At 71.6% G+C, this 56,421-nt stretch carries 54 protein-coding genes (1 of these 54 only partly in view); 28 read left to right on the top strand and 26 right to left on the bottom strand.

The genetic code is table 11. The annotated features are described in order from the left end of the window. Positions 1 to 301, bottom strand: partial view of a TetR/AcrR family transcriptional regulator gene (locus ABZS69_RS54750; RefSeq protein ID WP_355389197.1) — the beginning only. It extends 395 nt beyond the left edge of the window; the window shows 301 of its 696 coding nt (coding positions 1-301); it begins with the start codon at positions 299 to 301; the stop codon falls past the left edge of the window. Positions 302 to 403: 102 nt separating this feature from the next. Here ABZS69_RS54750 and ABZS69_RS54745 point away from each other — a divergent pair, with 102 nt between their 5' ends. Both ABZS69_RS54745 and ilvD read left to right on the top strand, forming a co-directional pair. Continuing rightward, positions 404 to 1,624, top strand: coding sequence for a saccharopine dehydrogenase C-terminal domain-containing protein (locus ABZS69_RS54745; protein WP_355389195.1), 1,221 nt, complete (start codon positions 404 to 406; stop codon positions 1,622 to 1,624). A 48-nt stretch (positions 1,625 to 1,672) separates the two neighbouring features. Continuing rightward, positions 1,673 to 3,322 (top strand): dihydroxy-acid dehydratase, encoded by a 1,650-nt coding sequence (gene ilvD, locus ABZS69_RS54740; RefSeq protein WP_355389193.1) that lies wholly within the window; start codon positions 1,673 to 1,675, stop codon positions 3,320 to 3,322. A 370-nt stretch (positions 3,323 to 3,692) separates the two neighbouring features. Here the strand turns inward: ilvD and ABZS69_RS54735 are convergent, their stop codons facing one another. The 5 genes from ABZS69_RS54735 to ABZS69_RS54715 all read right to left on the bottom strand — a co-directional run bounded on the left by ABZS69_RS54735 (position 3,693) and on the right by ABZS69_RS54715 (position 8,604). After that, positions 3,693 to 4,079 (bottom strand): STAS domain-containing protein, encoded by a 387-nt coding sequence (locus tag ABZS69_RS54735; RefSeq protein ID WP_355389191.1) that lies wholly within the window; start codon positions 4,077 to 4,079, stop codon positions 3,693 to 3,695. Positions 4,080 to 4,120: 41 nt separating this feature from the next. After that, positions 4,121 to 5,098, bottom strand: a complete 978-nt coding sequence (locus ABZS69_RS54730; RefSeq protein ID WP_355389189.1) for a phosphotriesterase-related protein — start codon at positions 5,096 to 5,098, stop codon at positions 4,121 to 4,123. 58 nt (positions 5,099 to 5,156) lie between these two features. Then, the gene (gene metG / locus ABZS69_RS54725) at positions 5,157 to 6,569 is read right to left on the bottom strand and encodes a methionine--tRNA ligase (RefSeq protein WP_355389187.1); all 1,413 of its coding nucleotides are present in this window, start codon (positions 6,567 to 6,569) and stop codon (positions 5,157 to 5,159) included. A gap of 154 nt (positions 6,570 to 6,723) precedes the next feature. Then, positions 6,724 to 7,977, bottom strand: a complete 1,254-nt coding sequence (locus tag ABZS69_RS54720; protein ID WP_355389185.1) for an APC family permease — start codon at positions 7,975 to 7,977, stop codon at positions 6,724 to 6,726. 165 nt (positions 7,978 to 8,142) lie between these two features. Further along, positions 8,143 to 8,604, bottom strand: a complete 462-nt coding sequence (locus ABZS69_RS54715; RefSeq protein ID WP_355389183.1) for a universal stress protein — start codon at positions 8,602 to 8,604, stop codon at positions 8,143 to 8,145. Positions 8,605 to 8,687: 83 nt separating this feature from the next. Between ABZS69_RS54715 and ABZS69_RS54710 the strand changes: the two genes are divergently transcribed. Continuing rightward, positions 8,688 to 9,053, top strand: coding sequence for a hypothetical protein (locus ABZS69_RS54710; RefSeq protein WP_355389181.1), 366 nt, complete (start codon positions 8,688 to 8,690; stop codon positions 9,051 to 9,053). Here ABZS69_RS54710 and ABZS69_RS54705 read toward each other — a convergent pair. Beyond that, the gene (locus ABZS69_RS54705) at positions 9,014 to 9,643 is read right to left on the bottom strand and encodes a DUF998 domain-containing protein (protein ID WP_355389179.1); all 630 of its coding nucleotides are present in this window, start codon (positions 9,641 to 9,643) and stop codon (positions 9,014 to 9,016) included. The genes ABZS69_RS54710 and ABZS69_RS54705 overlap by 40 nt on opposite strands. Before the next feature lie 214 nt (positions 9,644 to 9,857). On the opposite strand from ABZS69_RS54705, the gene ABZS69_RS54700 reads away from it, so the two are divergent. Further along, positions 9,858 to 10,832: an aldo/keto reductase gene (locus tag ABZS69_RS54700; protein ID WP_355389177.1), complete on the top strand. Its 975-nt coding sequence runs from the start codon at positions 9,858 to 9,860 to the stop codon at positions 10,830 to 10,832. A gap of 8 nt (positions 10,833 to 10,840) precedes the next feature. Here ABZS69_RS54700 and ABZS69_RS54695 read toward each other — a convergent pair whose 3' ends face one another. After that, positions 10,841 to 11,782: an anti-sigma factor RsbA family regulatory protein gene (locus ABZS69_RS54695; protein ID WP_355389175.1), complete on the bottom strand. Its 942-nt coding sequence runs from the start codon at positions 11,780 to 11,782 to the stop codon at positions 10,841 to 10,843. A gap of 180 nt (positions 11,783 to 11,962) precedes the next feature. On the opposite strand from ABZS69_RS54695, the gene ABZS69_RS54690 reads away from it, so the two are divergent. The 3 genes from ABZS69_RS54690 to ABZS69_RS54680 all read left to right on the top strand — a co-directional run bounded on the left by ABZS69_RS54690 (position 11,963) and on the right by ABZS69_RS54680 (position 14,570). Next, positions 11,963 to 12,517, top strand: a complete 555-nt coding sequence (locus tag ABZS69_RS54690; RefSeq protein WP_355389173.1) for a DUF1707 domain-containing protein — start codon at positions 11,963 to 11,965, stop codon at positions 12,515 to 12,517. 118 nt (positions 12,518 to 12,635) lie between these two features. Continuing rightward, positions 12,636 to 13,010 carry a hypothetical protein gene (locus ABZS69_RS54685; protein WP_355389171.1) on the top strand — a complete coding sequence of 125 codons (375 nt, stop codon included), beginning with the start codon at positions 12,636 to 12,638 and terminating at the stop codon, positions 13,008 to 13,010. 93 nt (positions 13,011 to 13,103) lie between these two features. Then, positions 13,104 to 14,570: a DUF2079 domain-containing protein gene (locus ABZS69_RS54680; RefSeq protein WP_355389169.1), complete on the top strand. Its 1,467-nt coding sequence runs from the start codon at positions 13,104 to 13,106 to the stop codon at positions 14,568 to 14,570. On the opposite strand, the gene ABZS69_RS54675 is transcribed toward ABZS69_RS54680, so the two are convergent. Continuing rightward, a complete protein-coding gene (locus tag ABZS69_RS54675) occupies positions 14,546 to 15,658 on the bottom strand; it encodes a glycosyltransferase family 4 protein (protein ID WP_355389167.1) in 1,113 nt (370 codons plus the stop codon). The two genes, ABZS69_RS54680 and ABZS69_RS54675, sit on opposite strands and share 25 nt — an antisense overlap. 23 nt (positions 15,659 to 15,681) lie before the next feature. On the opposite strand from ABZS69_RS54675, the gene ABZS69_RS54670 reads away from it, so the two are divergent. From ABZS69_RS54670 to ABZS69_RS54660, 3 genes are all read left to right on the top strand, one after another. After that, complete coding sequence (locus ABZS69_RS54670) at positions 15,682 to 16,503, top strand: PIG-L family deacetylase (RefSeq protein WP_355389165.1); 822 nt, start codon at positions 15,682 to 15,684, stop codon at positions 16,501 to 16,503. A 60-nt stretch (positions 16,504 to 16,563) separates the two neighbouring features. Continuing rightward, positions 16,564 to 17,622, top strand: coding sequence for a lysylphosphatidylglycerol synthase domain-containing protein (locus tag ABZS69_RS54665; RefSeq protein ID WP_355389163.1), 1,059 nt, complete (start codon positions 16,564 to 16,566; stop codon positions 17,620 to 17,622). 66 nt (positions 17,623 to 17,688) lie between these two features. Then, positions 17,689 to 21,084, top strand: a complete 3,396-nt coding sequence (locus ABZS69_RS54660; protein ID WP_355389161.1) for a BTAD domain-containing putative transcriptional regulator — start codon at positions 17,689 to 17,691, stop codon at positions 21,082 to 21,084. Here the strand turns inward: ABZS69_RS54660 and ABZS69_RS54655 are convergent. Further along, positions 21,053 to 21,580 carry a hypothetical protein gene (locus ABZS69_RS54655; RefSeq protein ID WP_355389159.1) on the bottom strand — a complete coding sequence of 176 codons (528 nt, stop codon included), beginning with the start codon at positions 21,578 to 21,580 and terminating at the stop codon, positions 21,053 to 21,055. The two genes, ABZS69_RS54660 and ABZS69_RS54655, sit on opposite strands and share 32 nt — an antisense overlap. A gap of 126 nt (positions 21,581 to 21,706) precedes the next feature. On the opposite strand from ABZS69_RS54655, the gene ABZS69_RS54650 reads away from it, so the two are divergent. After that, entirely contained in the window at positions 21,707 to 22,225 is a 519-nt protein-coding gene (locus tag ABZS69_RS54650) for a VTT domain-containing protein (RefSeq protein WP_355389157.1), read from the top strand. Here the strand turns inward: ABZS69_RS54650 and ABZS69_RS54645 are convergent. After that, positions 22,202 to 22,411, bottom strand: a complete 210-nt coding sequence (locus ABZS69_RS54645) for a DUF1508 domain-containing protein (RefSeq protein WP_355389155.1) — start codon at positions 22,409 to 22,411, stop codon at positions 22,202 to 22,204. The two genes, ABZS69_RS54650 and ABZS69_RS54645, sit on opposite strands and share 24 nt — an antisense overlap. Positions 22,412 to 22,512: 101 nt before the next feature. Here ABZS69_RS54645 and ABZS69_RS54640 point away from each other — a divergent pair, with 101 nt between their 5' ends. After that, entirely contained in the window at positions 22,513 to 23,349 is an 837-nt protein-coding gene (locus ABZS69_RS54640) for a serine hydrolase (RefSeq protein ID WP_355389153.1), read from the top strand. Here the strand turns inward: ABZS69_RS54640 and ABZS69_RS54635 are convergent. From ABZS69_RS54635 to ABZS69_RS54605, 7 genes are all read right to left on the bottom strand, one after another. Then, positions 23,311 to 24,102, bottom strand: a complete 792-nt coding sequence (locus ABZS69_RS54635) for an ATP-binding cassette domain-containing protein (RefSeq protein WP_355389151.1) — start codon at positions 24,100 to 24,102, stop codon at positions 23,311 to 23,313. The two genes, ABZS69_RS54640 and ABZS69_RS54635, sit on opposite strands and share 39 nt — an antisense overlap. Beyond that, positions 24,099 to 25,076, bottom strand: a complete 978-nt coding sequence (locus ABZS69_RS54630) for an ABC transporter ATP-binding protein (protein ID WP_355389149.1) — start codon at positions 25,074 to 25,076, stop codon at positions 24,099 to 24,101. Before ABZS69_RS54630 ends, ABZS69_RS54635 begins: the two co-directional genes overlap by 4 nt. After that, entirely contained in the window at positions 25,073 to 26,890 is a 1,818-nt protein-coding gene (locus ABZS69_RS54625; protein ID WP_355389147.1) for an ABC transporter permease subunit, read from the bottom strand. Before ABZS69_RS54625 ends, ABZS69_RS54630 begins: the two co-directional genes overlap by 4 nt. Positions 26,891 to 26,970: 80 nt before the next feature. Next, entirely contained in the window at positions 26,971 to 28,413 is a 1,443-nt protein-coding gene (locus ABZS69_RS54620; RefSeq protein ID WP_355389145.1) for an ABC transporter substrate-binding protein, read from the bottom strand. Between the two features lie 96 nt (positions 28,414 to 28,509). After that, positions 28,510 to 29,208: an MBL fold metallo-hydrolase gene (locus tag ABZS69_RS54615; protein ID WP_355389143.1), complete on the bottom strand. Its 699-nt coding sequence runs from the start codon at positions 29,206 to 29,208 to the stop codon at positions 28,510 to 28,512. Positions 29,209 to 29,266: 58 nt separating this feature from the next. Further along, complete coding sequence (locus ABZS69_RS54610) at positions 29,267 to 29,782, bottom strand: hypothetical protein (RefSeq protein WP_355389141.1); 516 nt, start codon at positions 29,780 to 29,782, stop codon at positions 29,267 to 29,269. 52 nt (positions 29,783 to 29,834) lie between these two features. Further along, entirely contained in the window at positions 29,835 to 30,014 is a 180-nt protein-coding gene (locus tag ABZS69_RS54605) for a hypothetical protein (RefSeq protein WP_355389139.1), read from the bottom strand. 73 nt (positions 30,015 to 30,087) lie between these two features. Here ABZS69_RS54605 and ABZS69_RS54600 point away from each other — a divergent pair, with 73 nt between their 5' ends. Next, positions 30,088 to 31,140, top strand: coding sequence for a LacI family DNA-binding transcriptional regulator (locus ABZS69_RS54600; RefSeq protein WP_355389137.1), 1,053 nt, complete (start codon positions 30,088 to 30,090; stop codon positions 31,138 to 31,140). 9 nt (positions 31,141 to 31,149) lie between these two features. Here ABZS69_RS54600 and ABZS69_RS54595 read toward each other — a convergent pair whose 3' ends face one another. Next, the gene (locus ABZS69_RS54595; protein ID WP_355389135.1) at positions 31,150 to 31,506 is read right to left on the bottom strand and encodes a DUF4267 domain-containing protein; all 357 of its coding nucleotides are present in this window, start codon (positions 31,504 to 31,506) and stop codon (positions 31,150 to 31,152) included. Positions 31,507 to 31,688: 182 nt separating this feature from the next. Here ABZS69_RS54595 and ABZS69_RS54590 point away from each other — a divergent pair, with 182 nt between their 5' ends. Then, complete coding sequence (locus ABZS69_RS54590; protein ID WP_355389133.1) at positions 31,689 to 31,964, top strand: hypothetical protein; 276 nt, start codon at positions 31,689 to 31,691, stop codon at positions 31,962 to 31,964. Positions 31,965 to 31,970: 6 nt separating this feature from the next. Here ABZS69_RS54590 and ABZS69_RS54585 read toward each other — a convergent pair whose 3' ends face one another. The 5 genes from ABZS69_RS54585 to ABZS69_RS54565 form a co-directional block, all read right to left on the bottom strand. Continuing rightward, positions 31,971 to 33,827, bottom strand: coding sequence for a protein kinase (locus ABZS69_RS54585; protein ID WP_355389131.1), 1,857 nt, complete (start codon positions 33,825 to 33,827; stop codon positions 31,971 to 31,973). A gap of 71 nt (positions 33,828 to 33,898) precedes the next feature. Further along, on the bottom strand, positions 33,899 to 35,302 hold the full coding sequence (locus ABZS69_RS54580; protein WP_355389129.1) for an MmgE/PrpD family protein: 1,404 nt from the start codon (positions 35,300 to 35,302) through the stop codon (positions 33,899 to 33,901). A 13-nt stretch (positions 35,303 to 35,315) separates the two neighbouring features. Beyond that, positions 35,316 to 36,110 (bottom strand): cyclase family protein, encoded by a 795-nt coding sequence (locus ABZS69_RS54575; protein WP_355389127.1) that lies wholly within the window; start codon positions 36,108 to 36,110, stop codon positions 35,316 to 35,318. 75 nt (positions 36,111 to 36,185) lie between these two features. Beyond that, positions 36,186 to 37,007 (bottom strand): RNA methyltransferase, encoded by an 822-nt coding sequence (locus ABZS69_RS54570; protein WP_355389125.1) that lies wholly within the window; start codon positions 37,005 to 37,007, stop codon positions 36,186 to 36,188. Next, positions 37,000 to 37,770, bottom strand: coding sequence for a DUF4184 family protein (locus tag ABZS69_RS54565; protein ID WP_355389123.1), 771 nt, complete (start codon positions 37,768 to 37,770; stop codon positions 37,000 to 37,002). The genes ABZS69_RS54570 and ABZS69_RS54565 overlap by 8 nt, the downstream gene beginning before the upstream one ends. Before the next feature lie 168 nt (positions 37,771 to 37,938). Between ABZS69_RS54565 and ABZS69_RS54560 the strand changes: the two genes are divergently transcribed. The 12 genes from ABZS69_RS54560 (at position 37,939) to ABZS69_RS54505 (ending at position 53,112) form a co-directional block, all read left to right on the top strand. Continuing rightward, positions 37,939 to 38,574, top strand: coding sequence for a hypothetical protein (locus tag ABZS69_RS54560; protein ID WP_355389121.1), 636 nt, complete (start codon positions 37,939 to 37,941; stop codon positions 38,572 to 38,574). 176 nt (positions 38,575 to 38,750) lie between these two features. Beyond that, positions 38,751 to 40,520 (top strand): substrate-binding domain-containing protein, encoded by a 1,770-nt coding sequence (locus ABZS69_RS54555; RefSeq protein ID WP_355389119.1) that lies wholly within the window; start codon positions 38,751 to 38,753, stop codon positions 40,518 to 40,520. 118 nt (positions 40,521 to 40,638) lie between these two features. After that, a complete protein-coding gene (locus ABZS69_RS54550; RefSeq protein ID WP_355389118.1) occupies positions 40,639 to 42,177 on the top strand; it encodes a sigma-70 family RNA polymerase sigma factor in 1,539 nt (512 codons plus the stop codon). Positions 42,178 to 42,463: 286 nt separating this feature from the next. Then, positions 42,464 to 42,826, top strand: a complete 363-nt coding sequence (locus tag ABZS69_RS54545; RefSeq protein WP_355389116.1) for a hypothetical protein — start codon at positions 42,464 to 42,466, stop codon at positions 42,824 to 42,826. Continuing rightward, positions 42,823 to 43,953 carry a GNAT family N-acetyltransferase gene (locus ABZS69_RS54540; RefSeq protein ID WP_355389114.1) on the top strand — a complete coding sequence of 377 codons (1,131 nt, stop codon included), beginning with the start codon at positions 42,823 to 42,825 and terminating at the stop codon, positions 43,951 to 43,953. Before ABZS69_RS54545 ends, ABZS69_RS54540 begins: the two co-directional genes overlap by 4 nt. Before the next feature lie 141 nt (positions 43,954 to 44,094). Beyond that, complete coding sequence (locus tag ABZS69_RS54535) at positions 44,095 to 44,928, top strand: glycosyltransferase family 2 protein (protein WP_355389112.1); 834 nt, start codon at positions 44,095 to 44,097, stop codon at positions 44,926 to 44,928. Between the two features lie 11 nt (positions 44,929 to 44,939). Next, on the top strand, positions 44,940 to 45,881 hold the full coding sequence (locus tag ABZS69_RS54530) for a glycosyltransferase family 2 protein (protein ID WP_355389110.1): 942 nt from the start codon (positions 44,940 to 44,942) through the stop codon (positions 45,879 to 45,881). Then, positions 45,878 to 46,681 carry a polysaccharide deacetylase family protein gene (locus tag ABZS69_RS54525; protein WP_355389108.1) on the top strand — a complete coding sequence of 268 codons (804 nt, stop codon included), beginning with the start codon at positions 45,878 to 45,880 and terminating at the stop codon, positions 46,679 to 46,681. Before ABZS69_RS54530 ends, ABZS69_RS54525 begins: the two co-directional genes overlap by 4 nt. Further along, positions 46,674 to 47,990, top strand: a complete 1,317-nt coding sequence (locus ABZS69_RS54520; protein WP_355389106.1) for a hypothetical protein — start codon at positions 46,674 to 46,676, stop codon at positions 47,988 to 47,990. The genes ABZS69_RS54525 and ABZS69_RS54520 overlap by 8 nt, the downstream gene beginning before the upstream one ends. Before the next feature lie 89 nt (positions 47,991 to 48,079). Next, positions 48,080 to 51,190: a hypothetical protein gene (locus tag ABZS69_RS54515; protein ID WP_355389104.1), complete on the top strand. Its 3,111-nt coding sequence runs from the start codon at positions 48,080 to 48,082 to the stop codon at positions 51,188 to 51,190. Positions 51,191 to 51,299: 109 nt separating this feature from the next. Next, positions 51,300 to 52,475 (top strand): DUF418 domain-containing protein, encoded by a 1,176-nt coding sequence (locus ABZS69_RS54510; protein ID WP_355389102.1) that lies wholly within the window; start codon positions 51,300 to 51,302, stop codon positions 52,473 to 52,475. 4 nt (positions 52,476 to 52,479) lie between these two features. Continuing rightward, positions 52,480 to 53,112: a GNAT family N-acetyltransferase gene (locus tag ABZS69_RS54505; protein WP_355389100.1), complete on the top strand. Its 633-nt coding sequence runs from the start codon at positions 52,480 to 52,482 to the stop codon at positions 53,110 to 53,112. 7 nt (positions 53,113 to 53,119) lie between these two features. On the opposite strand, the gene ABZS69_RS54500 is transcribed toward ABZS69_RS54505, so the two are convergent. After that, positions 53,120 to 53,845 carry a uridine kinase gene (locus ABZS69_RS54500; protein ID WP_355389098.1) on the bottom strand — a complete coding sequence of 242 codons (726 nt, stop codon included), beginning with the start codon at positions 53,843 to 53,845 and terminating at the stop codon, positions 53,120 to 53,122. 97 nt (positions 53,846 to 53,942) lie between these two features. After that, positions 53,943 to 54,938, bottom strand: a complete 996-nt coding sequence (locus ABZS69_RS54495) for an aldo/keto reductase (RefSeq protein ID WP_355389096.1) — start codon at positions 54,936 to 54,938, stop codon at positions 53,943 to 53,945. Positions 54,939 to 55,006: 68 nt separating this feature from the next. Between ABZS69_RS54495 and ABZS69_RS54490 the strand changes: the two genes are divergently transcribed. Further along, a complete protein-coding gene (locus tag ABZS69_RS54490; protein WP_355389094.1) occupies positions 55,007 to 55,885 on the top strand; it encodes a helix-turn-helix transcriptional regulator in 879 nt (292 codons plus the stop codon). A 219-nt stretch (positions 55,886 to 56,104) separates the two neighbouring features. Next, positions 56,105 to 56,421 (top strand): hypothetical protein (locus ABZS69_RS54485; protein ID WP_355389092.1); only part of this gene is annotated, 317 nt, incomplete at its 3' end.

Raw genomic sequence — 56,421 nt, 5'->3', positions numbered from 1 at the left:
GCCCCAGGTCCCGCAGGTCGGCGCGCCAGTCGCCCTCGGGCCGCCAGTCGGCCATCGCGGTGCCGAACAGCTCGTCCGCGATCGCCAGCACCAGGTCGTCCATGCCGCGGAAATAGCGGTAGACCGTGCTGGCGTCCGCGCCCAGGGCCAGGCCCAGGCGGCGGGCGGACAGCCCCGCCGCCCCGTGCTCGCGGAGCATGCGGAGCGCGGTCTCCACGATGAACTGGTGGGTGAGGACCTGCCCCTGCTTGGTGGGACGGCGCCGTCTGCGCGCCGCCTCCGGCACCACTCGCTTGGCCACGAGTACGGCTCCCTTATGCCAACGCCATTGACGTTGACGAGCCTACTGAAGTTGGATTCTCGACACACCCCCCAAAACGGCACTAAAAGGGGCTTTATTGTCATGCGTATCCTTCTCATCGGAGCCGGCGGCGTGGGAACCGCCATCACCCGCATCGCCGCCCGCCGCCCGTTCCTCGACCACATGGTGGTCGCCGACTACGACCTCCCCCGCGCCAAGGCGGCCGTCGCCGCGCTGGGCGAGCAGGCCGACCGGTTCACCCCGGTCAAGATCGACGCGGCCGACAGGGCCGCGGTCACCGCGCTGCTGAAAGAGCACCGCTGCGACGTCCTCCTGAACGCCACCGACCCCCGATTCGTGCTGCCGCTGTTCGACGCGGCCCTGGCGGCCGACGTCGACTACCTCGACATGGCGATGTCGATGTCCAGGCCGCACCCCGACCGCCCGTACGAGGAGGTGGGGGTCAAGCTGGGCGACGACCAGTTCGCCCGCGCCGCCGAGTGGACCGCGAAGGGCAGGCTGGCGCTGGTCGGCATGGGCGTGGAGCCGGGCCTGGCCGACGTCTTCGCCCGGTACGCCGCCGACGAGCTGTTCGACGAGATCGAGGAGATCGGCATCAGGGACGGCGGCAACCTGACCGTCGACGGCTACGAGTTCGCCCCGTCGTTCAACATCTGGACCACCATCGAGGAGTGCCTCAACCCGCCGGTCATCTACGAGAAGGACCGCGGCTGGTACACCACCGAGCCGTTCAGCGAGCCCGAGATCTTCGACTTCCCCGACGGGATCGGCCCCGTGGAGTGCGTCAACGTCGAGCACGAGGAGGTCGTGCTGGTCCCCCGGTGGATCCCGGCGCAGCGGGTCACCTTCAAGTACGGGCTCGGCGAGGACTTCATCGGCAAGCTCAAGACCCTGCACGCGCTCGGCGTGGACCGCACCGAGCCGGTCGCGGTCAGGACCGACCGCGGCACCGCCAGGGTGTCGCCGCGCGACGTGGTGGCCGCCGTGCTGCCCGACCCGGCGGGACTCGGCGACCGCATGCAGGGCAAGACCTGCGCCGGGACCTGGGTGAAGGGCGTCAAGGACGGGCGGCCCCGCGAGGTGTACCTGTACCACGTGGTGGACAACCAGTGGTCGATGCGCGAGTACGAGTCCCAGGCCGTGGTCTGGCAGACCGCCGTGAACCCGGTCGTCGCCCTGGAGCTGATGGCGAACGGGGCCTGGAAGGGCACGGGCGTGCTGGGGCCCGAGGCGTTCGAGCCGGGCCCGTTCCTGGACCTCCTGGTGGAGTACGGGTCCCCCTGGGGCATGCGCGAACAGTGAGCGCGGGATCATGAAGGGGTAACGACCCGTACGACGAAGGACAGCGCCTTGAGCATCGCCGACGATCCCGACCGCGCACCGGCCCGCTCCCATCTGTACGCCATGGGCTGGTCGGAGGAGGACATGCGCCGCCCGGTGGTCGGCATCGCCTCCACCTGGACCGGCACGATGCCGTGCAACCTCACCCACCGCGAGCTGGCCGCCCACGTGGCCGAGGGGGTGCGCGCGGCGGGCGGCACGCCGATGGAGTTCAACACCATCGCGGTCTCCGACAACCTCACCATGCACACCCCCGGCATGCGCGCGTCGCTGGTCAGCCGCGAGGTCATCGCCGACTCGATCGAGCTCATGGGCCGCGCGCACGGCTTCGACGCGCTGGTGGTCATCGTGGGCTGCGACAAGACCGTGCCGGCCGGGATCATGGCGCTCGCCCGCCTGGACGTGCCCTCGGTCGTCCTCTACAGCGGCACGATGATGCCCGGCAGGTGGCGCGGGCGTGACGTCACGATCCAGGACATGTGGGAGGCGCTCGGCGAGCGCGCCGTCGGCCGCCTCGACCAGGCGGAGCTGGACGACCTGGCCAAGCACGCCTGCCCGGGAGCCGGCACCTGCGCCGCCCAGTACACCGCCAACACCATGGGCTGCGTCGCCGACTTCCTCGGGCTGGCGCCGTTCGGCGTGGGCGACATCCCGGCGGTGGCGGAGGAGAAGAACGCCGCGGCCCGGCGCGTCGGCGAGATCGCCATGGAGGCGCTGGCCCGCGACGCCCGCCCCTCTCGGGTGCTGACCGAGGACGCCCTGCACAACGCGATCGTCTCGGTCGCCGCCATGGGCGGCTCGACCAACGCCGTCCTGCACCTGCTGGCCATCGCCCGCGAGGCGGGACTGTCGCTGCGCATCGACGAGATCGGCGAGGTCTGCCGCCAGGTCCCGATCATCACCGGGCTCAAGCCGAGCGGCGGCGACCACACGGCCCTGGACCTGTGGCGGGCCGGCGGCACCTCGCTGGTGGTGCGCCGCCTGCTGGAGGCCGGGCTGCTGCGCGAGAACGTCACGCTGGTGGACGGCCGCACGCTGGCCGAGGTCGCGGCCGACGCCGAGGAGACGCCGGGGCAGGAGGTGGTGGCGAGCGTGGCGGAGCCGTTCAAGCCGCGTGGCGCGCTGGCCATCCTGCGGGGCTCGCTCGCGCCCGACGGCTGCGTGCTCAAGCTGGGCGGCAAGGACGACTTCCGCCAAGAGGGCCCGGCCAAGGTCTTCGACTCGGAACACGACTGCTACATCGCCATCGAGGAGGGCCGCATCGTGCCCGGCGACGTCATCGTGCTGCGTTACGAGGGACCCGCGGGCGGCCCCGGCATGCAGGAGATGCTCTCGATCACGGGCCCGCTCGTCGGCCGCGGCCTCGGGTCCTCGGTGGCGCTGGTGACCGACGGGCGGTTCAGCGGGGTCTCGCACGGGCGCGTGATCGGGCATGTGGCACCGGAGGCGTACCACGGCGGGCCGATCGCGCTGGTGCGCGACGGCGACACGGTGGTCATCGACAGCGCGGCGGGGACGATCGAGCTGGCGGTGCCGGAGGAGGAGCTGGCCCGGCGCCGGGCGTCCTGGCGGCGGCCCGAGCGGGAGGTCGAGCGGGGGGTGCTGACCAAGTACATGGCGACCGTGGGCTCCGCCTCGGACGGCGCCGTCACGGCCTGACCCCGGACCGAGCAGGCAGCGCGGGCCGCTATGCTGCGCAGTGACGTTCTCGAGCCGTTGGTTAGGAGATTTGCGCGATGTACAAGGAGTTCGCTGTCGAGGCCGTGATGTGGCTCGTTCCGGTCGCCGTGCTGATCGGGGTGGCACTCCTCGTCACCGCGTGAGCCAGGGGCCCAGCCGGGGGTCGGCCCGGCCCCTGGCGGCCGCTCAGCGGTAGTACCTGTACGAGACGTACGTGCTGGCGTAGCGGTTGAAGCGGATGAGCTGGACGCTCGCCGTCGTCGCCTCCGTGGACGCCGACGCGCCGGCGTGCCGGCGGGTGCCGCCATGAGCGTGGCCGGTCGGCCTTATGCCGCCAGGCCAGCGAGGGCTACGCGGTGAACGGCGGCGCGTTCCCGGGCTCGTTGAGCTCGGCGATGGCCAGCTCGGCCGTGCTGCGGATGTCGAAGAACTTGTCCAGCGCGGTGATCGCGAACAGGTGCTTGCACCGGCCGTTCAGCCCCGACAGCAGCAGCCGCCCGCCCGAAGCCGTCACTGCCTTGTGCAGGTAGACCAGCACGGACAGGCCGGAGGAGTCGCAGACGCTGACCGCCTGCATGTCGATGACGAGCATCGGGGGCTGGGTGAGGTCGAGGGCCTTGGTGACGCGGTCGCGCACCTCCGCGGCGGACCCGAAGTCGAAATCCCCCGTCAACCGCGCGATGACACAGGGTCCCTGGAGCCCGAGGCTGATCGACAAGGCCTGCTCCGAAGTCACCCAGCTCCACCTACCCGCATTGCTCACCCGATCCGACTACTTTACGAGAAGTAGCGCTTCGGGTTGAACACCAGCATCTGCTCAATCTGGTCGTCGGTCACACCCGAGTCCAGCAGTGCGGCCAAGACATCGTCGTGGATGTGATCGTAGCGCCAGTTGGGCGCGAGCGTTGAGCGGGCCTCGTCCCAGGCTCCGCCGAAGTAGTCATTGAAGCAGGCCGTGTCGTGGCTGAGGACCATCCGGTCGGCATATCCGCGCCGGCAGAGCTCCGCCACCGTGGCCACGCGCTGCGCCGTCGGGTTGTACGCGTCCAGCCCGAACCGGTCCATCCCCAGAGTCGCGCCTGTGTCGGCCAGGCGCATGAGGTAGTCGACGTCGTTGCTGTCGCCCGCGTGACCGACGACCACCTTCCCCAGGTCGACGCCCTCCTTGGCGAACAGGTCGAGCGCGATCAGGCCGCTCTGCGTGAAGGAGTTCGTGTGGACGGTGATCGGCGCGCCCGTGCGCACGTGCGCCTGCGCGACGGCGCGGCAGATGCGCTCGACGCCGGGCGTCAGGCCCTTCTGCTCGACCACGCACTTGAGGAGCGCCGCCTTCACGCCGGTGTCGGCGATGCCCTCGGTGAGGTCGCGGACGAAGTCGTCGATCATCGGGTCCGGCATGTCGAGGAACAGGCCGGGGCCGCGGTGCTCGTACTGGTGCGGCAGCTCCTCGAAGGAGTAGATGCCGGTGGCGACGACGATGTTCAGGCCGGGCACCTGCTCGGCGATGCGCTGGATGCGCGGGATGTAGCGGCCGAGGCCCCACACCGTCGGGTCCACGATCGTCCGCACGCCCTTCGCGGCCACCGCGCCGAGCTTGGTGACCGCGTCCGCGACCCGGGCCTCCTCGTCCCACCAGGCGCCTCTGCCGTAATTGTCGAGGTGTTCTGTGGCGAGGACGAACACGTGTTCGTGCATGAGCGTCTGCCCGAGCTCGTCAACGTCCACGGGGCCGCGGACGGTGTCGACGGTGGCCATGAGCGCCTCCATACCGGCTGGTCGGTGTGCGCCAACGTAAGTCCCCTCGGGACCTCCGTCAACCAGCCACCCCGCTCCCGGCGAGGCGCCGGAACAGCGGCTCGGGCCGGGGCAGCCGCTCGCCGGCGACCGCCGCGGCCACCCGTGCCGCCGCCGTCGGCAGGAAGGGCTCCAGCTGTACGGCCAGCGTCCGGCACGCGTGCACCAGCGTCCCCAGCGCGGCCTCCTGCCCGGCCCGGGGCTGCTGCCACGGCCGGGTCCGCTCGACGTACCTGTTGGCCTCCTCGACGAGCGCCCAGGCGGCCACCGCCGCCCGCCGGAAGTCGAACGCCGCCAGCGCCTCGTCCACCGGCACCGCGGCCAGCTCCTCCCCGGCAGGGGGGACGTGGCCGTCCAGGAAGCGATGGACCATGGTGACGACCCGGTTGACCAGGTTCCCCAGGCCGTTGGCCAGGTCCTCGTCCGCCCTGGCGACCAGCCGCTCCTCGGTGAAGTCGGCGTCGCCCACGCGCGGCACCTCGCGCAGCAGCCACCATCGCACGGCGTCGACCCCGTACGCGTCCACCAGCGCCACGGGATCGGCGGCGTCGCCGGCCGACTTGCTGATCTTGCGGCCGTCCACCGTGAGGTAGTCGTGCACGAAAATCCCCGTGGGCAGCGGCCGGCCCGCGGACAGGAGCATCGCCGGCCAGTACACCGCGTGGAACCGGATCACGCCCTTGCCCATCAGGTGCACCTTGCGCCGCTCGGAGACCCACCAGCGGTCGTAGTCGTCGCCTTCGAGCGCGGTGACGTAGTTGGCCAGCGCGTCCCACCACACGTACACGACCTGGTCGGGGTCGCCGGGGACCGGGATCCCCCAGCCGCGGGCGCGGGCGGCGGAGCGCGAGACGCTGATGTCGTCCAGCCCGGCCTCGATGAACGCCAGCACCTCGTTCCGCCGCACGACCGGCTCGATCCTGAGCCGCCCGCTTCGGACCAGCTCGCTCAGGGCGTCCTGGTAGCGGGAGAGCCGGAAGAACCAGTTCTGCTCGGACACGCGCTGCAGCGGCGCCTCGTGCCCGTCGGGACAGGGGCCTTCCGGGTAGAACTGCTCGCAGCCCACGCAGTAGAGCCCCTCGTAGTGCCGCTGGTAGAGGTCGTGCCCGGTCGCCTCCCAGATCCGCTCGACCCCGGCCCGGTGGCCAGGATGGGCGCTCGTCCGGATGAAGGAGTCGAACGACAGGTCCAGCGGCCCGCGCAGCCCTTCGAACGCGGCCGCGTTCCGGTCCACCAGCTCCCGCACCGGCACGCCCGCCGCTTCGGCGGCCAGCACGTTCTTCAGCGAGTTGTCGTCGGTCCCGGTCTGGAACCGCACGGGCTCGCCGCGCCGCCGATGGTGCCTGGCCAGCACGTCGGCCTGCACGAGCTCCAGGGCGTGCCCGAGGTGGGGGCGGGCGTTGACGTAGGGGATGGTCGTCGTGATGTACATCAGGTGCCTCCAAAGGGCCCCGAACACGACGAGAGGCCCCGGTCGCAGGGCCTCGTCAGGACGTCGCCGATGAAACCCCTCTAGGGGGCCATCATCTTCGGCGAGGTCGTCATACCGGCCATGCTAACGGCCTCCACCCGCCCCGGGCCATTCGTTAACGCGCGGCGCGGTGGCGGATCAGCCACCCGGCCAGGCCGACCGCGAACACCGCCAGGCCCGCCAGCACCGACGCGGGCGGGAGCGTGGCGGCCAGCAGCACGCACAGGGCCAGCCCCAGCCCGGAGACCGGCCGGGGCGGCGCGCCCTCCTCGCGGCCGAGCGTGAGCGCGCACGCGTTGGCGATGCCGTAGTAGACCAGCACGCCGAACGACGAGAACCCGATCGCCCCCCGCAGGTCGGCGGCCAGCAGCAGCACGATCACCGCGGCCGCGACCGCCAGCTCGGCCCGCCGCGGCACCTGCCGCACCGGATCCACCGCGGCCAGCGCGCCGGGCAGGTCGCGCTCGCGGGCCATGGCCAGCACCGTGCGCGAGACGCCCAGCAGCAGCGCCATCAGCGCGCCCAGCGCCGCCACCGCGGCCCCGGCGCCCACCACCGGCACCAGCCACGGGGCCCCGGCCTCCCCGACGACGTCGGCCAGCGGCGCAGGGGACCTGGCCAGCAGCACCGGCCCGAGCGCGCGCAGCGCGGCCACCGCGACCAGCGCGTAGACGACGAACGTGACGCCCAGCGCGATGCCGACCGCCCGGGGAATGGTGCGGGCCGGGTCGCGCACCTCCTCACCGAGGGTGGCGATCCTGGCATAACCGGCGAACGCGAAGAACAGCAGCCCGGCCGCCTGCAGCACACCCCAGACGTCGACCTGTGACCCGGGCAGGGGCTCGTAGGCGAACCAGCCGAACGTGACCGTGTCGTCGCCGAGCAGCCCCGTGACCACCACCGCGGCGAGCACGGCCAGCACGAACACGACGATCACCCGGGCCACCCCGGCCGAACGCTGCACGCCGAAGATGCTGACCGCGGTCAGCGCGGCGACCGCGCCGACGGCCAGCGGCCTGGCCAGCGCGGGGGCGACGTAGGCGCCGAACGTGAGCGCCATCGCCGCGCACGAGGCCGTCTTGCCGACCGTGAAGCCCCAGCCCGCCAGGTAGCCCCAGAGCGGGCCGAGTCGCCGCCTGCCGTAGACGTAGGTGCCGCCGGACTCGGGGTAGAGCGCGGCCAGGCGGGCCGAGGAGGTGGCGTTGCAGTACGCCACGACGCCGGCCAGCACGAGGGCCACCGGCAGCCAGGCGCCGGCGGCGGCCGCGGCGGGCGCGAAGGCCGCGAACACGCCCGCGCCGATCATGGCGCTCAGCCCCACGACGACCGCGTCGGTGGTGCCGAGCCGCCGGGACAGCTCCTCCGGCACGTGCCCGCCTCCTCTCCCGCCTCAGGAGGCTCCCACTCTGCCGCATCGCACCGACAACCCGGCAGACGGCGAGGTGAACACCTGCCATCAGGTGGCCTCACCGCCAGGTGGCCCCGCCGTCAGATGGCGCGCCGCCGGGTGGCCGCGCCAGGATCGGCCGCGACGTCAGGTGGCCGCGACGTCGGGGGCGGGCACCACCAGCACCGGCCGCCGCGCATGGTGCAGCACCCGGTCGGACGTGCTGCCGAGCAGCAGCGAGCGCACCCCGCCCAGCCCTCGCGTCCCGGTCACGATGAGCTTGGCGTCGATCTCGTCCGCCACGTCCACGATCGTCGACCACACCGCCACCGAGTCCGGATCGCAGCGCGGGGTCGCGTCCAGGCCGGCCTGGCGGGCGAGGTCCGCGCCCTGCTGGGCGAGCTCCCGCATCGCCGCCTCGATCGCCGAGTCCTCCGCGCCCAGCTGGTCGACCGCCATCATGAGCCCGACGGAGGCCCTGGCCGAGGCCATCGCCGTCCGCTCCCACACCGTCAGCACGACGGCGGACTCCCCTTTCAGGAGCTCGCCGGCGAAGGCGATCGCGGCCTTGGCGTCATCGGAACCGTCATACGCCATCAAAATCGTCATCTCAGCACTCCCATGTCGCGGTCGGGCCCTCCCTCTATCCCGAGTAACCCGTTTCACGCGTGCATCGGGGGTAGCCGCCCGCTATGACCGTTACGCGATTCCACGACCTGCCCCTCGCCGAGCGCGACCGCGAGTGGGACGGTGCCGAGGCCGACAAGCGGGTGCGGAAGTGGGCGGACGCCGAGGACAAGCCGAACGCGAAATACCGCCAGGCCTTCGTCTGGTACGACGCCGACGACGCCGACGAGTTCGGGGCGTACAAGCTGCCGATCGCCGACGTCGTGAACGGGGAGCTGAAGGCGGTGCCGCGGGCGGTGTTCGCCGCCGCGGCGGTCATGGAGGGCGCCAGGGGCGGGGTCGATCTGCCGAAGAAGGACATCGAGCCCGTCAAGGAGCGCCTGGCGCGTTACTACGCCAAGATGGGCGAGGAGGCGCCCTGGGAGCGCTGAGCCAGCGGCCTGAGCATCGACAGTCCGGCCAGCGCCAGCACGCCCAGCTCGGTGACGACCACGGCCCGCTGGGTCAGCCCGGCCGGGATGTCGTCGTTGGTCAGCGGGATGCCAAACATCCGCACCACGTACGGGACCACGACCAGCAGCAGGGCGCCGAGGGCCACCGCGCTGAGGATCCGCACCGCCCTGGCGTACCGGATCCTGGCCTTGGCCAGCAACAGCCCCGCCACGGGCATCACCAGGAACGCGGCGAAGGCGGCATACCGGTGGATGCCACCCGACAACGACAGCGGCACGCCCGGCCGGTCGGTAGGGAAGGCGCCGATCAGGAACATGCTCGCCCCCCAAGCCAGCAGCAGCGCCACGACCCAGCGGCTCATCCCGGCCCGGCGCATCGCCTCGGCGATCAGCGCGGAGCCGACCGCGAACAACGTCAGCGAGGCGGGCAGCAGCCAGCCGGACGACTGGAAGGCGTACTCGCTGATGACGCTGTGCAACGGGTCGAGCTTGGATTCGGCGTGGAGGGTGAGCATGGCGCCGCTTCCGGTGCCGATGGCCGCGAATCCGCTGACAAGCAATGCCTTCATGCCTCAAAGCTCGTGGAACGCGGCCTCGCGGAGTATCGGAGATCGACCCTGAAGTGGCCTGAACGATCCCCTAATACCTTGGTTTGAAACGACCCTGAGAACACCTGGTCACCTGCGCAAACGTGACCCTGAGTAGGGGCTGCCCCCTCAGGGTGCGTACGGGGCGCCGGACCCCGTTTGACGTGGAGCGTTCTCCAGGGGTGAAGCTGGAACCATGAGAACGCGAACTCTCGGGAACGGCGGGCCGCAGGTCTCCGCGCTGGGCCTCGGCTGCATGGGCATGTCCGACTTCTACGGCCCGGGCGACGAGAAGGAGTCGATCTCCGTCATCCACCGCGCACTCGACCTGGGCATGAATTTTCTGGACACGGCGGACACGTACGGGCTCGGGGCCAACGAGGAGCTCGTCGGACGGGCCGTCAGGGACCGGCGGGACGAGGTCGTGCTGGCCACCAAGTTCGGCGTCAAGCGCGGCGGCGGCACGCGCTCGATCGAGAACAGCCCCGAGTACATCAGGGCCGCCTGCGACGCCTCGCTCCGGCGCCTGGGCGTGGACCACATCGACCTGTACTACATGCACCGCCGCAACAGGAACGTGCCCGTCGAGGAGTCGGTCGGCGCGATGGCCGAGCTGGTCGAGCAGGGCAAGGTCGGCCATCTCGGGCTGTCGGAGGTGAGCGCGGACACGCTGCGCAGGGCCTCGGCCGTCCACCCGATCGCGGCCCTGCAGAGCGAATACTCGCTGTTCACCCGGGGGCTGGAGGCGGAGATCCTGCCCGCGGCCAGGGAGCTGGGCGTGGCGCTGGTGGCGTACTCGCCGATCAGCCGCGGTTTCCTGTCCGGCGCGCTGCCGCCCGTGGCGGACCTGCCGGAGGACGACGTCCGCCGGTGGATGCCGCGCCTGGCGGGCGAGAACGCCGAGCGCAACGCCGAGCTGGTCGCGGAGGTGCGGAAGATCGCCGACGCCGCCGGGATCACCGCCGCGCAGCTCGCGCTGGCCTGGGTGCTGGCCCAGGGGGACGACGTCGTGCCGATCCCGGGGACGAAGCGGCTGAAATACCTGGAGGAGAACGCGGCGGCGGCCGACGTCACGCTGACCGCCGGCCAGCTCGCCGCCCTGGCCCGCGCCGTCCCGGCGGACGCCGTCGTCGGCACCCGTTATCCGGATATGTCGGAAATCGAGATGTAGGCGCGGGCTCAGGCGGCCGGGCGGGGGCTCGCCGGGGCGTCGAAGTAGACGCGGATCGCGGTCGCCCCCTCGCGGGTGTGCACGCGTACGAGGTCGCTCAGGAGGTTGACGATCAGCAGCCCGCGCGACCCCGCCTGGCGCGGGTCGACCGGGCTGCGGCCCACCAGCGGGTCGGTGATGTGCCCGGTGTCGCTGATCTCGCACACCAGCCGCCCGCCCTCGGCCCACGCCCGGATCGTCCCCGAACCGCCGCCGTGGTCGAGGCTGTTGGCGCCCAGCTCGGCCACCGCGAGCTGGACGTCGTCGAGCCGGCCGCCGGAGAACCCCATCTCCGCCGCCCGCCGCGCGGCCAGGCCGCGGGCCGCCGACAGGTTGGTGTGGTCGAAGCGCAGCCAGACGTAGTCGGCGGGCTCGCCGAGCGGCCGGTTGTGCCGGGAGACCACCAGGTCGGGGGCGTACTCGTCGCTGGCCCGCTCCCCCGAGACGTCACACAGCACGGGGTGGGTGCGCCGGGCCTCCTCGATGACCTCGGGAGCGAGCCCGTCGGCGTCGTACGGGCACACGATCGTGGCCCGCCGCCCCGCGAACGACAGGTTGATCAGCGCCTCGTGCTGCGCGGCGGCCCCGTATTCCGCCTCGGTGCGCCCCGGCCAGATCGGCTCGCCGACGATCCGCACGTGCGCGCCGGGATGCCGGTCGGCGAAGTCATGCAGCACGGCGGGGATGATGCGCCCAGGGTTGCGCCCGGCCTCCTGCATGTCGAGCAGGTGCACCGACCTGGCGTCGTCACCCAGCGCGGCCTCGATCAGGGCCAGGTTCCTGGCCGGGACGGCGACCGCGACCGGCTCGCCCACGGCCAGCCCCGCGCGGACGAATGCGCTGGTGGCAGCCACGTATTCCCGGTCACCTCGATAGAAGAGCGCCGGATGCGCGAACGGTTCCGCCAACATCAGAATTCACGCTACCCAAGGAAGGTGACTTCACGGCAATCTGGTGGGTACGTAATCGTTGTGAAGCGAATCCGGGTCGTCCGCCGCCCCCGCCTCGTCCGAGGGCCGCTCCCCCTTGACCTCCGCACCCCGTCCGGTCGAGTTCTCCCGTTCTGAGCCCTGCCAACCTATGCTCGGGACATGTCGGAATTGCAGATGCGGGTCTCCGATGAGGACCGGGAACGCACCGCGCAGCAGCTCCAGCTCGCCTTCGCCGAAGGCCGGCTCACCCAGCTGGAGCTCGAAGACCGCCTCGAGATCGCGCTGACCGCGAAGACCTACGGCGACCTGCTGGGCCTGATCGACGATCTCCCGGCGGCCCAGGCGCCGGTCGACGACGTGGTCGAGCTGGAGTCCGGTAACGGCCACATCAAGCGCGCCGGCGACTGGGCCGTCCCCCGGCGGCTGCGGGCGACCTCCAAGTACGGCAGCGTCGAGCTGGACCTCTCCGAGGCCGTCGTCCACCACCCGGTCGTGGACATCGAACTCGACCTCGCGTACGGCTCCGCCAAGATCATCCTTCCGGAGGGCGGCGTCGCGAACGTGGACGCCTTCCGCAGCGACTGGGGCCACATCCACACCTCCGACGTGCCCGGCAGGCCCCGCACCGGCGCCGTCCACGTGGTGATCAGCGGCCGGGCGAAGTACGGCAGCCTGACCGTCCGCTACGCGCGCAAACGCTGGTTCAACCGCTGATCGCCGGGCCCGGCTTTACGCCGACTTGATACCCGTGGTGTTAGTGGGGTGCAAGCGACGGTCAAGGCTTGCCCCATAATGTTCCCTTCGTTCGTTCAAACCACCGAAGGGCATGGAAATGACTCCCCCTCGTCGTCGTCTGGCCGTCGCGGCCGCGACGCTGACTCTTGCTGTCCTCACCACCGCCTGTGGTGCGCTGGGCCAGGCTGTTGACTGCAACACCGCCGCCCAGGAGGCCACCAAGATCATGAATGAGTGGACCACCACGATCACCAAGGACGCCACGGACACGAAGGCCATCGGCACGGCCTCGAAGGACGCGGCCGCCAAGACCAAGGAGCTCGCGGGTAAGTACGACGGTGACGTGGCCGCTGCCCTGAACGACCTTGCCGCCGGTTTCGAGACCCTGGAGAAGGGCGACCTGGCCGAGGTTTCCTCGTTCACGGGCAAGATGCAGGGCTTCTCGACCAAGATCACCGCTGCCTGCAGCTGACGCTGAGCCCGCGGTCGCCGTTCCGCCTGTGGGGGGCAGGCCGGCGCGGCGGCCGCGCCACGTTCGGGGGGATTCGTTCTACCCTTGCTGCCCGTGACGGGTGACACTCTGGCGGCGCGACAGGGGGCGTCCGCCGCCGCCTCCCTCTGGAGGATCCGGCTGTCCGGCCACCGCGTACGCGTGGGCGCCATCGCGCTCGTCGCCGCGGTGGCCTATGCCGTGCTCGGCCTGGTCAAGCTGGCCACGTTCCGGGCCACGACGTTCGACCTGGTGATCGTGGACCAAGCGGTGCGCAACTACGCGGCGCTGCGGCCGCCGCACATCCCCGTGCTGGGCGTCTTCCACGGGCGGGGCATGGACTACCTGCAGCTCGCCGACCATTTCTCGCCCGCCTACGCGATGCTCGCGCCCCTCTACTGGATCCACGACGGGCCCGAGACGCTGATCGTCGCGCAGGCGCTGCTGTTCGCCGCCGCGATCCCGTTCATCTGGCTGTTCACCCGGCGCGTGCTCGGCGTCGGGCCCGCCTACCTGGTCTCCGTGGCGTACGCGCTGTCGTGGCCCGTCGCGCAGGCCGTCGCGTTCGACGCGCACGAGGTCATGTTCGTCCCGGTGCTCACCGCGATCATGATCGAGCGCTACCACGCCGGCCACCGGCTGCCCGCCCTCGTCGCGATGATCGACCTCCTCCTGGTCAAGGAGGACATGGGGCTGATGGTGATCGGGGCGGGGCTGTGCCTGATCGTCCTGGGCGACCGGCTGCGGGGGCTGCTGTGCATGGCGCTCGGGGCGGGGGCCGTCCTGGCCGTACGCGGGCTGGCGATCACGGCCTTCGGCGGCGACTCCAAGGACTTCTGGGCCTACAACCATCTCGGCCCCGACGTGCCGAGCGCGATCCTGGCGCTGCTGCGCGACCCGATCGCGGCCGTGCTGCTGCCGTTCAGCGAGGAGGCCAAGGTCGACACGCTGTTCCTGCTGGTGTGGCCGACGCTGCTGCTGTGCCTGCTCTCGCCGCTGTCGCTGGTGGCGCTGCCGCACGTGCTGGAGCGCATGTTGTCCGACCGCGCCCAGTGGTGGCAGGCCGACTTCCAGTACAGCGCGTTCACCGTGGTCATCCTCTTCTGCGCGGGCGTGGACGGGCTGTCCAGGCTGCTGCGCTGGATCAAGCGCGACGACGGGTCGCTCAAGCTCGCCTGGGCAACGGCCGTCTGCGCGGTCGCGATCACCCTGGTGCCCAGGTTCGCGCTCGACCAGCTCTACCATCCGGCCTTCTACCAGGAGCCCAAGGCGGCCGCCGCCGCCGAGGCCGTGAGCAAGGTGCCCTCCGGGGTCACCGTCGAGGCGGTCAACTCCGTCGGCCCCGCCCTGACCTCCAGGACCACCGTCCTGCTGTGGACCGCCAAGTCGCGCGGCGCGCCGTGGGTGGTGGCCGACACCTCCCGCTGGGAGTTCCCCTTCGGCTCGCCGGACGAGCAGCGGGCCGCGGTCGACGCGCTGCAGGGCCAGGGATACGCGAAGGTGTTCGAACGCGACGGCTACGTGGTGCTCCGGCGCGTCTGAAGCGCCTCCGCGTAGGCCCGGTCGAACCCGTCGAGGACCGCGGGCCACGAACCCGCGGCCGGGGGCGTCGCCCGGTTGTGCGCGGCGATCGACTCGCGCAGCTCGGCGTCCGTGCACAGCCGGGTCACCGCGCGGGCCAGGTCGCCGAGCGTGCGGCCGAGCAGCCCCTCCGTGCCGTCGGCGACGAAGTCGGCGACCCCGCTCTGCGCCCTGGCCACCACGGGCAGCCCCGCGGCCCGCGCCTCAAGGGCCGCGATGCCGAACGACTCGCGCGGCGCGGGCGCCACGAACACGTCCGCCGACTCCAGCACCTTCGCGATCTGCTCCCGCGTGTAGCGGCCCGGCAGGGAGACCCAGCCGGCCATGCCGTGCCGGGCCAGAAAACGTTCCATCTGGCCGCGAGCCGGGCCGTCGCCGACGATCGTGGCGCGCATGGGGATCCTGGCGGGCACCCGCCGCCTGGCCGCCTGGAGCAGCCTCAGCAGGCGTACGGGCTGCTTGCGCGGCGCCAGCCGGCCCACGGCGACGATGTGCACCTCTTCGCGCTCGTCACGCGCCCCGGGAGACGGCGCCCAGCCCGACAGGTCGAGGCCGTTGGAGACCACCCGCACCGGCACCTCGGGCCCGGCCACGGCCCGGATCGGGACGGCGGCGGCGTTGCTGACCGTGGTCGCCACCAGCCGCCACCGCTGCCAGCCGAACGCCAGCCGCAGCAGCCGGTAGAGCGCCCGCGTGACCGGATCCCACATGCTGTGCACGGTCACCACGCACGGCAGCCCGGCCCGCGCGGCCGCCCGCACGCCCATCCAGGCGAACGGCGAGACCGCCCCCGCGTGCACGTGCACCACGTCGGGGCGCAGAGAGGTGAGCCGGCGCGTGAGATGCCCCACTCCGAACGGGTGAACGGGCAGGTCGAACGGCATCTTCGCGACGATCCGGTGGACTCCAGGCAACGGCTCGCCCTTGGTCGCCGTGGCCACGCGGACATCGTGTCCCGCCTCCCGCTGCATCCGCACGAGATCGGCCACCTGGACCTCGATCCCTCCGAGTCGCGGCAGGTAACAGTCGCTCACGTGAAAGATCCGCACCCCTCCCAGACTAATCTGGGCGTGTGCCTCCACGTACCGCAGTGTTCTTTCACGCCCATCCCGACGACGAGGCCCTGCTGACGGCGGGCACCATGGCGATGCTCGCGGCCGAGGGACACCGCGTGGTGCTCGTGGTGGCCACCGCGGGCGAGCGCGGCCTGGCCGAGATGGCGCCCGGCGAGGCGCTCGGCGAGACCAGGCTCAAGGAGCTCTACGAGTCGGCCGCGCTGCTCGGCTGCGCCCGCGTCGAGTGCCTCGGCTACGGCGACTCGGGGCTGAGCCCCAAGGGCGGCATCGCCGAGGAGCGGCCCGACAACGCCTTCATCGACGCCGACACCGAGGCGGCGGCCAAGGCGCTGGCCGCGATTTTGCAAGAAGAGGAGGCCGACCTGCTGGCGATCTACGATCCGGCGGGCGGCTACGGGCACCCCGATCACGTGCAGGTGCACCGGGTGGGCAAACGCGCGGCCAAGATCGCCGGCACGGAGATCGTCCTGGAGGCGACGGTCAACCGCGATCCGCTGGTCAGGCTGCTGCGGCTGGCGGGCCGGTTCTACAAGTTCCCGCCGGAGTTCGACGTACGTACGTTCGAGAGCGCCTACTCGTCGAGCGAGACGATCACCCACCGGGTCAACGTCCGGAAATACACGCGCCAAAAACGGGCGTCCATGGCCGCGCACGCCTCCCAGGCCAGCGGCGGCGACAGCGACCGCACGCTCGCCGTCATGCTGAAGGTCCCGCGCCCGATCTACCGCTTCGTCTTCGGCACCGAGTGGTACGTCCGCCGCGACCTGCCGCCGGGCACCCGGCTCACCCATCCCTTCGATCAGTGCCGAAAAGGATGAGCGGGAAATAATTCCTCCGAAGGAGGACCCTCGTCCGGCGACCCGTCAGACTGGACCCCGATGAAGAACAAGTGGCTACAGATCACGTTGTCCGTGCTGTCGCTCGGGCTGGCCGTGCTGCTCGTGGTCTACCTGCCGCAGATCGTGCGCACGCTCACCGGCAAGCCCGTCTCCTGGCACGAGATCGGCAGGGTCTTCGGCACGCTCGGCTTCGGCCAGATCGCGCTGATGACCGCGCTGTGGCTGCTGAGCCTGCTGGCGTACACGTTCGTGCTGACCAACTCCCTCCCCGGCCTCAACAACCTCCAGGGCCTCACGCTCAACGCGGCCGGCAGCGCGGTCAGCAACCTGCTGCCGTTCGGCGGGGCGGTCGGCGTGGCGGTGTCGTTCGCGATGACCAGGGGCTGGGGCTTCTCCAGCCGCCCGTTCGTGGTCATGACGCTGGTCAGCGGCGTCTGGAACACGATGTTCAGGTTCATCCTGCCGGCCGTCGGGATCATCGCGCTGCTCGCGGCCGGCGAGGCGCCCAACGCGACCGTGGCCAAGGCCGGGTGGACGGGCGCGATCTCGATCCTCGTGCTCTGCACGATCGTGGCCGTCGCCCTCTACTGGGACCGCGCCGCCGTCGTGCTCGGCCGCGCGCTCGACGGCCTGACCCGGCTGCTGCGGCTGAAGATCCACGCCTCGGACGCGTTCCACAAGCTGCGCGCCGACACCGCCGGCGTCGTCAGGACCAGATGGCCCGGGCTGTCGCTCGCCATGGTGTCTTTTCTCGGGTTCCAGTGGGCGATCATGGCGGTGTGCCTCCAGGCGACGGGCGCCTGGCCGGGGTTCGCCCAGTCGATCGCCGTCTTCGCCCTCTCCCGCGTGCTCACCGCCATCCTGATCACGCCCAGCGGGGCCGGGATCATGGAGGGCGGCGTGGTGCTGCTCCTCACCCAGGGGTTCGGCGTCGAGGTCGCTCCCGCCACCGCCGCCGCACTGCTTTTCGGCTTCTGGACTTACACTATCGAGATCCCGTTCGGCGGCCTGGCCCTGGGCGCATGGGCGTTCCTGCGCAGGCGCAACGGCCGGAACGCCGGCGCGGAGCCCCCGTCCGCGATCTCGAAGGCCCAGTAGTGACAATCCCAAACCCATCAAAGACCTTGTGCGTGATTCCTAGGCCCGCATAGCGTGGCGGCTGACATGGTGGCGTTCCGAGTTCTGGGGCCAGTCGAGGCGTACGAACACGACGACGAACTCGACCTCGGCGGGTTGCGGCAGCGGGCCGTCCTCGCCCGGCTTCTCGTGGCCAGAGGTCAGGTCGTGCCCGTTGACATGCTTCTTTACGATCTGTGGGATGACGACGGAGCCAAGGGCGCGCAGTCGGGTCTGCAGGTCTACATCTCGCGCCTGCGCCGGGTGCTGGAGCCCGGCCGCCCTCGTGGCGGGCCCAACCGGCTGCTGGTGACGGTCGCGTCCGGCTACGCGCTGCGGGTGGCCTCCGACCAGGTCGACGCGCTCAGGTTCGAGCAGCTCGTCCGCGCGGCGGGCGAGCACCTCGAAGAGGGCGACCCGCAGTCCGCCCGAGGCCGCCTGGAGAAGGCGCTGGGCCTGTGGCGCGGCACTCCCTATTCCGACTTCGCCGACCAGTCGTGGGCGGAGGCCGAGGTCAACCGGCTGGCGGAGCTGCGGCTCGTGACGCGCGAGCGGCACGCCGACACCGGGCTGCGGCTCGGCCTGCACGCCGAGACCGTGCCCGACCTGGAGGCGCTCACCACCGAGCACCCGCTGCGTGAGGAGGGCTGGCGGCTGCTGGCGCTCGGCCTCTACCGCTGCGGCCGCCAGGGCGACGCGCTGGCCGCGCTGCGCCGGGCCAGGAACATCCTGGCCGACGAGCTGGGCATCGACCCGGGTCCCGCGCTGCGCAAGCTGGAGTCCGACATCCTGGCCCAGTCTCCCGAGCTGGACCTGGCCGTCCCCGCGCGCCCCTCGCGGCCCGCCCCGCCGGTCACCGACACCTGGCCGCCCAGGCCGGCCGCGGCCGTCGAGCCGCCGCCGCTGGAGCCCGAGCCGTTCGTCGGCCGCGACGCCGAGCTGGCCAGGCTGACCACGGCGGCCTCACGCACGGGCCGGTTCCAGGTCGCGATCGTGACCGGGGTCGCGGGCGCGGGCAAGACCACGCTGCTGCGCCAGCTGGAGAGCAGGCTCTCCACCGACGGATGGATCGCCGCGTCCGGCGCGTGCCCCGACTCCAGCGCCACCCCGCCTGGCTGGGCCTGGGTGGAGATCCTGCGCACGCTCACCGGCGTGACCGGCGCGGGCGAATACGCGCAGCTGCTCGCGCCGCTGCTCGACGACGCCGCCCCCGACCCCGACGAGGACGAGGCGTCCGGCGGCTTCCGGCTGCACCGCGCGGTCGGCGGCTACCTGGCCGGGGTCGCGCGCCGGGCGCCGGTGTTGCTGACCCTGGAGGACCTCCACTGGGCCGACGACCAGACGCTCGCCCTGCTGCGCGCGCTGCCGAGCCTGCTGGCGACCAGCCGGGTGCTGCTCGTGGTGACCTGCCGGGAGAGCGAGCTCGACGACCGCCAGTCCGACGTGCTGGCCGCCCTGGCCAGGCTGGGCCCGGTCCGCGTGGGCCTGTCGGGGCTCGACCCGAAGGCCGTGGCCGAGCTGGTCAAGGCGACGTGCGTACGCGACATCGACGAGGACGCGGTCGAGTCGATCGTCGAGCGCACGGCCGGCAACCCGTTCTTCGTCCGCGAGACCGTCCGCCTGCTCGACTCCGAGGGCGCGGCCGACCGGGCCAGCGCCACCGAGGTGCTCTCGCAGGTGCCGTCCGGCGTGCGCGACGTGCTGCGGCGGCGCATCTCGCGGCTGCCCTCGGGCGCGCAGCAGATCCTGCTCCAGGCCGCCGTGATCGGCCGTGACGTCGATCTCGACGTGCTGATCGCCGTGTCGGGCGACGAGGACGCGGTGATCGAGGCCGTGGAGGCGGCGCTGCTGGCCGGGCTGGTGACCGAGCCGGGGCCCGGGCTGCTCAGGTTCGACCACGACCTGGTGCGCGACACGATCTACTCTGACGCCTCCAGGCTGCGCCGCACGCGGCTGCACGCGGCCGTGGCGACGGTCATCGAACAGCGCACGCCGTCCGACGTGGCGGCGCTGGCCCACCACTACTTCCTGGCCGACGCGGCCGGGAAGGCGGTCCACTACGCGGGGCTGGCGGCCGAGCAGGCCGAGCGGCGCTTCGCCCACCGCGAGGCGGCCACCCTGTGGGAGCAGGCCATCGCGGCGTTCGACCGCTCGCGCGACGAGCAGAGCGGCGCGCAGACGCCGGAGCGCAGCAAGGAGCGCCTGCGGCTCATGCTGCGCCAGATCAGGGCGCTGGCGCTGTGCGGCGACATGACGGCGGCCCGGCTGCTGCGCCGCCAGGCCATGGACGCCGCGCTGCCGCTGGGCGACCTGGAGATCACCGCGAAGGTGGCGGCGTCGCTGGCCGTGCCGCACAAGGGCATGGCCCGCGACTTCACCCGCACCGCGTGGGAGATCGTCGACGTCACCGAGAAGGCGCTCATCGAGCTGCCCGCGGGCGAGCAGCGGCTGCGGGCCAGCCTGCTGACCACGCTGGCGCTGGAGCTGGAGGGCTCCTCCTCGCCCGAGCGTGGGCGGCAGGCGTCGCTGGAGGCGCTGGAGCTGGCCAGGCAGAGCGGCGACCCGACGCTGATCGCGGCGGCGCTGAGCGGGCGGCTGCGGCAGTCGTACGACATCCCCGCCGTGGACACCCGGGAGAGCATCGGCAGGGAGCTGCTGGAGGTCGCTCAGCGCTCGGGGCAGATGGCCACGCAGGCGCTGGCCCACCTGGTGCTGCTGGAGTGCGCGGCGGCCAGGAGCGAGTTCGCGGTCGCCGACGAGCACGCGGCCGCCGCCGACCGCCTGGCCAAGCAGTACGACCTGTCGGCGCCCGCCGCGGTCGTGGTCTGGTACGCGGGCCAGCGGCTGATGATCGCCGGCGACTACGCGGGCGCCGAGCGGGCCTACCGCGACGCGGCCAGGATGACGGCGCGCGCGGGCATGCTGGAGGGCCGCCAGGCCCTTCCGCTGATCACGCAGTTCTGCCTGCACCTGGTGGACGGCCGGGCGGCCGAGATGGTCGACCTGCTCGCCCAGGCCCACCGGCTGGGCGCCAAGTGGACGCTCGACGCGTACGCGCTGGCCCTGGCCTCCTCCGGGCACCTCCAGGAGGCCAAGGCCGTGGCCGCCACCCGGCCGCCGGTGCGGCCCGACTTCCTCTACGAGCTGGCGATGACCTGGCGGGCGCTGGCCGGCATGCTGCTCGACGACCGGGAGCGGATGGTCGACTGCTACGACAAGCTCAAGCCGTTCGCCGACCGGGTGGCGGGCGCGAGCACCGGCGTGGTGGCGCTGTGGCCGGTGGCGCTGACGCTCGGCGACCTCGCCGTGCGCCTGGGCCAGCCGGACGCCGCCCGCGACCACTACCAGAAGGCCCTGGAGGTGGCCGAGCGGGTCGGCGTGCCGCGCTGGGTGGAGGCGGCGCGGAGCTCGGTCAGCAGCTCACCTGGAAACGGTCGCTCGTGACGGTCTTGACGCCCTTGGCCGACAGCTCGATGCGATACCAGCCGGGGTCGCCGGAGATCTCGGGCCGCCACTCGACGGTCTCCGCGGCGCCCAGGAAGCCGTCGTAGTCGGCCAGATACGTGCGCCAGGTCTTGGCCGAGGGGCTCCAGCGGACGAGCTTCCAGCCGTAGTGCACGCTCTGGCCGGGCGCGGGGCTGACGAGCACGCTGCGGGCCACGAGCGGCCCCGAGCAGGCGCCGGCCGGCCCGGCGAGGGTGACCTTGCCGGGCTGGGCGACCGGGTCCAGCTCCGCGGTGACGGGCACCTCGCGGGCCGACAGGGTGATGGTTTTCACAGCCGCCGGCGCGCTGCTGGCGCTGCTGTAGGCGGAGAGGCCGACGTACGCGCTGGTGAACGCCAGGGCGGCCACGAAGAGCTTGACCGCGTTCGCCGTGCCGCTGGCCAGGACGGCCGCGCTCCTCGACGCCATCTTCACCACCCCTTTTGCCTCACCCATAGAGTGAGCTCAGGTGGTTGAGTCCTGGTTGTCGGCTGGTTGCGGTGGCTTGCAAGCCGGTATGGCAAAAGCTTGCAACTTGAACTAAGGTAAGCCTGACCTAAGGCTTGGGAGGGGTGGGGCAGCATGAACGGCATCGCCGATCCCACGCGGCCTTATTGGCTCGGCCTGCCTTACTGGCTGGTGGGCGCCATCCTGATCCTCGCCCTGTTCGGCGCGTTCCAGGTCTACTACTGGGTCGGGCGCAACCTGGGCGAGAAGCTCTACGAGTCGCGCTTCGCCGCCCGGGTGGGGCGCGAGCGCATCGCGAAGATCGAGCATGTCGTCGAGAAGTGGGGCGCGCTGGCCGTCTACGGCTGCTTCTGGGTGCCCATGCTCCGGCACACGCTGCCGTGGGTGGCGGGGGCGCTGCGGGTGTCCTACCCCTGGTACGTGGTCGCGAGCGCGCTGGGCTGCCTGACCTGGGCGCCGATCTGGTGGTTCGGCATCTCGGCGCTCGTGTGGGGCTGGCTGGAGCTGGCCGCGCGGTCCCCCGTCACCGCGGGGGTCGTGGCCGTGCTCGCCGTCGCGGCGGTGTCCTGGCTGACGGTGCGGCGCAGGAGGCGGCGGCGCGCCGCGGCGTCAGAGCAGGCCCTGGTCTCCTAGCGCCTGCCCGGTCCGGTCGTCGATGGCGGCCTCGGGAGCGTTCCTGCGCACCGTCTCGATGCCGTTCACGCAGGCGACCTTGCTCGGGTAGCCCTCGCCGACCGCGAGCGTCTGCCCGTTGCCCGCCACGAGCGCGAAACGGTACCCGCCCTGCCCGTCCTCGCTGATGATGAACCTGCCCGCCACGGCTGCTCCTCTCGAATCTGGCATTGATTTACCCCCATCTGATCGAGCTTTATGGCGTAGTTCGGCAAACGAACCCTTGATCTCCTGCCAACATGATTGCCATGCGTATTGGGGGTTTCATTGGGTCCGCCGTACTCGCGCTGGTTGTGGGGGTCGCCTCCCCGGCCGCGGCGGCGGACGCGCCGGAGGTCGCGGCGAAGTCGGCGTACGTGGTCGACTCGGCGGGAACGATCCACTTCGGCAAGCGCGAGACTCGCCGGGTGCCCGTGGCCAGCCTGGTCAAGGTCATGACGGCGTACGTCGTGCTGCGCGAGGCCAGGCTGAGCGACACGATCACGATCACGGCGACCGACGTCAAGCACGCGACCAGCAACGGCGCGACCACGGCGGGGCTGAAGAAGGGCGAGCGGCTCACGGTCAGGGACCTGCTGTACGGTCTCATGCTGCCGTCGGGGGCCGACGCGGCCAACGCTTTGGCGCGGCGCTACGGCCCGGGCAAGACGGCGTTCGTCGCCAAGATGAACCGCACCGCCCGCGCCCTCGGGCTCTCCGACACCCGCTACACCAACCCCGACGGCCTGCCCACCCCCGCGAACGGCGGCTACTCGACGGCCGTCGACCAGGTCAAGCTGGCCGAGCGGGCGCTGGACAACGGCGCCTTCGCGGCCGTGGCGGGCACGAAGGCGCACAAGGTGACCAAGTCCTCGCTGCACCGGGCACACACCTGGCGCAACTCCAACAAGCTGCTCTCGCGGGCCGACGGCGTGCTCGGGGTGAAGACCGGCTACACGCGTGCCGCCGGCTACTGCCTGCTGTTCGCCGGTGAGCGGGGCGGCAAGCGCGTGGTCGGCGTGCTGCTCGGGGACCAGAACGAGCGCCGCTTCGACACGGCCGAGCGGCTACTCGACTACGCGGGCGAGCAGATCGCCGGCGGCTAGGAGCTCGCGGGTGTACGGGTGGGCGGGGGCCGCCCACACCTGACCGGCCGGACCGGTCTCGACGATCCGGCCGTGGCGCAGCACCGCCACGCGATGCGCCACGTGCCGGATCAGGGCCAGGTCATGGCCGATGAACAGCTGGCCCAGCCCCAGCTCGTCGCGCAGGCCGGTGAGCAGGTTGACGATCCCGGCCCGTACCGACGGGTCCAGGGCGGACACGGGCTCGTCCAGCACCAGCAACCTGGGGTCGCAGGCGAGGGCACGGGCGATGCCGACGCGCTGGCACTGCCCGCCGGACAGCTCATACGGCCTGCGCCGGGCGAGCGAGGGGTCCAGGCGGACCAGGTCGAGGAGCTCGCGTACCCGGGCGGGGCCGGTCAGCGGGTCCCATCGGCCCTGGACGCGCAGCGGCTCCGCGATCGCGTCGTACGCCCGCAGACGCGGGCTGAGCGAGCCGTACGGGTCCTGGAAGACCGGCTGCAGGGCGGGCCGCAGCGGGCGGAGGGCGCGCTCGTCGAGCGTGGTGAGCTCGCGGCCCTCGAAGCGCACCGAGCCCGCCTCGGGCCTGCGCAGCATGAGGACGGCGGCGGCGACGCTCGACTTGCCCGCCCCCGACCCGCCGACCAGGGCGAGCGTCTCGCCGTCGGCCAGGGTGAACGAGACGCGGTCCACCGCCGTCACGGGCGGGGTACGGCGGCCGCGCGCCGGGTGGCGCACGGTGAGATCGCGCACCTCCAGCAGGGGTGTCGTCATGCGGGCTCCCGGTAGAGGTCGGTGGCCGGGCCGGGCAGCTGGCCGAACCGGTGGCAGGCGACCAGCCTGTTCTCCCCGGCCTCCCGCGGCTGCGGCTCCTGATCGCGGCAGGCGTCGGCGGCGGCCGGGCAGCGGGGGGCGAACGCGCACCCGGGCGGCAGCGCTCCGGGCGCGGGCGGCGCACCGGCGATCGCGGGCAGCGGCCGTCCCGTCACCTCGCGGGGCGGGAGGGAGGCGACGAGGCCGCCGGTGTAGGGGGCGCGCGGCCGGCGCAGCACCGCGCGGGCGGGGCCCGACTCGACGAGCCGTCCCGCGTACATGACCAGCACGCGGTCCGCGTACGCGGCCGCCACCCCCAGGTCGTGCGTGACCAGCAGCACGGCCGGCCGCTCCCCCTCGCCCGGCCCCGCCAGCAGGTCGAGGATCCGGGTCTGGAGGACGGGGTCCAGCGCGGTGGCCGGTTCGTCGGCGACGATGAGGGCTGGGTCGTTGACGGTGGCCATGGCGATCACCGCCCGCTGGCGCATCCCGCCGGAGAACTCGTGCGGGTAGGCGCGGGCCCGCCGTGCGGCGTCGGGGATGCCGACCCGGTCCAGCGCGGCCACCGCGCGCTCCCATGCCCGCTTGCGGCCCAGCCGCCGCACGGCCAGGGCGAGCTGGTCCCCGACGGGGTGCACGGGGCTGAGCACCGACAGGGCGTCCTGCGGGACGAAGGCGATGCGCCGCCCGCGTACCTGCCGGTAGACCCGCTCGGGCGCGCCGGACAGCTCCCGCCCGTCCAGGCGCACGCTGCCGGACATGCGCGCGCCGGGCGGCAGCAACCCGAGCACGGCCCGCGCGGTCAGCGACTTTCCCGCGCCGGACTCGCCGACGACGGCGAGCGTCTCGCCGTGAGCCACGTCGAAGGAGAGCCCCCGTACGATCTCCGTGCCCGCCACGCCGACCCGCAGCTCCCGTACGCGCAGCAGCGTCATGCGGCACCCCCGGTCCGCCGACCCGCCGTGGAGAGCGAGACCGCCAGCGCGGCCAGCAGCAGGAGCATCCCCGCCGGCACCAGGGCCGCCCATGGGGCGCGCTCGACGTACGGCAGCGACTCGGCCAGCGTCAGGCCCCACTCCGGGGCGGGCGGCTGGGCGCCCAGGCCGAGGAAGCCCAGGGACGCCATGGCCAGCGCGATCCCCGGCAGCCGCAGCACCGCGTGCCTGGCGACCGGGCCCGCGACGGCGGGCAGGACGTGGTGGGTCAGGATCCAGACGGGCGAGGAGCCGATGGCGCGCTGGGCGGTCAGGTGGGCCGCGGCGCGTACCTCGGAGACGAGGGCGGCGGCGTGGGCCGCGAGCGCGGGCCACGACACGAGCGCGACCGCCACGGACGCGCCCGGCATGCCGGGCCCGAGCACCGCCGCGACCAGGATCCCGGCGATCACCGGCGGGACGGCGTTGGCCACCTCGGCCGCTCCTGCGGCCAGGCCGGGGAGGAGGCCGACGGTCAGGGCGATGACGTACGAGGCCGCGCACACCAGCGCGGAGACCCCCAGCGTGGCCGCGGCGCCGTGGCCCACCCTGGCCAGGACGTCCCGGCCCAGCGCGTCGGCGCCCAGGGGGTGATCCCAGCTCGGCCCCGCCAGCCTGGCGGCCACGTCGACGGCCAGGGGGTCGAGCGACAACCCCCAGCCGACGGCGACGGCCAGCACGGCGCCGCAGACGACGGGAACGGGGCCGACCACCCGGCTCACGACGGGTGTGGGTAGTGACAGGGCGGCGTCGCGCAGGCTGGGACCGAGCATCCAATGCCGGGCCGCGCTCGCCAGGATCCCGGCGAGCACCCCGAGGAGGACCAGGGCGAGCACCGCGGCCTGGAGCAGCGGGAGGTCCTGCGACTCGGCGGCCCCCAGCGCGGTCCGGCCGATACCCGGCACCGCGAACACCGTCTCGACGGCCACCGCCCCTCCCGCCAGCCCCACGGCGACCAGCCCCAGTTGCGGCACCAGCGCGGGCAGCGCACGGCGCAGCACCGCCCGCGCGATGACGCCGGGACCGCAACCCGCCGAACGCCACAGCCCGGCCCACGGCTCGGCGAAGGCCGCGGGCAGCGTGTCGTCCACCAGCCGCCCCAGCACCCCGCCCGCGGGGATCCCCAGGGCCAGCGCAGGCAGCACCAGGTGCCGCGGCTCCTGCCAGCCGTAGGGCGGCAACCAGCCCAGCCACACCGACAGCGTCACCAGCAGCACCGTCGCGATGAGGAACTCAGGCAACGCCCCGAGCACCGCCGCCATCGCCCCCGTCCCACCACCACCGCCCCGCAGGATGCCCCGCGCGCCGCCACCCGAGGAGCCCCGCCCATCGCGCCGCAGAGTGCCACGCACACCGCCCCGCTGGCTGCCACGCGCGCCGCGTATCAGGGTGGGCGTGCACAGGGCGCAGGCCAGTGCCAGCGTCACCGCGAGCGCGGCGGCCATCAGCGTCAGCGACACGCCGAGGCCGGACAGCACCGCAGGGAGCACCGCGCTCCCGTTCGCCCACGAACGGCCGAAGTCGCCGCGCACGACGCCGCCCAGCCACTCGCCGAGCAGCGGCAGCGGCCCGCCGTCCAGGCCCAGGTCGCGCCGGATGGCCTCCAGCGCCTCGGGCGTCGGCTCCTGCTCGGCCGAACGTGCCCGCAGCAGCGACAGCGCGGCGTCACGCCCGGACAGCCAGGGCAGCAGCCCGATCACGACGACGATCGCGACCAGTGCGACGATCCGCGAGAACAGCACCCCACCACGCGTCACGGCGACGTGCGAGAGCATCCCGGCACGGGAGAAGGGCCTGTGGAGGGGCGTCGCGTCGGCTTGTGAGGGCGGTGCGTCGGCGGGCGTCGGGGGTCCGGTCATTTGAGGCGGGTTTCCGTCGTGATCAGGACGCGCTCGCGCGGGTCCTTCGCCGAGTCCAGCACCGTACCGGCATCGCCCTGGATCACGCGCTCATGCAGCATCGGGATGGCCGCGTCGGTACGCAGGATCGCCGCCTCGGCCTCAAGGGTGGCCGCGCGCCTGGCGGGACCGGCGTCCGCCGTCGCGGCCCTGCGCACCGCCCGGTCGACGTCCTTGTCACACAGGCGGGCGAGGTTGAAGGAGCCGTCGCAGGTGAAGTCGGCCTGCATGTACGCCACCGGATCCCCCGAGTCGAGCACGGTCGCCCGGGACAGGACGAACGCGTCGAACTTCCCGGCCAGCGCGTCCTCCTCGATGTGCGCGTACTCCCGTACCACCAGCTCGACCGCGAACCCGGCGGCCCGGAGCTGCTGCTGCAGCACGGAGGCGACCTCGGGCAGCTCGGCCCGGTCGGAGTAGGTCGCCAGGGTGATCGCCACGCCCTTCGCGCTCGCGGGAGCCGTACGCTCCGTCAGGCTCTGACGGCCCTCGGCGGCCCACGGCAGGGCGGGCCCCAGCAGGCCGGACGCCACGTCGGCGCGCCCTTCGTACACCCCCTGCACGAGCTGCCGCGCGTCGATGGAGGCGCGCGCGGCGGCGCGCAGGCCGGGGGTCCTGAAGGGTCCCTTGGCGGTGTTCAGGTACAGGGTGTTGGTGCGCGGCATCGGCACCTCGCTGATCGTCTCCTTGTCCAGCAGCGCGGCCTGCGAGACCGGCACCGCCTCCGCGATGTGCGCCTCGCCGCTGCGGATGGCGGCGGCGCGGGCGGCTCCGTCCGGGACGAAGGAGACGTCGATGCCCGGCGCCTTGGCCTTCGTGCCCCAGTAGCCGTCGTATCGGTCGAGGGTGGCGGTGGTGGTGCCGTTCACCTTGACCAGCTTGAACGGGCCGCTCCCGGTGCCGACCGGATCGACCTTGCCGTCGGGGCCGTACGCGCGCTCGGCCAGGATCGCCAGCTGCGGCGAGGAGAGGCGGTGCGGGACGAGCGGGTCGGGTTCGCGGGTGGTCACGACGACCTTGCCGCCCTCGGCCTTGGCGGTCAGCTCGACGCCGTCGAGGATGCGCGGCTTGGGCGTGGCCCGGGTGGCGCGGGTCAGCGCGCCGGCGGCGACCTGGGCGGTCAGCCGGCTGCCGTCGTGGAAGGTCACGCCGTCGCGGACGGTGAACTCCCAGGTCCGTTCGGAGGGATGAGTCCAGGCGGTGGCGAGCGCGGGCCGGGCATCGCCGCTCGCGTCCAGGTTGACCAGGGTCTCGGCGGTGGACCAGCGGGAGAGCTTGAAGGCGTCGTCGCTGAAGGGCGACAGGCCGGAGCGCGGCGGCTGGAGCATCGCCACCTTGATCCGGCCCGTGCCCTGCCCGCCCGCCGGGGCGGAGCACGCGGACAGCGAGACGACTGTCATGAGGGCAAGCCAGAAGCTGCGATGGTGCACTGATTGTCCCAAATTCAGGGGGAATGAGCGGGACGAGACACTAGCACATGATAACCGTTTCCATATTCACAGCCGGTAGGCGCGCCCCTCGACGCCCCACTCCCCGAACGGCGGCAGTTCGCCCCGATCGACCGCCCGGATCGAGGGGCGGCCGATGTGGGCGAAGACCAGCCGCCCCACCCGGCGGTCGCGCGCCTCCCGCGCGACCTGGAGAGCGCTCGCGTGCCCACCCACGCCCCCGGCGAACCGGATCGGCCGGTCCCACCCGGCGGCGTCGGCGAACATCAGGTCCGCCCCGGCCGCCCAGTCCGGAAAGTCCCAGAATTCCGGCGCCCAGACCGCCCGAGCCGTCGCCGTCCTGATCAGGTAGCCGTAGGTGGGGTGAGAGGTGTGGCCGACCGGCAGCGGCACGATCTCCACGCCCGCCCCCTCGTACGCCGCCACCTCAGGGGTCAGCCCGAGCGCCCGCGCCGTGCGGCGAATCCGGGGCATCAACTCGGCCCGCTCATCGCAGACCAGCCAGCCGTCGAGCCGCTCACCGGCCGCGGCGTCGCCTCCCCCGTCGAGCAGGACCCGGTGACCGCGCCAGCCGACCACCAGCCCGGCGGGGCTGTAGCGCGGCGAGTTCATCGCACCGACCCCGACCAGGCGCAGCCACACGGCCGTCACCCGCCGCCCCCGATCCCGCACCCCGCCGCCGCCCCACAGGCGGTGATCAGCGGTCCCGGCGCCCCAGCCTCCGCGACCACACCACGGACGCGACACCCGGCGGCACCCAGAGGGCCCCCGGAAGCCCTCCCAAGGCCGGCGGATCTCGGCGGTCTCACCCGAAGATGATCCGGCCGCTGCCGGGGAGCGTGCTCATCCCCCGTGCGGCGCAGCCGAGGATGGCCGTGGTCGGCGAGAGGCCGCCGCGGACGCGCTCCCCCTTGAGCGCCCCGGCGGTGATGGTGCCGGTGAGCAGGGCGTCGGCCGGGTGCTGGGTGGCGAGCCGGTCGGCCTTGATGCGCAACCGCGAGGTGCTGACAGGACGGCCGTCGCTGCCGAACCAGGTGATGACGGCGCCCCCGCGCACCTGGCGGGCGCTGGTGCACGACGCCTCCGCGCTGGCCTTGACGGCGACCCAGCCGGAGCGCAGGGCCGCGGCCGAGCCGTCGGGCGAGGCGCAGCCGGTGAGCTGAAGATTCCCCCGGGCGGCGACTCGCCGCGGCGTGAGGCCGACCTGCGGCGTGAAAGCCAGCCGGCGCTCGGACGGCGTGGCGACGGCGCAGGTCAGGGCCGGGTCCGGGAGACCCTCCGGGGCCGCGGTCGCGATCGCGATGATCCAGTCCAGGTACATGAGCCTTCCCCGTTGGCCGCTGTACGTAATCGAACCATCACATTGTGCTGCATCATGCGGTACGGCAGGCCGGGTCCAGCCGATCCGCGGTCCACCTGAGCGAGTGCGCCACCCGTATGCGCACCTTGGTCCGCGCACGGTGCGGCTGCCGGGGCGCGCCCGGCAGGGCTTCGCCCAGAGACTCCCGATATCCCATCGCGGTCCGGTGAGCGAGGACTTGCATGGCGTCCATAGATCCTCCTTAATCAATTAAGACCTTAATTGATTAAGAACGGCCGGGCAAGGCACTTCGGTACGGTTGGACGATGGCCAGGGTGACACTGCAGACGATCGCCGACCGGCTGGGCGTGTCCCGGGCCACCGTGTCCTACGCGTTCTCCCGGCCCGACCAGCTCAGCGACGGGCTGCGGCAGCGGATCATGGAGGTGGCCGCCGAGCTCGGCTACGCGGGGCCCAATCCCACGGCGCGGTCGCTCCGGCTGGGGCGGGCGGGGGCGCTCGGGCTGCTGTTCGGCGAGACGCTGGCGTACGCGTTCGCCGACCCGTACGCGATCGGGTTCTTCCAAGGGATGGCGACGGCGGCCGAGGACGCGGGGGTGGGGCTGCTCATCCTGCCGCTGCCGCACGGCGACCGGCGGAGCGAGACGGTCAGGGACGCGGTGGTCGACGCGTTCTGCGTGATGTCGCTGCCCGACGGGCATCCGGCGCTGGCGGAGGTGCTGGCCAGGAAGCTGCCCGTGGTGGTGGTCGACGAGCCGTACGTGCCGGGCCATCCGTTCGTGGGGACCGACGAGCCCGCGGCCGCCGCGGCGGCGGCCGGGCACGTGATCGGGCTCGGGCATCGGCGGCTCGGGGTGGCCATGGTCGGGCTGCACGACGACGGCTACACCGGCTGGGCCTCCCCGGAGCGCCAGGAGGGCGCGGTGTTCGAGGCCATGCGGCGGCGGTGCGGCGGCTACCGGCAGGCCTGCGAGGACGCCGGGATCGACTGGTCAGGGGTGCCGTTCTACGAAGTGGCGCGAAACTCCCGCGAGGCCGGCAAGCGGGCGGGGCACGCGCTGCTGGGGCGGGACCCGCGCCCCACGGCGATCCTCACCAACACGGACGTGCTGGCGCTGGGAGTCCTCGACGCCGCCGCCGAGCTGGGGCTGGAGGTGCCCGGGGAGCTGTCGGTGGTGGGCTTCTCCGACAGCGCGGCCGAGGAGGCGGGGCTCACTACGATCCGGCAGGCCAAGCAGGAGATGGGCGAGGCGGCGGGGCGGCTGCTGCTGTCGGGGGCCGCGGCGGAGCCGGAGCGGCTGGTGTTCCCGCACGAGCTGATCGTCCGCGCCTCGACCGCTCCCCCGGCTCACGCTTGACGAGGCAGGTCACGCCAGGAGGAGCAGCACGGCCGCCGCGACGCTGACCAGAGCGGTGCCGCCGTGCATGCCGTACGCGAGGCCGGGGTGGCCGCCGCGCCGGGCCACGATGAGGCAGTCACCGACGGGGATGATGCTCATGGCCAGGATGACCCACCCCAGCGTGTGCGCGTCCGCCACGGCGATGAGGACGAAGACGGCCAAGGCGGTGCCGAGGTCACGTACGGCCTTCACGGAGAAGTACGCCCCCGCGTCCATGCCCGAGGTCGAGCCCGGCACGCCGAACGCCTTGGCGGCGGCCTCAGGGACGAGGAGGAAGCGCAGGCCGACCACGACGAGGCCGATGCCGACCAGGGCCGCGATCACATAAGCGACGGTAACCATCTTGTGCACTCCAGACGAGAGTCATCGGTAGAAGTGCTAGCAACGCTAGACTAGCGATGACTCAATGTCTAGCGGCGCTAGAAGTCGAGAAGCGGGAAACCGGTTACCGACAGGGGACGACGTAGGTAAGGTTGCCCTCACACCTCTCCAGCAAGGACAGCTCCATGGCGGAATTCATCGAGGTCCGAGCGACGATCGAGGGCCACGAGAGTGCGGCCGCCCTGGCGCACGGCATCCTCAGCACGGGCCTGGCGGCCTCGATCGACATCGCCGAAGTGCCGTCCGCGCACCAAGGGACGACCGTCTGGGAGCTGACGCTCATCACGACGGACCAGCAGGTCCACACGCTCGAACGGCACATCAGGGACAGCGCCGGCGGCTGCTCCGTCGCCCGCCGGCCGGTCACGAACGACGCCGACGGCTACCCCGACTGGCTCTGAGCCCCGCTACGCGCCTCGCCTGAGTGCGGCCTCGACCCACTCGGCGGCCCGCACCGCGCCGGCCCGGATGGCCTGGTCGCCCACCTTGGCGTCCACGGCGGTGTACTTGACCTCGATGACGAGGTTGTCCTGCAGGAACGTCAGCTTCGTGTAGTGCACGCCACCCGTGCGGGGGCCCACGTCGGAGGCGAAGGCCTCCTCGCCGACGCCCGGCACCTCCCGCGGCCCCCCGGTCGAGTCCCTGAACACCCGATCGACTCCGATGTCATCCCGCCGCCATTCGATCCCCAAGGAGGCGTCCGGGGCAGCCTCCTGCCATTGGAGGAACTTTTGGTGCGCCGCCTGTGCGCTGGGGTGCCATGTCTCGAGGGGGCCCAGGTTGGGCCCCAGTGGTGTCACGTCGAGGGCCCTGCCTTGTGACGTCCAGCTGCAGCCGCCGGTCTTCTCGTCGGGCCGTTCGCGCGGCCGCGGGATGAGCTGCCGCACCTGACTCGTCTTGAGGAGGGCGCAGTAGTCGATGGCCCAGGAAAATCGGCCCATCGGCTGTGTCGGCCTCGCGGTGAACTCGGAGTCCGAGAAGTCCGGCATTTCCGGACTTCTCGGGGAGAGGGCGATGATCGGCAGCAGCACGAAGGGGCTCACGAAGAGAGCCACCATGATCCGATCGCGTAACCTGCGCCGCTCCGGCTCCACCGCCTTCCGGGACGGCGCGGCGGCCTCCCGGCGCCGCCTGGGAGACAGCCGCGTCTCTCGCTGGTGCACCGAAAGCCCGGCACCTCTGGTCTCCGTGGCCGTCAGGCTCGGGCCGGCGACGAGCGTCCGCCGGTCCGAACCGCCCGAAGCGGGCTGCCCCGCGGGCTCCACCACCGTGGGCCCGCCGTCGGACGGGCCGGACGGGGCGGCGTCCGTCGGCTCCTCCCGCTGCGGGGCGGCGCCGTCACGGTCCTCCCGCTGCGGGGCGGACTCGGCGACGAGGGTGCGGACGGCCTCGGCGACGGGTTCGGGCAGCCATCGGGCCTCGGTGTACAGCTCGGCGAGCGCGCCCCCGCCCGTGGCGCCGTCCGACAGCTCGTCCAGCAGCGCCGTCGCGCTCGGCCGCTCCTCGGGCCGCTTCTCGAGGCACCGGCGCACGATGGAGCGCAGCCGGGGCGGCAGCCCTTCCAGGTCCGGCTCCTCGTGCACGGTCCGATACCACAGTCCCTGCCACGATCCGCCCCCGAACGGCCCGGTCCCCGTGGCGGCGTACGCGAGCACCGCCCCCAGGCAGAACACGTCACTGGCCGGCCCCGCCGAGTCCCCCGTCAGCTGCTCGGGAGAGATGAACCCCGGCGTCCCCACGGACACGCCCGTCCGCGTCAGCCTGCTGCCTTCCACCGCCACGGAGATGCCGAAGTCGATGACCCGTGGACCGTCCACGGCCAGCAGCACGTTGGAGGGCTTCAGGTCCCGGTGCACCACCCCGGCCGCGTGGATCGACTCCAGCGCCTCGGCCAGCCCGGCCCCCAGCGCGAGAACGGCCTCCTCCCGCCAGGTCCCGTGCTCGGCGACGGCCTCGTCCAGGGACAGGCCGGGCACGTACGCCGTCGCCAGCCACGGCGGCGTACCCTCCGGATCCGCGTCCACCACCCCGGCGGTGAAGAACCCGCTCACCGTGCGGGCCAGGGAGATCTCGCGGGCGAACCGCTGCCCGAAGTCCCGGTCGGCGGCGAGCTCCGGGTGCACGACCTTCACCGCCACCGCGCGCCCGCTCCGCGACCGCCCCAGGAAGACCCGCCCCATCCCACCGGCGCCCAGCCGCGCCTCGATCTGGTACGGCCCCACCCTTCGCGGGTCCTCCGGCCGCAGCGACTCGAACGCGGGCACGCGCGCCTCCCGGGGGTCAGGCGGGTCAGATCATCACATTATCCCGGTTGCCGGCGGACAAACGATCAACCTCACCCGGCGACGGTCAGGCGGAGCAGGGGCGTCACCGAGGGAGCCGAGGGAAGATCCCCCACCGCCGCCAGGAGGGCGTCCACCTGGTCCGGCGGCAGCGCCCGGCCAGCGTTCGCGCGGAACTTGACCCCCAGCTCGTCCGCCGTCAGCGGGTGCTCCGGCCCGCCCCGCGAGGAGTCCACGCGGTGTTCCAGCGTCGAGCCGTCGCGCAGCCGTACCCGCATCACCGCTGCGAACGCACGCGGGAAGATCTCCGACGCCCGCTCGTCGGCCACGCAGCGCACCCGTCGCGCCAGCTCCAGCCGCTCCGGGGACAGGGCGGCGAAGTCGTCCAGCGAGAGCCCGAGCCCGCCGCCGCCGTGCAGCGCCGCCGCCACCGTGTAGGGGCCGGAGAACTTCGCGTGGTACGGCGACCTGGGGGCGGTCTTCTCCTCCCGGGGCTCCGCGATCGTACGCAGCACCGGGGCGGGCACCCCCAGCTCGATGTCCTCGACGTCGTCCGGGGACAGGCCGCCGGCCCGCAGCGCCAGGGCGCAGTCGATGGCGGGATGGGTGAAATGGTTCGTCGGGTAGGGCTTGTAGACCGTGCGCAGGAGTTCCCACCGGTCGCCCAGGTCCGACAGCAGCGCCGCCTCGTCGTAGCGGCCGTCGAGCCACGCCTGGAAGAAGCCGAACCGGCCCTCCAGCACGGTCGGCGGCCCGGTCACGCCCTCCAGGGCGAGCACCGCGGCAGAGACGCCCGCGTGCGCGGCCCAGCCGCAGTGGACGCGCTTGATCGTCCCGCCGGTGCGGTTGGCCTCGATCACGCCCGCGCCCATGCTGGCCGCCACGCCGACCGCGTGCGCGATGCCGTCCGCCGTCAGGTCGAACAGGAGCCCAGCCGCGACCGCGGCGCCCAGCGTGCCGCAGATGGACGTCGCGTGCTGGCCCTTCTCGAAGAAGAGCGAGTTGCGCGCCTCGGGCAGGTAGGAGGCCATGCCGAGGCGGTTGCACACCTCGACGCCCGCCGCGATCGCCGCGGCCAGCTCGGCGCCGCTCGCCCCCGTCGCCTCGGCGGCGGCCAGCGCGGCGGGCACCACGGCGGCGCTCGGGTGCAGCACCGACGGCAGGTGCGTGTCGTCGTAGTCGAGAGCGTGCGCCAGGGTGCCGTTGGCCAGCGCCGCGGCCGGCGCGGGGAGCCGGTCGCCGCTGCCGATCGCGCTCGACTCCTCGACGCCGCCCCACCGGCGTACGGCGCGCAGCACGGCCGGCCCCGCGTCGCCGTCCGGCTCGGCGTAGGCGGCCAGGCAGTTGCCCAGCACGTCGAGCAGCCGTCCGGTCACATCGTCGCGCACCCGGTCGGGAACGCCCTTGTCGCGGCAGGCGGCGGCGAACTCGGCCAGCCGCTGGACATGGGTTGTCATGGTCTCTCTCAGCTCAGTCGATCACGGCGAGCGGACGGACGGGCGCGCCGGTGGCGCCCACGACCGGCAGCGGGTTCAGCACGAGCAGGAACTCGCGTGCCCCCGAGTCCAGCAGCTCGGACAGCCGCATGGTCTCCACGATGTTGATGCCGGACTCCACCAGCATGATCCGGTGCACCGGCAGCGTGGCATGCCCGCGACCGGGCGCGATGTGCTCGAAGGCGATGGTCTCGCCGCCCACCACGCGCGGGCGGCGCTCGGCCAGCCAGCGCCCCGCCTCGGCGCCCGGCCCAGGGACGCCGGCCCGCTGCCCGATGAACTCCTCCGCGGACGACCAGAGCCGCGACCAGCCGGTGCCGATGAGCACGGCGTCGCCGGGGCGGATCTCCAGGTCGCCGGCGGCCCGCGACAGGTCGTCGGGGGTGATCTCGTAACCGGCCGGCAGCGTCTCCACGCCGTGCACGGCCGCCACGTCGAGCAGCACGCACCGGCCCACGTACGGCTCGAAGGTGTCGATGCCCAGCGCGCCGAACCCCTCGTGCGACATCAGCTCGGACGCGGGCCGGCCGCCGTACAGGAGCCCCTCCTGCGAGACGTGCGCGAGCGCGTCCACGTGCGTGCCGACGTGGCCGCCCGTGACGATGATCTCGTTGGCGGCCGAACCGCCGTCGGCTCTGACCATGTCGCCGTGCCTGCGCTCCAGCGCCATCCGGAACGGGGGGTGGTTGGGTGACTGCGGCATGCCTTTGCGCATCGGCTGCGCGAGATCCAGGACACGCGCCCCTTCCAGTGCCTTCCACAAGGACATCTCGGACGGCTCTCCTTTGTTCCGATCATGAAAACGGCGTCTCGACAGTACACAAGACGGACAAAACCGCCCCGATCAGCCCACCCGATCCGCGGACCGCATCAGCCCATGGCAGGCGATGGCCGCGGCGGCCACCACGTTGAGCGAGTCGACGCCCGCGGCCATCGCCGCCGCGCTCATCGGGATGCACACCGCCTGATCGGCCTCGTGCAGCCAGTGGGACGAGAGCCCGTCGCCCTCGGAGCCGAGCAGCAGCGCGACCCGGTCGGCGAGCTCGACGACGTCCAGGGGCGTGGCCGTCTGGTCCGGAGTCAGGGCCAGGGTCTGGAAACCCGCCTCCCGCAGCCGTGCCAGCCCGCCGAACCAGTCGTCCATCCGCGCGTACGGGATCGAGAACACCGCGCCCATCGACACCTTCACGGCCCGCCGGTAGAGCGGGTCCGCGCACCGGGGCGACAGCAGGACCCCGTCCACCCCCAGGGCGGCGGCGCTGCGGAAGATGGCGCCGATGTTGGAGTGGTCGACCAGGTCCTCCAGCACGAGCAGCCGCCCGGCGCCGCCCTTCAGCAGGGTGTCGACGGCGGGGAGCGGGAGGCGTTCCATCGAGGCGAGGGCACCGCGGTGCACCTGGAAGCCCGCTATGCCCGACATGATCTCGTCGCTCACCACGTAGACGGTCGCGTCGCCCAGGACGTCCTCAAGGGAGGCCAGCCAGCGGGGCATCGTCAGGACCGAGCGGATCGGGTAGCCGGCGCCGATGGCCCGCCTGATCACCTTCTCCCCCTCGGCCAGGAACAGGCCGCGCGACGCCTCCAGGCTCTTGCGCAGCTCCATGTCCCGAAGCCGGGTGTAGTCGGTCAGGCGGGGGTCGTCGGCGTCGGTTACGTACTCAAGCACCTTCCGATACTGCCATGCGCCGCCTGACCTGCCAGACCGCCGCGTAGCAGGCGAGCACCAGGCACAGGCCGATCACCGTGCCGGCGCCCGTCTTGGTGATCACACTGGGCAGGCCGAGCCACGGGACAGGCTCGTCCACGAGAGGCCAGAGGAACGCTCCAGCGACCGTGCCGACCGAGCACAGCGCCATGACGGCCACGCGCACGCGCGGGGTGATCCGCAGGCGTTCCGGTACGGGGGCCGCAGGCATCCTGGACAGGCCGCGCCAGGCCCACCACACCACGACGGCCAGGCCGATCACGGACGAGACGTACTGCAGCAGCCGGAAGAGCCTGATCACGCCCATGATCGAGATCGCCAGCCAGCCGCCCCACTCCGCCGGGCCGGTGGAGTGGGTGAAGGAGTCCCACAGGACGTGGGAGCCCGCGCCGATCACGCCCCCGACGGCCATGGGGAGCAGGCGGAGCCGGGCGGGCGCCAGGAGCGCGGCGCGACCGGCCAGCGAGGGCGGGAGCAGCGAGATCAGCGGGTCCCGCAGGACGGCGTGGAAGAACGGCAGCAGCACCAGCACGGCGGCCAGGTCGATGGTGACGACGCCGAGCCAGGAGTGCCAGTTGCCGTAGTCGGGCAGGAACGGCAGGAAGATCGGCAGGTCGGGCACCATCGCCCCCAACGCCAGCGCCCACGGGTCGGCGAACCTGCGCACGCGCTCCGACGACATCAGCGGCACCACCGCGGCCATGTGACTGGGCGTGAACGGCAACCGGCCCTCCCTCGGCGATCCGGGCAACCTTCGCGACCTGGCGATCACCGCTCATTATGCGGGCAAGCTTGACCATTCTTTGCTCGAACGAAACTACGCTACGGTCTGTAATGGGTAAGTTACGTATCGCTGTCGACGGCCGGATAGCCGGGAGTGCGGGGGGTCACGGTGCCTGACCAGCGGATTCATGAGCGTCCGGCCGCGTCAGCCGATTGGCTGCGAGCAGCCCGCGCCGCCCGGTCGCTCTCCGTGGCCACGCTGGCCTGGCTGAGCGTGGAAAGCACGCTCGGCCTGGCCGCCGGCCTGTCCGCCCACTCGCTGGCGTTGATCGGCTGGGGGCTGTCGGCGTTCGTGGAGGCGGCGGCCAGCCTGATCGTGGTGTGGCGGTTCACCGGCGCCCGCACGCTCTCGCCGAGCGCCGAGAACACCGCCAGGAAGGCGGTGGCGGTCAGCTTCTGGCTGCTCGCGCCCTACCTCATCCTGCACGTGGCGCACGACCTGGACGCGGGGCACCGGGCCACGCCGAGCGTGCTGGGGATCGTGGTGACGACGTTCAGCCTGGTCAGCATGCCGGCGCTGGGCATCGCCAAGCGGCGGCTCGGCGCGCGCCTGGCGTCGGAGGCCACCTCGGGCGAGGGGACGCAGAACCTCATCTGCGCGGCCATGGCGGCGGGGGTGCTGGCCAGCCTGTGGCTCAACACGCTGGGGTGGTGGTGGGTCGATCCGGCCGTGGCGGTGGCGCTGGCGGCGGTCGCCGTACGGGAGGGCACCCGCGCATGGCGCGGCCACCACTGCTGCCACTAGGACCCTGATCTCTCATAAACCGTTACGCACGCGGCCAACACCCACCACAAAGCGTAATCACCGCACCAAAAGGGCTGTTTTCCCACACTCACCACACCGAGTATCGTTCCCGGAGTATTGCGGAGCATCTCCCGCTAGGGTCTCCGGAAGGTCTCAAGCACACCTAAGAGGACATCGTGGGGCGACACCGCACAGACGAGCTTGACGGCGGATACAGAGCGCACGAACCCCCCGCCCGCAGACGGTCGAACGGCCGCGGCCGGGTTCTGGTACCGCTGGCCGGTGCCGTCGCGCTGGCCGTGCTCCTCGGTGTCGCCGCTTTCGTGATCTTCAACCGCGACCACGACTGCTCGGGCGGCAAGCTGGCGCTGCGGGTCGTCGCGACGCCCGACATCCAGCCCGCGCTGAACAAGATCGCGGGCAACTACAACAAGGCCATGCACTCGATCGACAGCAAATGCGTCGAGGTGACGGTGGCCAAGGAGGCCGCGGCCAGGACCGCGAACGCGGTGGCCGCCGGCAAGGCCAAGGCCGACTTCTGGGTGGCGGACTCCAGCCTCCTCATGGAGAGCATGCGCAACTCCCCGGCCGGCCAGGCGCTGCCGCAGATCGAGGGGTCGATCGCGACCTCGCCGGTGGTGCTGGCGACGGCCAAGTCGTCCGCGTCGAAGCTGAGCGGCGCCCTCCAGCCGAGCTGGGCCGCCATGATCTCCGCGGCGAACGTGGCCAACGTGGACGGGCCTGGCAAGAAGGTCCGCGTCCTCGCCCTCGACCCGCAGAAGAACTCCGCCGGGCTGGCCGCGCTGCTGGCCGCCGCCGGCACCGCGAAAGAGAGCGGCCTGGACAAGGCGCTGGTGGGCGCGTTGAAGGAGCTGTCGGGCCAGCTCGCCTCCGACTCCACGGCGCTGCTGGCCAGCCTCACCGTGAAGTCCGGCAGCAGGGTGCCCATCGGCGTCACCTCCGAGCAGGCCATCTACGCCCACAACTCGAAGAAGCCGGAAGCGCCGGTGGTCGCGCTCTATCCCAAGGAAGGCACGCTCAACCTCGACTATCCGGTCACGGTCCTCACCAAGGACCCGGCGGTGCTCAAGGCGGCGGCGGACTTCAAGCAGGACCTCGCCACGGAGTCGGCCAAGAAGGCCCTGCGCGACGCGGGCTTCCGCAGCACCGACGGCAAGGCGGGCGACTCGCTGGCCAAGGACAAGGGGTTCAACCCGGAGACGCCGACCGCGCTGGAGCCGCCGGACGGCGCCACCGTGTCCAGGATGGTGCAGACCTGGTCCAGGCTGAACCTCGGCAGCCGCCTGCTCACCCTGCTCGACGTCTCGGGCACGATGGCGCTGCCGGTCCCCGGCACGGGCATGACCCGCATGCAGGCCATCAACAAGATCGCCACCGAGGGCCTGGGCCTGTTCCCCGCCGACTCCGAGCTGGGGCTGTGGACGTTCTCCACGCATCTGGACGGACAGGACAAGGACTGGAAGGAGCTCGTCTCTCTCGGGCCGGTCAGCGAGTCGGTCAACGGCACGCTCCGCAAGGACATGCTGGCCAAGGCGTTCGGCTCGATCCAGGCCAAGGCCACGGGCGACACCGGGCTGAACGACACGATCAAGGCCGCGTACACGCAGCTGACGAAGACGTACCAGGAAGACAAGATCAACACGCTGCTGGTCCTCACGGACGGCGCCGGCAACGACGACCCGGACGGCGGCGTCGAGAACGCCGAGATCCTGCAGTTCCTGAAGAAGACGTACAACCCGAAGCGGCCCATCAGCATCCTGCTCATCGCCTTCGGCCCGGAGGCCGAGAAGGGCAAGCAGCAGATGGACGCCCTGGCCAAGGCCGCGGGCGGCGAGGCGTACATCGCCAAGAACGTCCTGCAGGTGCGCGACTTCTTCCTCCAGGGCATGGAACGCCGCCTCTGCATGCCGGGCTGCGACGGCTGAGAGGCCGCCCAGGTGCACCCATATGCCCGATGGGCATAGAGGGCGAACCAGCCAGAAAGGGGACGCGTCCTCTCCGCGTGGGGCTTGAGTGCCCGTTCTACCCGCGGGGAGGGGATCCGTGCCTGGATGGCCGTCTGTCGATCGTGCCGAGGATCAGGAGCTGGTCGAGGCTCTACGGCGCGCGGACACCGACGCTCCCGCCAAGCTGTACGACTGCTACGGCGAGCGGCTGCACGACTATGCCGCCTCGTTCGCCCAGGACCTGGCCGCCGACGCCGTCCATGACGCCCTGGTCATCGCGCAGGGGTGCGTGCACCGGCTGAGGGAGCCGGTCAGGATGCGCGCCTGGCTGTACGCGCTGACCAGGTTCCAGACGCGGGCCAGGATGGCGCACCGGACCCCGGTGGACGGCGTGCCGCTGCCGGAGATCGAGGCGCAGGACGACCCCGAGCTGACCGACCTCGTCCACGAGACGCTGGGCGAGCTGAGCAGGAACGAGCGCGAGATCCTGGAGCTGTCGCTGCGCCACGGCCTGACCCCGGCCGAGGTCGGCGCGGTGCTCGGGCTGACCTCGCGGCAGGCGGCGAGCAGGCTCGCCAGGGCCCGCGACCACCTGGAGAACGCCGCCGCGGCCGTGGTGCTGGCCAGGACGGGACGGGCGCACTGCCCCGACCTGTCGGCGATGCTGGATGGATGCGAGGGCCCGCTCACCCCGCTGCTGCGGCGGAGGCTGTCGGGGCACATCAGCGGGTGCGAGGTGTGTACCGAGGGGCGGCACCGGCAGGTCTCGGCGGCCCGGCTGCTGGATCTGGTCCCGCTCGCGTACCCGCCGATCTCGCTGCGCCGCCGGGTGATCGACACGTGCGTCAACCCCGAGCGCGACCAGACCCGCACCCTGATCACCGATCGCGGTGACAGCTTCGACCGGACCGGGTTCCCCGCGGCCGTCGAGCACCGCTCGCGGCGGCGCAGGCCGCGCCGCCTGGCGCCGGTGCTGCTGGCGGGCGCGTGCGTGCTGGCCGCGACGGGGGCCATGGTCGTGATCAACGGCCGCGACGTCTCGACCAAGTCCTCCGCGCGGCTCGTGCCCTCCGTCTCCACGCCCTCGCTCGACCTGGGCGAGGAGAGCCCGACGCCCGATCCCTCGCCGGAGGACGACGAGCTCACACCGGCCCCCACTCCCACCCCGACGCCGAGCCGTACCCCCAGCACCCGCGCCACGCCGGCCGAGCGGCCGAGCGCCCGGCACGCCGCCGGGCCGACGCCCACCCGCCGCAGGCCCGTGCCCGGCGCCCGCCTGCGCATGTCCTGCCCGAAGGCGATCGAAGGCGCGGCCAAGATCGGCCTCGGCGCCCGCAACGCCGCGGTCTCGTGGGTGGCGACCGCCTCGCAGGGGCTGGACGTGTTCCCCGCGAGCGGGTCGATCAAGGCGGGCGGGTCGGTGGCGATCTGGGTCACGATCACCGACCCGAGCGCCGCCGGCCGCGGCCGGGTCGCGTTCACCTCGAACGGCGGGAGCGCCAGCTGCTCGCTCTCCTGGGACGGCGACGAGCCCGAGACGTCCGATCCGACGGACGACCCGACAACCTCCAGCGAACCCAACTCATCACCCTCCGTGACCACGTCAGCCGAGAATACGGAGAGTCTGGACGGGTAAAGCGGACACCAAGCCGAGTAGATCAACTTTTCTTGCCAACAAACCCGGATAATTCGGACCCTGGCTCGAAGAACCTCGGTCACATAGGGCATTCTGGAGTGCCTGGGGGCCAGGTCCGGGCCGGCGTTCGCTTGACCGTGTGTTGAACATCACACGAGAAATCTCCGCCTGTCGGTAAACCGGGATGCGCCTCCAAGCGTCGGCATTGACGTGTCCTGGCGCAGATTGGTCCCATGAACTGCGATCAATCGTGCTTTAACCAGCAGAAGCAGGAGAGAAAAGGGAGATGCTCAAGCACCGGAGAGCGCTGACCTGGTTGGTGGCGCTCGCCTGCATAGCGGGGGCGGTCGTCGCGCTGTTCGACATTCAGACGCCGCTGCGCCCGTTCTTGATCTCTCTGTTCCTTCTGGTCGTCCCAGGGGCGGCAGTGGTGGGACTGTTGCGTGATCGTGACCCCCTTGCCGCACTATCAGTAGGAGCAGCGGCAAGCCTCGTGCTGAACGTGCTCCTCGCCCAGGCCATGCTGCTCTTCGGCGCATGGTCGCCGCGGGCGGGCGTCGCGACGGTCGCCGTGCTCGGAGGGTTCATGTACGTGCTTCGCATGTTGTACCGGGGGAAGAGCATGCAGACCCAACAGGGGGCCAGGTGAACATCCAGGTAGTTCGGCCCAGAGAGCTCGGAGACTCCGAACGGGCGCGATGGCGGGAGCTGCAGAAGGCCGACCCGAGTCTGGACAACCCGTTCCTTTCCGTCGAGTTCGCCGTGGCGATGGACCGTTTGCGTGATTACGTGAGGGTGGCGGTCATCTCCGACGAGAACGGCATCGCGGGGTTCTTCCCGTACGAGCGGCACAGCTTCGGCATCGGCAAGCCGCTCGGCGGCTTCCTCACCACGTGCCATGGCCTGATCTCGACCCCCGACCTGAAGCTCGACGCCAAGGCGCTGCTGCGGGCCTGCAAGCTCAGCGTGTTCGACTTCGACCACCTGGTGGCGGGGCAGCCCACGTTCGCCCCGTACGAGCAGGATGTCCGGCCCGCGCCGGTCATGGACTTCACCGCCGGGTTCGACGCCTGGATCGATCAGGTCAAGTCCAACTCCCCGAAGAACCTCAAGACCGTCCGCTACAAGGAGCGCAAGCTCGGCAGGGAGCAGGGCGAGCTGCGCTTCGAGTGGGGCTCGGCCGACCCCGAGGTGCTCCGCACGCTCCTGGCCTGGAAGTCGGATCAGTATCGAAGAACTGGCCGCGTGGACAGGTTCGCCCAGCCGTGGATCGTCGAATTGACGGACATGATGCATGCCGAAAAGTCATCGGACTTCGCGGGCGTCCTGACCATGCTCTATGCCGGGGACGTACCGGTAGCCGGACATTTCGGCCTCCGGACGGCAACCACGCTTGTAGGGTGGTTCCCCGCCTACGACACCGAGTTCGCCCGATACTCGCCGGGCATCGTCCATCATCTGCAGATGGCCGAGGCCGCCGCGAACGACGGCGTGCACATGGTGGACATGGGCAAGGGCGGCAAGGAGTACAAAGACTGGCTCAAGAGCGGGGTCCTGTACGTTGCCGAAGGCCGCATCTCGCGACCGTCCGCCACGGCGGCCGTTCACTGGATGGGCAGAACTCCTTTCAACAAAGCCCGAACAATTGTCATGGACAGGCCGTCTCTTTATAGGGCGGCCGACCGTGTCCTCAAGGGCTTCGGTCGGGTGCGCACCTCGATGCAGCAGCAGGAGTCACCCAACGGAGTAGTGAAAGAACCAACGGGAGCGCGCTGAGCTCTCCCAAGTCCCGGCAGACACCCTCACAGCACAGGACCCTTCAATGCACCGTTCACCGGTTTCGCCATTCCCGCAGCACCCGGGAGCGGCACCGACCGGACCGCAGCAGGGCGGGGTCCCGGAAGGATTTCCCTCGCCATGAGTCCCGAGATAGCCAAGCACAACGGCAAGCTGCAAGCCTCGCCCTTGCGGTCGATGCCGCCCCCTTCGAGCTTCACGCCCGTCACGCCGCACCTGGCCATTTCACCGACGGTGAGCGTGGTCGTACCGGCGATGAACGAGGCCGAGAACCTGCCCCACGTCTTCGCCACCATCCCTCAGTGGGTGGACGAGATCGTGCTCGTGGACGGCAACTCCGTCGACGACACGGTCGCCGTGGCCAAGCGGCTGCGGCCCAACGTCAAGATCGTCACGCAGACCGGCAAGGGCAAGGGTGACGCCCTGTCCGCCGGCTTCGCCGCGTGCACCAGCGACATCATCGTGATGATCGACGCCGACGGCTCGACCGACGGCCGCGAGATCATCAACTTCGTGGGCGCGCTGGTGACCGGCGCCGACTTCGTCAAGGGCTCGCGCTACGCCTCCGGCGGCGGCAGCGACGACCTGACGCTGAACCGGCGGCTGGGCAACAAGGTCCTGACCGGCATGGTCAACGTCATGTACAACACCAAGTACACCGACCTGTGCTACGGCTACAACGCCTTCTGGGCCCGTCACCTCGACGCGCTCAACCTCGACTGCGACGGCTTCGAGGTGGAGACGCTGATGAACGTGCGCGCGGCCAAGGCCGGGTTGAAGGTGCACGAGGTGCCCAGCCACGAGCGCAACCGCATTCACGGCGAGAGCAACCTGCACGCCGTACGAGATGGCTTCCGCGTGCTCAGGACCATCCTGAGGGAGTGGCGTCGCCAGCCCGCTCCCGTTCAGCCTGAGCCGACCGCCACTCCCGCCGCTGACCGAGGCGTCGCTTAAGAAGGAACGCTGTGAACACGTCTGTTGTCATCTGCGTCTACACCGAAGAGCGGTGGGAGGACATCAGGCAGGCAGTCGAGTCGGTCGAGAACCAGACCCGCCCGGCACACGAGCTGATCCTGGTGGTCGACCACAACCCCGACCTGCACCTCAAGCTCAAGCGCTCGTATCCGCAGGCCATTGTGGTGGAGAACACGCATGAGAAGGGGCTGTCGGGGGGCAAGAACACCGGAGTGGCCACGGCCAACGGTGAGATTGTCGCGTTCCTCGACGACGACGCCGTCGCCGACACCGGGTGGCTGGAGGCTTTGGAGGAGGGCTTCCAGGAATCCGGTGTGGTGGGCGTCGGAGGTCGCACGGATCCGCTGTGGGCGTCCAAGCGGCGCCCGCGGTGGTTCCCGTACGAGTTCGACTGGACGGTCGGCTGCACGTACCGCGGCATGCCCGAGGTACGCGCGCCGATCCGCAACGTCATGGGCGGCAACGCCGCGTTCCTGCGCGACGTCGTGTCCGAGGTGGGCGGGTTCCACAGCGGCATCGGGCGCAGCGTGCAGGGGCGCAAGTCGCGGCCGCTGGGGTGCGAGGAGACGGAGTTCTGCATCCGGCTGAGCCAGCGCAAGCCCGGCTCGGTCATGCTGTTCGAGCCGCGGGCCGTGATCGGGCACAAGGTGTCGAAGCAGCGCGAGCGGTTCGCCTACTTCAGATCCAGGTGCTATGCGGAGGGCCTGTCGAAAGCCCTGGTGACGAAGGAGGTCGGCACCCAGGACGGGCTGGCCAGCGAGCGGGCCCACGCGCTCAAGACGCTCCCGCTCGGCGCGCTGCGCGGAGTCGGCGAAGCCGTCCGCGGCGACGTGGGCGGGCTCGGCCGGGCCGCCGCGATCGTGATCGGGCTGGCCTGGACGACCTGGGGTTACGTGGTGGGCTCCGTACGGCTGAAGGCGGCACGATCATGACCCGCATCCCGATCCTGATGTACCACTCGGTCACGGACACGCCCAACGACGAGACCAAGCCGCACTCCGTGCGGCCCTCGGACCTGGCCGAGCAGCTCGCGTACCTGTCGGAGAGCGGCTTCACCCCGCTCACCCTGGGCGACCTCGTGGCCTCGCTCAACCAGAACAACGGCCGCTCGATGCCGGACAAGCCGATCGTGGTGACCTTCGACGACGGCTACGCCGACTTCCACAGCCAGGCCCTGCCCCTCCTGGAGCGCCACAACTTCCCGGCCACGGTCTTCCTGACCAGCGGCTGGGTGGCCGACGCGGGCAAGGAGGCGGCGGGCCGGCCGCTGGACGACATGCTGTCCTGGGGCCAGGCCCGCGAGGTCGCCCAGACCGGCATCGAGATCGGCGGCCACAGCCACAGCCACCCGCAGCTCGACCAGCTCCGCATCGAGGACCTGCGGCAGGAGCTGCGCAGGAACAAGGGCCTGCTGGAGGAGAAGATCGGCGCGCCGGTCGCCACCATGGCCTACCCCTACGGCTACTCCAGCGCCCGCGTCCGCCGCGAAGTACGCAAGGCCGGCTATTTCGCCGCCTGCGCCGTGAGCAACACGATCGCCGCCGACCGGCACGACATGCTCGCCATCCCCCGGCTGACGGTCGGCAAGCACACGACCATCAGCATGTTCAAGCGCGCCGTCGAAGGCTCCGCCGTACCTCTCATCTACCTGCGCGAACGCATCCTCACCAAGGGGTACGCGGTCGTGCGCAGGACGAGGTACGGGCTGCAGCGGGTGCGCGGAAATGTCTAGGGTCTGGGGGAAGATCCTCCACGACCTCCGTAACCCGCTGTTCCGCCAGGGCTACGCGCTGATGGCGAACACCGTGGTCACCGGCGTGCTCGGCATGGGCTACTGGCTGCTGGCCGCCCGGCTCTACTCCCCGGAGGAGTTCGGCCGCGGGCAGGCGGTGATCACGGCGATGCGGCTGTTCGCGTCGCTGACCGCGCTGGGGTTCGTGGGCGCGCTGGCCCGCTTCCTGCCGGTCGCCGGTCGCCGCACCCCCGAGCTGGCCCTGCGCGGGTACGGCCTGGCCGCCGCCACGGGCGGGGTCGCGGCGCTCGGCTTCCTGCTGACGCTGCCGATGTGGGGCAAGACGTACTCGGTGCTCAGCGGCTTCTGGCCCGGGCTGTTCTTCCTGGCGTCCGTGCTGGTGTGGGCCGTCTTCACGCTCCAGGACGTCGTGCTGACCGGGCTTCGGCGGGCCCCCTACGTGCCCGTGAACAACCTGATCTTCGGCCTCGTCAAGATGGGGCTGCTGGTCGCGCTGGCCGGGGCGCTGCCGTCGGGCGGGATCTTCGTCTCGTGGGTCATCCCGACCGCCCTCGCGCTGATCCCCGTCAACTGGCTGATCTTCGCCATCGTGGTGCCCAGACACGTGGAGAAGAGCGACGCCGCTCAGGAGCCTCCTCGGCTGCGCGAAATTGGAAGGTTCCTAGCTGGGGACTTTCCCGGGACGCTGTCCATCCTGGGCATCGTCTACCTGGTGCCCGTGGTGATCGCCACGCAGGTGGGCGAGGCCACGTTCGGCCGCTTCTCGATGGCGCACACGCTCGCGAGCATGATCGAGCTGCTGGCCATGAACATGGCGGTCTCGCTGACCGTCGAGGGCTCTTTCGACCGTGCCAAACTGGCCGAGAACTGCCGGCGGGCGCTGCGGCGGGCCTTCATGATCGTCACCCCGATCATCGCGGTGGCGATCCTGGCGGCGCCGCTGATCCTGACCATCTTCGGCTCGGCCTTCGCGGACGAGGGCACGACGCTGCTGCGGCTGATGTCGCTGGCCGTGCTGCCGAGGGTGCTGATCGAGGTCTATCTGAGCGCGCTGCGGGCGCAGAGCCGGGCCCGTACGCTGGCGACCGTGCAGATCGGGCTGGCCGTGCTCGTGCTGGTGTCCACCGTCGTGCTCTTCCCGTACGCCGGCGTGAACGCGGTGGGGTACGGGTTGCTCTTCAGCGAGCTTCTCGTGGCAATTTTGATCTTCGGGAATCTGCGTAAAATTCTCAAGGTCGGCGAAACCCGTACGCCGGTTGTCACCCAGGGGTCCTCCGGGGCCGCATGATGGTCAACGTGAAGCAACGGGACGGCGATGGCATTGCAAACTCCTCGGAGGTGCGCGGGGAAGTGCGCGGAGACAAGGAGGAGTCAGACGTGCCCTTCGATCCGGAAGCCACCGGGGTCATCCCGAAGCTGACGCTCGACACCGTTTCCGCCGAGGGCCCGCCTTCGGAGGACGCCGAGCCGGACTCGGACACGACGACGGTGCTCCGGCTGCCGGCCGCCTTGCACATCGGGCGCCCGCCCACGGTGGAGGAGGCCGCCGACCCGGACGCGACGGGGACGGTGACCACGCCGGTGCAGGAGGCTTCCGCGCCGACGACCGACTCCGCCGACACCAAGCCTGGCCTCCGCCCACAGGCACCAAGCGGGCCGCAGTCCGTCCGGCCGCAGCCGTCCAGCGGGCCGCAGCGCGTCGATGGCGCTCGGGCCGACGGCGATGGGACGGGGGGCGCCGCCGCATCCAGCGCTGCCACGTCCAGCGCTGCCACGTCCGCCGCTGCCAAGAGCACCGCGCCGACGAAGGGCGCTACGCCCACGGCGCCCGGCGAAGCCCCCGCCAAGGGGCCGAACGGCAAACCCGGCACCGCCACCCCCAGCCCCACCGCGTCCAGCCCCGCCACCTCCGGACCCGCCGCGTCCAGCCCCGACGCGCCCACCGCCGCATCCGGTGCCGCCGCGTCCGGTGCTGGTAAAGGTGCTGGGCCTGCGAAGGTGTCCGCTGCGGTGTCCCCTGCGGAGGCGCCGGCCAAGGCGCTGGCCAAGGGGCCGGCTGGTGGTGCGGCGACCGCCAAGCGGCCCGTCGCCGAGACGTCCGCTGCCGGGACCGCGCCCGTAGTCCGGCCCGCCTCGCCGGCCGCCGGTGGGACCGCCGCGCAAGGGAGCGGCGCGCAAGGGGCGGCGGTGGCGCCCGTGGAGGGGCTGCAGCAGGCGTCGCCCGCCGTGGCACCGCCGACGGCGCCCCTGCCGGGCGCCGCGCCCCAGGGAGCCACGAAGCCCCCGGGAGCCACGAAGCAGGCCACGCCCCAGCAAGCCGCCCCCGGCAAGCCGCGCACCCTCGGCGGGCGCATCGGCGCGCTGGTCGCCAGCGCACCCAAGTGGCTGCCCGTGCTGCTGGTCCTCGAGGGCCTGGCCATGTACATCCTGGCCCTCAAGGTCGCCCCAGGCCCCCTGCGCGGCGTGGACCCCAGCAAGATCGACGGCCTGGGCCTGATCTCGGCGCTCCCGACGACGGCGTTCATCGCCATCCTCATCATGATCGTGTCGTTCTTCGTCACGGTCGCCCAGAGCACCGACCGCAAGTTCCTCCTGCTGTTCCAGATCGCCGCCATCACCTTCGCCCTGCACGGCGCGGGTGCCCTGGTGGCCACGGCGCCGCGCTTCCCCACCGCGTACATCCACGCCGGTTTCGTGGAGTTCATCGCCAGGACCGGCGAGTCGGCCATCAGCATCGACGCCCGCATGGGCTGGCCGGGCTTCTTCGCGCTGTTCGCCTTCGTGACGAAGGCCGCCGGGATCACCGACCTGACGCCGATCCTGCAGTGGACGCCGCTCGTCTCGAACCTGCTCTACCTGCTCCCCTTCGTGCTGATCCTGCGCCAGGTCGTGGCCACCACGCGGGCGCGGTGGTTCGCGGCGCTGCTGTTCGTGCTGGTGCAGTGGATCGGACAGGACTACTTCTCGCCGCAGGGCTTCACGTTCGCCTTGTATCTGGCGTTCATCGCGATCCTGCTCAGATGGTTCGGACGGGTCGAGCAGCGGACGAAGCCGATCCCGCCCAAGGGCCTGCGCAAGCGGCTCGGCAAGCTGGACTCGATGACCCCGGGCGAGCTGGCCAACACCGGCACGTACCGGGCCGACAAGCTGCTCATGCTGATGATGCTGCTGGCGCTGTTCCTCGCGGCGGTGGCCTCGCACCAGATCACCCCGTTCATGATGCTCGGGGTCGTGACGGCGTTCCTGATCTTCAAGCGGACGTCGCTGACCTGGGCGCTGCCGTTCTTCCTCGGCCTCATCGTGCTGGCCTGGATCAGCTACATGACGGTGGGCTTCTGGTCCAGCCAGATCGGCGCCATCTTCGGCGGCTTCGGCCGGATCCTGCAGAACATCGGCAACAGCACCGGCGACCGCATCGAGGGCAGCGACCCGGCGCACGCGCTGGTGCTGCAGGCCCGGCTCGGCATTCTCGTGGTGATCCTCAGCCTGGCGGCCACGGGGCTGTTCAGGCGGTTCCGGCGCGGGGTGTTCGACCGGTCGGCGCTGATCCTGCTCTGCGTGCCGGTGCTGGCGCTGGGGCTGCAGAGCTACGGCGGCGAGATCGGGCTGCGCATCTACATGTTCGCGCTGCCCGGGGCCTGCCTGCTGGCCGCGTACGCGTTCTTCCCCAACCTGCCGGCCGACAGCGCGGACGTGCGCGAGGAGACCGTGCCGCTGCGCAGGCGGAACGTGCGCTTCAACCCGCAGCTCACCAAGAAGCTCTCGGTCGTGCTCGCGGCGTGCTTCGCGGTGCTGTTCGCGTTCGCGTTCCTGCTGGCCAGGTACGGCAACGAGAAGTTCGAGCGGGTCACCACGGGTGAGGTGGCCGCGCTGCACTACGTCTACCAGCACGACAAGCCGAGCGCCAAGGTGCTCTACCTGGTGCCCAAGACGGGGCCGGAGGTCACGCCGACCCTGCCGTGGGGCGAGAAGGACGTCGAGCTGGTCAACTTCGGCGTGCAGGCCCTGGTGCACAAGGATCCGACGCAGGTCGCTGACGCGATCGCGGCGCTCAAGGAGCAGCCGCGTAACTCGTACCTGATCGTGAGCCGCGGGCAGGTGAGCTACCTGCAGCTCAACGAGGGCTTCCCGGACGACTGGGGGGCGAAGTTCCGCGCGGCGCTGGACGCCTCGCCGGATCTGAAGCGGGTGTTCTCGAACGAGGACGCGGCCCTCTACACCTGGAAGAAGTTCGTCCGGGGCACCGAGATCCCCGAACCGCAGCCCTACAAGGGACGCGGTGACCCCACCACCCCGTGGACGCCCGTGGGCGTCGGCGCGCTGGCCGTGACCTGGGTCTCGCTGCTCGCGTACGAGGTCATCCGCCTCAACGGCCCCAACCGGGCGCGCAGGACCAGGAAGCGCCTGCTCTTCCTGGCGGTGCCCGCTTTCGTGGTCGCACTAGCGGTGATCATCGAACGATTCATCTACATCGCACAAAATAACTAAATTCACAGGAAACACTCAGCTAGTGCGGGATGATGTTCTCCGTATGAGGACTCAGGAGAAACTCCCCGCCATGCCGAACGCACGACTCGCGGCCGCGAGGATCGCTTCCGTGGATGCCCTCCGAGGCTTCGCACTCCTGGGCATCCTCGTCGTGAACATCGCCTTCCTGGCCTCCGGCTACCGGATGGCCGGGATGGCCGAGCCCGCCTTCCAGTCGCCCCTGGACTGGACGGTGCGGTTCACCGTGACCCTGCTCGTGGAGAACAAGTTCTATCTGCTGTTCTCCTTCCTGTTCGGCTACAGCTTCACCCTCCAGGTCGACTCGGCGGCGCGGCAGGGGCGCCCGTTCGGGCCGATGTTCCTGCGCCGGCTGGCCGGGCTGCTGCTGATCGGGCTGGCGCACGCCGTGCTGCTGTTCCCCGGGGACATCCTGACGACGTACGCGGCCGTGGGCCTGGCCCTGCTGATCTTCCGCAAGCTCCAGCCCAAGGCCGCCGTGGTGCTGGCGGTCATGCTGACCGCGATGCTCGCGCTCGGCTTCGTGCTACTGGCCCTGCTCGCCACGTTCGGCCTGGACATGGGCGGCACGGTGGCGGACTCGGCCGCGGAGGCCACCAAGGCGGACACGGCGCTGGCGGCCTCCGCCTTGCAGATCATCTCCGAGCACCTCAGGAAGCTGTCGCTGATCATCGTGTTCCGGGTCCTGTTCCAGGGGCCGGCGGTGCTGGCGGCGTGCCTGATCGGCCTGGCGGTCGGCAAGCTGGGCGCGCTGCGCGACCTGTCGGCCCACACGAGCACGCTGCGCAAGCTGCAGTGGGCCGGGTTCACGGTCGGGCTCACGGGCGCGTTCATCTACACGACGTCGGCCTGGCACGGCACGATGCACAAGTTCTGGGGCGAGGCGGTGGACCTGGTCACGGCCCCGCTGCTGGCGGCCGCGTACGCGGCGACGTTCCTGCGGGTGCTGCCGTACATGCCGCGCATCGCCCGCGCGCTCGCGGCGCCGGGCCGGATGGCGCTGTCCAACTACCTGGCGCAGTCGCTGATCTGCTCGCTGATCTTCACCGGGTACGGGCTGGCGCTCGTGGACCGGGTCAGCCCGCCGCTGGAAGTGCTGATCGCGCTCGGCGTCTTCGTCTGCCAGGTCCTCTACAGCCATTGGTGGCTCAAGAGGCACCGGTACGGTCCCGTGGAGTGGATCCTGCGCTTCCTTACGTACTGGCGCAAACCCGACCCCAGCCGCCCGCACCAGGCCCGCCACTCCTCGGCAACCCTTCCGGAGTAACCCCATGCGCCACTGGCCCGTACTCGGCCTCCGCCTCACCACGCCCCGCCTTGAGCTCCGCATGCCCTCCCTGGAGGATCTCGACGAGCTGGCCGAGCGGGCGCTGGAAGGCGTGCACGATCCGGGCGTCATGCCGTTCGGCGTGCCGTGGACCGATGCCCCCGCCGCCGAGCTGCCGGGGAACGTCATCCTGCACCAGCTCGGCGTCATCTCGCGCTGGCGGCCCGAGCGGTGGTGCTGCAACTTCGTCGTCGTCCACGACGGTCAGGTGGTCGGCACCCAGGATCTGTCAGCGCACGGCTTCCCGGTCACCCGTGAGGTGCACACGGGCTCGTGGCTGGGCCGCGCCCATCAGGGGCGGGGCCTCGGCACCGAGATGCGCGCCGCCGTCCTCCACCTGGCCTTCACGGGGCTCAGGGCGCTGACGGCGGTCTCCAGCGCGTTCCAGGACAATCCGGCCTCGCTGGGCGTCTCCCGCAAGCTCGGCTACCGCCCGGACGGGCTGATGGTCGACGAGGTACGCGGCCGGCGGGCGGTCCAGCAGCGACTCCGCCTCGACCGGGCCGACTTCACCGACCCCGTCCCGGTGCGGGTCCACGGCCTGGAGCCCTGCCTGCCGCTCTTCGGGCTGCGCTGACTCCCGATCAGGGCTGGACGATGCGCGGCCGGTCGAAGGCGGTGTTGTCGATGACGGCGTCCATCCGCTTCAGCGGGTCGGCCTCCTGCAGATAGATGCGCTCGGCGACCAGGTACCGGTTCCGGTGGATCGACTCGGCCTCCGAACCGGCCCAGTCCTGGTCGCGTTCGGCTCCTCTGCGTACCGACAGCTCGGCGTCCACGTCCAGCCAGATCCGGAAATCCCAGTACTTGTCGATCTCGGGGCGGAACGCGAACACCCCGTCCACGATCAGCACCGAGTCCGCGGCGAGCGGTGTCGTCGTCCCCGAGTGATCGAGCTGCGTCAGCGGATCGATGCCGCACAGCGCGCAGGACGCCGCCTCGGGGGTTCGGGCGGGCTCCAGCAGCAGCCGCCTGACCGCCTCGTAGTCGTAGGCGTTGCGGTAGTACCCCTCGCCCGACTCGCGGTCGTAGAGGTGCCGGTCCTTCCACGGCTTCTTGAAGTCGTCCAGGGTGGCGCGGAGCACCGGCCGCCCCGCCCCGGCGATCTCCTCGGCCAGCTCGTGCCCGAAGCTCGTCTTGCCCGCGGCGGTGAACCCGTCGATCCCCACCAGCACCCGTCCGTCGCCACGGGTCAGCGCCTGCTCGGCGACCTGCTTCACGAGCACGGTACGTTCCGGCGAGGCAGGGGGCGGGCAGGGCTGCTGCCACGTCGAGACGGAATATCGCACCCGCGTATCAGGAGATCCCACCAGCACACCCTATCCACGGACATTTCCCCCAACGTAGGAAGGTCACGTCGCGGGCGTGGCCGCGGAAGCCCGGCGCCCGGCAGGTCGCGACCCCAGCTCAGCGCTCGCTGTCCAGATCGGCCATCGCCTGGCTGGGGTATCGGTCACCTCGGGCGGCGCCGCGCGGGACGAGGTCCTCGATCCGCGCCAGCTCCTCGGCGCCGAGAGTGACACGGCCGCTGTCGACCAACGTGTCGACCTGGTTCAGGCGTCGCGAGCCGACGATCGGCACGATGTCCTCGCCCTGCGCCGCCACCCAGGCGATCGCCAGTTGCGCGACGGAGGCGGCCTTCGCGGCGGCCAGTTCCTCCAGCCGTGCGGCGAGGGCGGCGTTGTGCTCGCGGTTGGCGCCTTGGAACCGCGGCGACACCGTCCGGGCTCCCTCGATCGCTCCGCTGCCGCCGATCAAGCCGCGGGACAGCACACCGTACGCGGTGATGCCGATGCCCAGTTCGCGGCACACGGGCAGGATCTCGTCCTCGATGCCGCGGCTGAACAGCGAATACTCGATCTGCACGTCGCTGATCGGCGCGACGGCCGCGGCGCGGCGGATCGTCTCCGCCCCGACCTCGCTGAGGCCGATGTGCCGCACGTACCCCTTGTCGACCAGCTCGGCGATCGCTCCGACGGTGTCCTCGATGGGCACGGACCGGTCGAGCCGGGCCGGGCGGTAGACGTCGACGTGGTCGGTGCCGAGGCGCTGCAGCGAGTAGGTCAGGAAGTTCCGCACGGCGGCGGGGCGGCCGTCGATCCCGGCGAACGCGCCATCCGGGCCGCGCATGGCTCCGAACTTGACGGAGAGCACGACCCCGTCCCGGTCCCGGCCCTCGAGCGCGCGCCGGATCAGCCATTCGTTGTGTCCCGCGCCGTAGAAGTCGCCGGTGTCCAGCAGGGTGCCGCCTGCGTCCAGATAGGCGTGCAGGACCCGTACGCCTTCGTCGTCGTCCGAGGGACCGTAGGCGCCGGACAGGCCCATGCCGCCGAGACCGGGCGAGGAGACGGCGGGACCGGTGCGGCCGAGGCGGCGGGTGCCGAGAGGTGTCGTCGTTGTCATGCCCCCACTGTGTGGGCTGCCGCGCACCCGGACCAGGACCACCTCATCCAGGGACAACCTGTCCCTGGATGAGGGTGCGGGGCGTCCGTACGCTGGTGGGCGTGATCGACCGTGCCGGGCTTGCCGACTTTCTCCGCCGCCGCCGGGAGCTGCTGCGCCCGGCTGACGTCGGCCTGCCCGAGGGCGTGCGGCGCCGTACGCCCGGGCTGCGGCGCGACGAGGTAGCACAGCTGGCCGGCATGTCCAGCGACTACTACGCCCGGCTGGAGCAGTGCCGCGGCGCGAACCCTTCCGAGCCGATCGTGGCCGCCCTGGCCCGCGCGCTCCGCTGCGACCTGGACGAACGCGACCACCTGTTCAACCTGGCCGGCCTGGCACCCCCGGCACGCCGTGCCGGCCGGCACATCCGCCCCGGACTGATCAGCCTGGCCGACCGGCTCACCGATGTTCCGGTCCTCATCTGCACCGATCTGCACGAGGTGCTGTGGCAGAACGCCCTCGCCGGCATCGTGCTCGGCCGCCAGGAGCACCTTGTCGGCCTCGCACGCAAAATCGCGTGGCGGTGGTTCACCGAGCCGGCCTCGCGCGCCATAAGCCCGCAAGAGGACTGGCCACGGCATTCGCTGGCGCAGGTCAACGACCTGCGAGCGACGTACGCGCGCCGCGCCGGCGACGACGACGTCGTGGAGCTGGTGCACGAGCTGTTGAAGCACAGTACGGAGTTCCGCGAGCTGTGGGAGCGGCACGAGGTCGCGGTGCGACGTTTCGACCGCAAGCGGCTGCTGCACCCGGAGGTCGGAATGCTGCACCTGACCTGCGAAGTGCTGTTCGCCCCCGAGGAAGACATCAAGGTGCTGGCGTACTTCCCGACCGAGGGCACCGACGCGCGGGAGAAGCTCGACCTGTTGCGGGTTATCGGGACGCAGAACTTCCGCGCGACCACCTGACGGGGTCCCCGTGAGGTGAGTGGGCTGATGCGCCCCTCTCAGCTGACCCGCACGATCCGGAGCCTCAGCGCTGTCGTGTCAGCCGCCACGTCAGAACGGCAACAGCCCCATATCAGAACGACCCGCGACAGTAGAGCCCATGAACGGTTCAGCCGGGCACCTGAACAAGACAGAACCGTTCAACCGCCTTCCAAAACAGCATCAAAGGAGCACACCACCATGTCCATCACCCTCACCGACCAGGACCAGACCACCCTGCGCATCGCCGCCTGGGGCGCCGTCTCCCTGATGTCCGCCGCCGGCGCCGCCGGCTCAGCCCACAAGGTCGCCACCGAAGGCTCCATCGCCCTGACCTCCGCCACCGGCCAGATCGGACACGTCCTCACCAAAGCCCCCAAGGGCGTCAAGTACGGCAAGACCGTCGCCGAACTCGCCGACCAAGTCCTGCCCGCCCTCACCGCATCCATGACCCTGCTCACCCAGCACGACCCGGCCGAGGCCGACAACTTCCGCAACACCGTCATCGTCGCCATCAA

The sequence above is a fragment of the Nonomuraea sp. NPDC005650 genome (assembly GCF_040605375.1).
Taxonomy (GTDB): Bacteria; Actinomycetota; Actinomycetes; order Streptosporangiales; family Streptosporangiaceae; genus Nonomuraea.
The sequence above is the reverse complement of the archived record's forward strand: the minus strand, read 5'-3'. Positions and strand labels throughout refer to the sequence as shown.

What these genes read in the sequence shown, in the direction of transcription:
- ABZS69_RS54745 (WP_355389195.1), top strand. Translation starts at nt 404, where the DNA reads ATGCGTATCCTTCTCATCGGAGCCGGCGGCGTGGGAACCGCCATCACC.
- ABZS69_RS54730 (WP_355389189.1), bottom strand. Translation starts at nt 5,098, where the DNA reads ATGGCCACCGTCGACACCGTCCGCGGCCCCGTGGACGTTGACGAGCTC.
- metG (WP_355389187.1), bottom strand. Translation starts at nt 6,569, where the DNA reads ATGTACATCACGACGACCATCCCCTACGTCAACGCCCGCCCCCACCTC.
- ABZS69_RS54715 (WP_355389183.1), bottom strand. Translation starts at nt 8,604, where the DNA reads ATGACGATTTTGATGGCGTATGACGGTTCCGATGACGCCAAGGCCGCG.
- ABZS69_RS54710 (WP_355389181.1), top strand. Translation starts at nt 8,688, where the DNA reads ATGACCGTTACGCGATTCCACGACCTGCCCCTCGCCGAGCGCGACCGC.
- ABZS69_RS54705 (WP_355389179.1), bottom strand. Translation starts at nt 9,643, where the DNA reads ATGAAGGCATTGCTTGTCAGCGGATTCGCGGCCATCGGCACCGGAAGC.
- ABZS69_RS54700 (WP_355389177.1), top strand. Translation starts at nt 9,858, where the DNA reads ATGAGAACGCGAACTCTCGGGAACGGCGGGCCGCAGGTCTCCGCGCTG.
- ABZS69_RS54695 (WP_355389175.1), bottom strand. Translation starts at nt 11,782, where the DNA reads ATGTTGGCGGAACCGTTCGCGCATCCGGCGCTCTTCTATCGAGGTGAC.
- ABZS69_RS54690 (WP_355389173.1), top strand. Translation starts at nt 11,963, where the DNA reads ATGTCGGAATTGCAGATGCGGGTCTCCGATGAGGACCGGGAACGCACC.
- ABZS69_RS54685 (WP_355389171.1), top strand. Translation starts at nt 12,636, where the DNA reads ATGACTCCCCCTCGTCGTCGTCTGGCCGTCGCGGCCGCGACGCTGACT.
- ABZS69_RS54665 (WP_355389163.1), top strand. Translation starts at nt 16,564, where the DNA reads ATGAAGAACAAGTGGCTACAGATCACGTTGTCCGTGCTGTCGCTCGGG.
- ABZS69_RS54660 (WP_355389161.1), top strand. Translation starts at nt 17,689, where the DNA reads ATGGTGGCGTTCCGAGTTCTGGGGCCAGTCGAGGCGTACGAACACGAC.
- ABZS69_RS54655 (WP_355389159.1), bottom strand. Translation starts at nt 21,580, where the DNA reads ATGGGTGAGGCAAAAGGGGTGGTGAAGATGGCGTCGAGGAGCGCGGCC.
- ABZS69_RS54650 (WP_355389157.1), top strand. Translation starts at nt 21,707, where the DNA reads ATGAACGGCATCGCCGATCCCACGCGGCCTTATTGGCTCGGCCTGCCT.
- ABZS69_RS54640 (WP_355389153.1), top strand. Translation starts at nt 22,513, where the DNA reads ATGCGTATTGGGGGTTTCATTGGGTCCGCCGTACTCGCGCTGGTTGTG.
- ABZS69_RS54635 (WP_355389151.1), bottom strand. Translation starts at nt 24,102, where the DNA reads ATGACGACACCCCTGCTGGAGGTGCGCGATCTCACCGTGCGCCACCCG.
- ABZS69_RS54630 (WP_355389149.1), bottom strand. Translation starts at nt 25,076, where the DNA reads ATGACGCTGCTGCGCGTACGGGAGCTGCGGGTCGGCGTGGCGGGCACG.
- ABZS69_RS54625 (WP_355389147.1), bottom strand. Translation starts at nt 26,890, where the DNA reads ATGCTCTCGCACGTCGCCGTGACGCGTGGTGGGGTGCTGTTCTCGCGG.
- ABZS69_RS54620 (WP_355389145.1), bottom strand. Translation starts at nt 28,413, where the DNA reads ATGACAGTCGTCTCGCTGTCCGCGTGCTCCGCCCCGGCGGGCGGGCAG.
- ABZS69_RS54610 (WP_355389141.1), bottom strand. Translation starts at nt 29,782, where the DNA reads ATGTACCTGGACTGGATCATCGCGATCGCGACCGCGGCCCCGGAGGGT.
- ABZS69_RS54605 (WP_355389139.1), bottom strand. Translation starts at nt 30,014, where the DNA reads ATGGACGCCATGCAAGTCCTCGCTCACCGGACCGCGATGGGATATCGG.
- ABZS69_RS54600 (WP_355389137.1), top strand. Translation starts at nt 30,088, where the DNA reads ATGGCCAGGGTGACACTGCAGACGATCGCCGACCGGCTGGGCGTGTCC.
- ABZS69_RS54590 (WP_355389133.1), top strand. Translation starts at nt 31,689, where the DNA reads ATGGCGGAATTCATCGAGGTCCGAGCGACGATCGAGGGCCACGAGAGT.
- ABZS69_RS54580 (WP_355389129.1), bottom strand. Translation starts at nt 35,302, where the DNA reads ATGACAACCCATGTCCAGCGGCTGGCCGAGTTCGCCGCCGCCTGCCGC.
- ABZS69_RS54575 (WP_355389127.1), bottom strand. Translation starts at nt 36,110, where the DNA reads ATGTCCTTGTGGAAGGCACTGGAAGGGGCGCGTGTCCTGGATCTCGCG.
- ABZS69_RS54545 (WP_355389116.1), top strand. Translation starts at nt 42,464, where the DNA reads ATGCTCAAGCACCGGAGAGCGCTGACCTGGTTGGTGGCGCTCGCCTGC.
- ABZS69_RS54535 (WP_355389112.1), top strand. Translation starts at nt 44,095, where the DNA reads ATGAGTCCCGAGATAGCCAAGCACAACGGCAAGCTGCAAGCCTCGCCC.
- ABZS69_RS54525 (WP_355389108.1), top strand. Translation starts at nt 45,878, where the DNA reads ATGACCCGCATCCCGATCCTGATGTACCACTCGGTCACGGACACGCCC.
- ABZS69_RS54520 (WP_355389106.1), top strand. Translation starts at nt 46,674, where the DNA reads ATGTCTAGGGTCTGGGGGAAGATCCTCCACGACCTCCGTAACCCGCTG.
- ABZS69_RS54505 (WP_355389100.1), top strand. Translation starts at nt 52,480, where the DNA reads ATGCGCCACTGGCCCGTACTCGGCCTCCGCCTCACCACGCCCCGCCTT.
- ABZS69_RS54495 (WP_355389096.1), bottom strand. Translation starts at nt 54,938, where the DNA reads ATGACAACGACGACACCTCTCGGCACCCGCCGCCTCGGCCGCACCGGT.
- ABZS69_RS54490 (WP_355389094.1), top strand. Translation starts at nt 55,007, where the DNA reads ATGAGGGTGCGGGGCGTCCGTACGCTGGTGGGCGTGATCGACCGTGCC.